Annotated in this window: 48 protein-coding genes and 1 rRNA gene (1 of these 49 running past the window's edge); 16 read left to right on the top strand and 33 right to left on the bottom strand. The window is 66.9% G+C overall.

Annotated elements, in window-relative coordinates; all coding sequences use genetic code 11:
* The 5 genes from ACLMAL_RS29520 to ACLMAL_RS29500 all read right to left on the bottom strand — a co-directional run.
* Positions 1-1,101: the 5' portion of an FAD-dependent oxidoreductase gene (locus ACLMAL_RS29520; RefSeq protein ID WP_412002073.1), read on the bottom strand. The gene continues 102 nt to the left of window position 1, outside the view; 1,101 of the gene's 1,203 nt are visible here — the first part of the coding sequence; it begins with the start codon at positions 1,099-1,101; the stop codon falls past the left edge of the window.
* A 214-nt stretch (positions 1,102-1,315) separates the two neighbouring features.
* Entirely contained in the window at positions 1,316-1,963 is a 648-nt protein-coding gene (locus tag ACLMAL_RS29515) for a PadR family transcriptional regulator (protein WP_412002072.1), read from the bottom strand.
* A 60-nt stretch (positions 1,964-2,023) separates the two neighbouring features.
* Complete coding sequence (locus ACLMAL_RS29510; protein WP_412002071.1) at positions 2,024-4,060, bottom strand: DHA2 family efflux MFS transporter permease subunit; 2,037 nt, start codon at positions 4,058-4,060, stop codon at positions 2,024-2,026.
* A gap of 79 nt (positions 4,061-4,139) precedes the next feature.
* The gene (locus tag ACLMAL_RS29505) at positions 4,140-4,820 is read right to left on the bottom strand and encodes an alpha/beta fold hydrolase (protein ID WP_412002069.1); all 681 of its coding nucleotides are present in this window, start codon (positions 4,818-4,820) and stop codon (positions 4,140-4,142) included.
* A gap of 128 nt (positions 4,821-4,948) precedes the next feature.
* Positions 4,949-5,635 carry a TetR/AcrR family transcriptional regulator gene (locus ACLMAL_RS29500; protein WP_412002068.1) on the bottom strand — a complete coding sequence of 229 codons (687 nt, stop codon included), beginning with the start codon at positions 5,633-5,635 and terminating at the stop codon, positions 4,949-4,951.
* A gap of 109 nt (positions 5,636-5,744) precedes the next feature.
* Here ACLMAL_RS29500 and ACLMAL_RS29495 point away from each other — a divergent pair, with 109 nt between their 5' ends.
* Both ACLMAL_RS29495 and ACLMAL_RS29490 read left to right on the top strand, forming a co-directional pair.
* The gene (locus tag ACLMAL_RS29495; protein ID WP_412002067.1) at positions 5,745-6,068 is read left to right on the top strand and encodes a hypothetical protein; all 324 of its coding nucleotides are present in this window, start codon (positions 5,745-5,747) and stop codon (positions 6,066-6,068) included.
* A gap of 101 nt (positions 6,069-6,169) precedes the next feature.
* A complete protein-coding gene (locus tag ACLMAL_RS29490) occupies positions 6,170-7,138 on the top strand; it encodes a sigma-70 family RNA polymerase sigma factor (RefSeq protein WP_412002066.1) in 969 nt (322 codons plus the stop codon).
* A gap of 19 nt (positions 7,139-7,157) precedes the next feature.
* Here ACLMAL_RS29490 and ACLMAL_RS29485 read toward each other — a convergent pair whose 3' ends face one another.
* Positions 7,158-7,661, bottom strand: coding sequence for a TetR family transcriptional regulator C-terminal domain-containing protein (locus ACLMAL_RS29485; RefSeq protein ID WP_412002065.1), 504 nt, complete (start codon positions 7,659-7,661; stop codon positions 7,158-7,160).
* A gap of 28 nt (positions 7,662-7,689) precedes the next feature.
* Here ACLMAL_RS29485 and ACLMAL_RS29480 point away from each other — a divergent pair, with 28 nt between their 5' ends.
* From ACLMAL_RS29480 to ACLMAL_RS29470, 3 genes are all read left to right on the top strand, one after another.
* On the top strand, positions 7,690-8,565 hold the full coding sequence (locus tag ACLMAL_RS29480) for an oxidoreductase (protein ID WP_412002064.1): 876 nt from the start codon (positions 7,690-7,692) through the stop codon (positions 8,563-8,565).
* A gap of 471 nt (positions 8,566-9,036) precedes the next feature.
* Positions 9,037-9,231: a ribbon-helix-helix protein, CopG family gene (locus ACLMAL_RS29475; RefSeq protein ID WP_328409975.1), complete on the top strand. Its 195-nt coding sequence runs from the start codon at positions 9,037-9,039 to the stop codon at positions 9,229-9,231.
* On the top strand, positions 9,228-9,596 hold the full coding sequence (locus tag ACLMAL_RS29470; RefSeq protein WP_412002063.1) for a type II toxin-antitoxin system death-on-curing family toxin: 369 nt from the start codon (positions 9,228-9,230) through the stop codon (positions 9,594-9,596). The genes ACLMAL_RS29475 and ACLMAL_RS29470 overlap by 4 nt, the downstream gene beginning before the upstream one ends.
* A gap of 18 nt (positions 9,597-9,614) precedes the next feature.
* Here ACLMAL_RS29470 and ACLMAL_RS29465 read toward each other — a convergent pair whose 3' ends face one another.
* The 5 genes from ACLMAL_RS29465 to ACLMAL_RS29445 form a co-directional block, all read right to left on the bottom strand.
* Entirely contained in the window at positions 9,615-10,424 is an 810-nt protein-coding gene (locus ACLMAL_RS29465; protein WP_328409971.1) for an ABC transporter permease, read from the bottom strand.
* Positions 10,424-11,242: an ABC transporter permease gene (locus tag ACLMAL_RS29460; RefSeq protein WP_412002062.1), complete on the bottom strand. Its 819-nt coding sequence runs from the start codon at positions 11,240-11,242 to the stop codon at positions 10,424-10,426. The genes ACLMAL_RS29465 and ACLMAL_RS29460 overlap by 1 nt, the downstream gene beginning before the upstream one ends.
* On the bottom strand, positions 11,239-12,213 hold the full coding sequence (locus tag ACLMAL_RS29455) for an ATP-binding cassette domain-containing protein (protein WP_412002061.1): 975 nt from the start codon (positions 12,211-12,213) through the stop codon (positions 11,239-11,241). The genes ACLMAL_RS29460 and ACLMAL_RS29455 overlap by 4 nt, the downstream gene beginning before the upstream one ends.
* Positions 12,210-25,403, bottom strand: coding sequence for an amino acid adenylation domain-containing protein (locus ACLMAL_RS29450; RefSeq protein ID WP_412002060.1), 13,194 nt, complete (start codon positions 25,401-25,403; stop codon positions 12,210-12,212). Before ACLMAL_RS29450 ends, ACLMAL_RS29455 begins: the two co-directional genes overlap by 4 nt.
* Positions 25,404-25,772: 369 nt before the next feature.
* Positions 25,773-26,237 (bottom strand): AMP-binding protein, encoded by a 465-nt coding sequence (locus ACLMAL_RS29445; RefSeq protein WP_412002059.1) that lies wholly within the window; start codon positions 26,235-26,237, stop codon positions 25,773-25,775.
* 198 nt (positions 26,238-26,435) lie between these two features.
* On the opposite strand from ACLMAL_RS29445, the gene ACLMAL_RS29440 reads away from it, so the two are divergent.
* Positions 26,436-26,894, top strand: coding sequence for a transcriptional regulator (locus ACLMAL_RS29440; protein ID WP_412002058.1), 459 nt, complete (start codon positions 26,436-26,438; stop codon positions 26,892-26,894).
* The gene (locus ACLMAL_RS29435) at positions 26,891-27,274 is read left to right on the top strand and encodes a DUF3817 domain-containing protein (RefSeq protein ID WP_412002057.1); all 384 of its coding nucleotides are present in this window, start codon (positions 26,891-26,893) and stop codon (positions 27,272-27,274) included. The genes ACLMAL_RS29440 and ACLMAL_RS29435 overlap by 4 nt, the downstream gene beginning before the upstream one ends.
* Before the next feature lie 12 nt (positions 27,275-27,286).
* On the opposite strand, the gene rdgB is transcribed toward ACLMAL_RS29435, so the two are convergent.
* The 10 genes from rdgB to clpS all read right to left on the bottom strand — a co-directional run bounded on the left by rdgB (position 27,287) and on the right by clpS (position 34,519).
* Entirely contained in the window at positions 27,287-27,895 is a 609-nt protein-coding gene (gene rdgB / locus ACLMAL_RS29430; RefSeq protein ID WP_412002056.1) for an RdgB/HAM1 family non-canonical purine NTP pyrophosphatase, read from the bottom strand.
* Positions 27,895-28,665 carry a ribonuclease PH gene (gene rph / locus ACLMAL_RS29425; protein ID WP_328409955.1) on the bottom strand — a complete coding sequence of 257 codons (771 nt, stop codon included), beginning with the start codon at positions 28,663-28,665 and terminating at the stop codon, positions 27,895-27,897. The genes rdgB and rph overlap by 1 nt, the downstream gene beginning before the upstream one ends.
* 298 nt (positions 28,666-28,963) lie before the next feature.
* Complete coding sequence (locus ACLMAL_RS29420; protein ID WP_328409953.1) at positions 28,964-29,728, bottom strand: cyclic nucleotide-degrading phosphodiesterase; 765 nt, start codon at positions 29,726-29,728, stop codon at positions 28,964-28,966.
* Between the two features lie 69 nt (positions 29,729-29,797).
* Positions 29,798-30,556, bottom strand: coding sequence for a rhomboid family intramembrane serine protease (locus ACLMAL_RS29415; RefSeq protein WP_412002055.1), 759 nt, complete (start codon positions 30,554-30,556; stop codon positions 29,798-29,800).
* Between the two features lie 140 nt (positions 30,557-30,696).
* Positions 30,697-31,659, bottom strand: a complete 963-nt coding sequence (locus ACLMAL_RS29410) for a PLP-dependent cysteine synthase family protein (RefSeq protein ID WP_379072699.1) — start codon at positions 31,657-31,659, stop codon at positions 30,697-30,699.
* A gap of 8 nt (positions 31,660-31,667) precedes the next feature.
* Positions 31,668-31,940, bottom strand: coding sequence for a MoaD/ThiS family protein (locus tag ACLMAL_RS29405; RefSeq protein ID WP_406236733.1), 273 nt, complete (start codon positions 31,938-31,940; stop codon positions 31,668-31,670).
* A gap of 36 nt (positions 31,941-31,976) precedes the next feature.
* Entirely contained in the window at positions 31,977-32,399 is a 423-nt protein-coding gene (locus ACLMAL_RS29400) for a M67 family metallopeptidase (protein ID WP_328409945.1), read from the bottom strand.
* 74 nt (positions 32,400-32,473) lie between these two features.
* A complete protein-coding gene (locus ACLMAL_RS29395) occupies positions 32,474-33,529 on the bottom strand; it encodes a P1 family peptidase (RefSeq protein WP_412002054.1) in 1,056 nt (351 codons plus the stop codon).
* A gap of 76 nt (positions 33,530-33,605) precedes the next feature.
* The gene (locus tag ACLMAL_RS29390; protein WP_328409941.1) at positions 33,606-34,175 is read right to left on the bottom strand and encodes a DUF2017 domain-containing protein; all 570 of its coding nucleotides are present in this window, start codon (positions 34,173-34,175) and stop codon (positions 33,606-33,608) included.
* Between the two features lie 23 nt (positions 34,176-34,198).
* Positions 34,199-34,519: an ATP-dependent Clp protease adapter ClpS gene (gene clpS, locus ACLMAL_RS29385; protein WP_328409939.1), complete on the bottom strand. Its 321-nt coding sequence runs from the start codon at positions 34,517-34,519 to the stop codon at positions 34,199-34,201.
* 121 nt (positions 34,520-34,640) lie between these two features.
* On the opposite strand from clpS, the gene ACLMAL_RS29380 reads away from it, so the two are divergent.
* Positions 34,641-35,954 carry a nicotinate phosphoribosyltransferase gene (locus ACLMAL_RS29380; RefSeq protein ID WP_412002053.1) on the top strand — a complete coding sequence of 438 codons (1,314 nt, stop codon included), beginning with the start codon at positions 34,641-34,643 and terminating at the stop codon, positions 35,952-35,954.
* Positions 35,955-36,043: 89 nt separating this feature from the next.
* Entirely contained in the window at positions 36,044-38,089 is a 2,046-nt protein-coding gene (locus ACLMAL_RS29375) for an ATP-dependent DNA helicase (RefSeq protein ID WP_412002052.1), read from the top strand.
* A 438-nt stretch (positions 38,090-38,527) separates the two neighbouring features.
* Here ACLMAL_RS29375 and ACLMAL_RS29370 read toward each other — a convergent pair whose 3' ends face one another.
* The 5 genes from ACLMAL_RS29370 to ACLMAL_RS29350 all read right to left on the bottom strand — a co-directional run bounded on the left by ACLMAL_RS29370 (position 38,528) and on the right by ACLMAL_RS29350 (position 44,431).
* On the bottom strand, positions 38,528-38,923 hold the full coding sequence (locus ACLMAL_RS29370; RefSeq protein ID WP_412002051.1) for a RidA family protein: 396 nt from the start codon (positions 38,921-38,923) through the stop codon (positions 38,528-38,530).
* 168 nt (positions 38,924-39,091) lie between these two features.
* On the bottom strand, positions 39,092-39,631 hold the full coding sequence (locus tag ACLMAL_RS29365) for a DoxX family protein (protein WP_412002050.1): 540 nt from the start codon (positions 39,629-39,631) through the stop codon (positions 39,092-39,094).
* Positions 39,632-39,744: 113 nt separating this feature from the next.
* Positions 39,745-41,106 carry an NCS2 family permease gene (locus ACLMAL_RS29360; RefSeq protein ID WP_412002049.1) on the bottom strand — a complete coding sequence of 454 codons (1,362 nt, stop codon included), beginning with the start codon at positions 41,104-41,106 and terminating at the stop codon, positions 39,745-39,747.
* Between the two features lie 207 nt (positions 41,107-41,313).
* Entirely contained in the window at positions 41,314-43,917 is a 2,604-nt protein-coding gene (glgP, locus tag ACLMAL_RS29355) for an alpha-glucan family phosphorylase (protein ID WP_412002048.1), read from the bottom strand.
* A 73-nt stretch (positions 43,918-43,990) separates the two neighbouring features.
* Positions 43,991-44,431 carry a VOC family protein gene (locus tag ACLMAL_RS29350; RefSeq protein WP_412002047.1) on the bottom strand — a complete coding sequence of 147 codons (441 nt, stop codon included), beginning with the start codon at positions 44,429-44,431 and terminating at the stop codon, positions 43,991-43,993.
* Positions 44,432-44,509: 78 nt separating this feature from the next.
* On the opposite strand from ACLMAL_RS29350, the gene ACLMAL_RS29345 reads away from it, so the two are divergent.
* From ACLMAL_RS29345 to ACLMAL_RS29325, 5 genes are all read left to right on the top strand, one after another.
* Positions 44,510-45,106 (top strand): TetR/AcrR family transcriptional regulator, encoded by a 597-nt coding sequence (locus ACLMAL_RS29345; protein WP_412002046.1) that lies wholly within the window; start codon positions 44,510-44,512, stop codon positions 45,104-45,106.
* A gap of 306 nt (positions 45,107-45,412) precedes the next feature.
* Positions 45,413-46,054: a LysE family translocator gene (locus ACLMAL_RS29340; RefSeq protein WP_412002045.1), complete on the top strand. Its 642-nt coding sequence runs from the start codon at positions 45,413-45,415 to the stop codon at positions 46,052-46,054.
* A 38-nt stretch (positions 46,055-46,092) separates the two neighbouring features.
* A complete protein-coding gene (locus ACLMAL_RS29335; protein WP_412002044.1) occupies positions 46,093-48,096 on the top strand; it encodes an alpha-1,4-glucan--maltose-1-phosphate maltosyltransferase in 2,004 nt (667 codons plus the stop codon).
* Positions 48,093-50,264, top strand: a complete 2,172-nt coding sequence (gene glgB, locus ACLMAL_RS29330; protein ID WP_412002043.1) for a 1,4-alpha-glucan branching protein GlgB — start codon at positions 48,093-48,095, stop codon at positions 50,262-50,264. The genes ACLMAL_RS29335 and glgB overlap by 4 nt, the downstream gene beginning before the upstream one ends.
* An 87-nt stretch (positions 50,265-50,351) precedes the next feature.
* Entirely contained in the window at positions 50,352-50,723 is a 372-nt protein-coding gene (locus ACLMAL_RS29325) for a VOC family protein (protein WP_412002042.1), read from the top strand.
* Positions 50,724-50,745: 22 nt separating this feature from the next.
* Here ACLMAL_RS29325 and ACLMAL_RS29320 read toward each other — a convergent pair whose 3' ends face one another.
* The 3 genes from ACLMAL_RS29320 to ACLMAL_RS29310 form a co-directional block, all read right to left on the bottom strand.
* A complete protein-coding gene (locus tag ACLMAL_RS29320; protein ID WP_412002109.1) occupies positions 50,746-51,594 on the bottom strand; it encodes a co-chaperone YbbN in 849 nt (282 codons plus the stop codon).
* 61 nt (positions 51,595-51,655) lie between these two features.
* Positions 51,656-52,024, bottom strand: a complete 369-nt coding sequence (locus ACLMAL_RS29315; protein ID WP_406236717.1) for a DUF3817 domain-containing protein — start codon at positions 52,022-52,024, stop codon at positions 51,656-51,658.
* A gap of 147 nt (positions 52,025-52,171) precedes the next feature.
* Positions 52,172-53,350 carry an acetyl-CoA C-acetyltransferase gene (locus ACLMAL_RS29310; protein WP_412002041.1) on the bottom strand — a complete coding sequence of 393 codons (1,179 nt, stop codon included), beginning with the start codon at positions 53,348-53,350 and terminating at the stop codon, positions 52,172-52,174.
* A gap of 347 nt (positions 53,351-53,697) precedes the next feature.
* On the opposite strand from ACLMAL_RS29310, the gene mce reads away from it, so the two are divergent.
* Both mce and ACLMAL_RS29300 read left to right on the top strand, forming a co-directional pair.
* Positions 53,698-54,159 carry a methylmalonyl-CoA epimerase gene (gene mce / locus ACLMAL_RS29305; RefSeq protein ID WP_328412773.1) on the top strand — a complete coding sequence of 154 codons (462 nt, stop codon included), beginning with the start codon at positions 53,698-53,700 and terminating at the stop codon, positions 54,157-54,159.
* An 86-nt stretch (positions 54,160-54,245) separates the two neighbouring features.
* Positions 54,246-55,247: a hypothetical protein gene (locus ACLMAL_RS29300; RefSeq protein ID WP_328409898.1), complete on the top strand. Its 1,002-nt coding sequence runs from the start codon at positions 54,246-54,248 to the stop codon at positions 55,245-55,247.
* 268 nt (positions 55,248-55,515) lie between these two features.
* Here ACLMAL_RS29300 and ACLMAL_RS29295 read toward each other — a convergent pair whose 3' ends face one another.
* The 4 genes from ACLMAL_RS29295 to rrf form a co-directional block, all read right to left on the bottom strand.
* The gene (locus ACLMAL_RS29295; RefSeq protein ID WP_412002040.1) at positions 55,516-55,818 is read right to left on the bottom strand and encodes an ATP/GTP-binding protein; all 303 of its coding nucleotides are present in this window, start codon (positions 55,816-55,818) and stop codon (positions 55,516-55,518) included.
* Positions 55,819-55,897: 79 nt separating this feature from the next.
* Positions 55,898-56,584, bottom strand: coding sequence for an endonuclease NucS (gene nucS / locus ACLMAL_RS29290; RefSeq protein ID WP_328409893.1), 687 nt, complete (start codon positions 56,582-56,584; stop codon positions 55,898-55,900).
* A 57-nt stretch (positions 56,585-56,641) separates the two neighbouring features.
* Positions 56,642-57,382 carry a rhomboid-like protein gene (locus ACLMAL_RS29285; RefSeq protein WP_412002039.1) on the bottom strand — a complete coding sequence of 247 codons (741 nt, stop codon included), beginning with the start codon at positions 57,380-57,382 and terminating at the stop codon, positions 56,642-56,644.
* Between the two features lie 174 nt (positions 57,383-57,556).
* Positions 57,557-57,671 (bottom strand): 5S ribosomal RNA (gene rrf / locus ACLMAL_RS29280); the annotation flags it as partial.

Genomic DNA, 57,671 nt, shown 5'->3' with positions numbered 1-57,671 from the left:
CACCCGCATCATCACCGGCATCACCTTGCGCGCCACCGGGCCCGGCGTCTTGCTGTGGTTGATCTTCGCGGCCCGCGCGGCGATGCCTTCCACCCGCGAGCGCCGCGACCGCTCGTATGCGGCGAAGGCCGATGCCGGGTCCGGCAGATCTCGCAGGCACCGTGCCAGTTGGACGGCGCTCTCGATGGCGAGTGACGCACCCTGGCCGGAGCTGTTGGACGGCGCGTGCACCGAGTCGCCGACCAGCACCATGCGACCTCGGTACCACTGCGGAACCGGCGGCATGATGTGCAGGGCTCCGGTCGTTTCGAGGGTTTCCACGGTCGTATTGCGGGCGAGCTCGCCGCCGGGGGTGTCCTCGGCGTAGGTCTCGCGCAAGATCTTCAGCCAATGCTCGGCCGGGACCGCCCGCGCCTCGCTCAGCGACATGTACTCCTTGTGCGGGAGGTTCGCGCCCCACATGATCCGGCCCGGCTCGACCGCCCCGTAGAGGTAATATGCTTGCTTTCCGAAGGCGAAAGTCATTGTCCCCGGCTCGATGTCGATATCGCTGTCGACGACCGCACCGAAGCCGAGCATGCCGGTGTAGTCCGGTCCCGGCGCCTTCGGATCGATGAGGCCGCGAACGGTCGAGCGGATGCCGTCGGCCCCGATCAGCACATCCGCGGTGGCGCTGGTGCCGTCGGCGAAATGCGCGGTGACGCCCGACTCGTGCTCGTCGACGCCGACCAGTCGTTTGTTGTATTCGAAGGGAACGCCCGCGGCGACCGCGTGATCGTGCAGCGCCTGATGCAGCTCGTTGCGATCGACCAGTTGCAGCAGGGTGTCCGGCAGCGTCGGCAGGTGCAGGTGCTTGCCGCCGACCGACATCGCCACATCGGTGATCGGCGAGGCCATTGCTCGAATGCGATCACCCGCGCCGATGATGTCCAGTGCGGCAACGCCGTTCGGAGCGAGCGCGAGCCCGCTGCCGACGCCGAAGGTCGGGCCGGGGTACGCCTCGTAAACGCGGGCGTCGATGCCCGCCTTGCGCAGCGCGGTGGCCGTGACGGGTCCGGCGACGCCGCCGCCGATGACAAGTGCGGTTCGTGTTGTGGACATGGGTGTCTCCAGGTTTGTGCGATACGGGTTGGGTGGAATCCCCGAACCGACCCGCCTGCCGCTCACCCAGTTATCCTGTGGTTGCCAACCTCGTGGCCGAGTGCGCGTATGCGGGCACGGTTCGAGACGGTTACATCGGGCTCGGTGGCGGTGTTGCCGCACCCCGCCGAGCCTGGTCTCGATCCGACGATGACATCGATCCGACAATGGCGCCCTATAGCGGCGCGTTCCCCCCTTCGACGAGCTTTGCGACTTCCGCGGGCTCCACCCCCTCGGCATGCAGCTGCCGCCACCAGTCCACGCCGGGGAAGCTCCCCGAGATGAGTTCGTCGCGGAACGACCGCGCCCAGGCCTGCTCGGCTTCCAGCATCGCGAGCCCGTACTCGGACTCGATGATGAACAGCCGTGGCAGCGTAGTGGCGAGTCCGTCGAGTTCTCGGCGCACAGCCTCGATGATGTGACCCAGCGCCTCGATGCGCCTGCCGAGCAACTCGGCCACCTCGTCCGGTGCTAGTGCCGCCGCGATGGAGAGTCCCGCGGTGAACCGGTGGTGTTCGGGTTCCGGGGTGGCGATCAATTCTCTTGTCCAGTCGGCCATTTCCGTGCGACCTGCGTCGGTGATCCGGTAGATCGTGCGTTCCGGGCGTGCCCCGTCGCGCTCGCTGCCGACGATCTCGAGGAAGCCGGCCTTTTCCAGATTCTGTACGACCGTGTACAGCGAGCCCCATTTGATGTCCATGTCGCGGTCTTTACCGCGAGCACGCAGCGTCGACGCGATCTCGTATCGGTGCATCGGCCGCGCGACGATCACCGAGAGCACCGCAAGCGCCAGCAGGTTGTCCACCTTGCGCTTCGTGGCCATGACTACCTCCCGATTACTCGTCTACGAATATACGTCTACGAGTAATCGAGCGCAAGGGAATCAAGCGTCAACGGGTTCGCGCTCCTGAGCCTCCTCGTCGAGGAGCTTGGTAGCGATGTTCTCCAACGCCTGATCGAGCAGCGCATGGTCGGCGGGGTCGCGGTAGTCCCAGTCGTCGAGCTGGGTATCGAGCCAATGTCGCCACGAGGCATGGATCCGGTCGACCTCGGCCCGGCCGGAATCGGTGAGTCGAACGCGGCCATCGTCGGCGCTGACATAACCCGCGGCGATCACCTGCACGTAGATCGGGCGGATTACTTCGGGCGGCATCTTGTGGGCCTGCGCGATGGCCTCGAGCGTGGCCACACCGCGAACCCGGGTGTGCATGTACACCTGGCCGAGCGCCCACGCCCGGCCCGGACTGAGCTTCGACCCCGAGTCCGCGAGAATGCGCGGTCCGATCGGCCCCTTGGCGTGCGCCTTGCGCATCGCACCGGAGACCGCGCGCTCCAGCAGCACTAGGCGGTCCGGGGAATCGGGCACCGAAAAGCCCTCGCCCACATCGGAAGCGCCGGCCCGGACGCTGTCACGCAGCGGTATTTCCTTCAGGAACCACGCGACAACAAAACCGACGAGCGCGACCGGGACCACCCACAGGAAGACGTGGTCGATGGACCTCGCGTAGGCGTCGATGATGGGCGCGGCGACGTCGGCAGGCAGGGCCCGCAGCTGCTGCGGATTCGCCGCCACCGCGGGCGGCACGACCTTCACCTCGGTCAGGGCCGCGGTCAGATCGGTGGTGATCTGGTTGGTGTACAACGTGCCGAATATCGCGGTACCGAAAGCGCTACCGAGGGTGCGGAAGAAGGTGACGCCCGAAGTTGCCGTGCCCAATTGCGTGTAGGGCACGGTGTTCTGCACGACGATGGTCAGCACCTGCATGGCAAGGCCGATACCCAGACCGAGGATCAGCATGTACAGCGATTCCAGCCAGATGCTGGTAGTTCGGCCCATCGTGGACATCAGATACAGACCGACCGCCATCACCGCGGTGCCCACGATCGGGAAGTACCGGTAACGACCGGTCTTTCCGACGATCTGCCCGGACAGGATCGAGGTGAACAGCAATCCCGCGACCAGCGGCAACGTCCGAACGCCGGACGCGGTGGCCGACACCCCGTTCACGTATTGGAGATACGCGGGCAGGTAGGTTATCGAGCCGAGCATCGCGAAGCCGACGATGAAGCTCAGGATCGAGCAGACCGTGAACACTCTGCTGCGGAACAATCCCATCGGCAGCATCGGTTCGGTCGCTCGCAATTCGACCGCGACGAACGCCGCGAGCAGTAGCACCGCGGCGACGAACAGGCCGATGATCTGCCCAGAGCCCCACGGATATTCGGTACCGCCCCATTCGAGTCCGAGGATGAGGCTGGAGACGCCGAGCGCGACCAACCCGATGCCCGCATAGTCGATGATGGGCTTGATCGCGGCCCGCACCCGCGGGATGGTGCGCGCGGCAAGGGCGATCATGACGATCGCGACGGGCACGTTGACGTAGAAGCACCAGCGCCAGCTCGCATGGTCGGTGAACAACCCGCCGAGCGTCGGGCCGATCACCGTGGTGACGCCGAAGACCGCACCGAGCGCGCCCTGATACTTGCCGCGTTCGCGCAGCGGGATGATGTCGGCGATCAGTGCCATCGCCGTGACCATGAGACCTCCGGCGCCGAGGCCCTGAACGGCGCGCGCGATGATCAGCAACAGCATGCCGTTGGCCAGGCCCGCGACCATCGAGCCGACGATGAAGATCAGCGCGCTGAGCTGGAACACCAGCTTGCGGCCGAACAGATCGCCGAGCTTGCCCGCCAGTGCCGTCGCCACCGCCTCGGCGAGCAGATAGGACGTGACCACCCAGGCCAGGTGCCCCGCACCGCCGAGATCGGCGACGATCGTCGGCAGTGCGGTGGAAACGATGGTCTGATCGAGCGCGGCCATCAGCATGCCGAGCACGATGGTGCCGAACACGATGTTGGTCCGTGCCCTGCTCAAGGGCGCGGGCGCGGATGTGTCGGCGACAGCGACTGCACCGGTCATCGGTTCAGTATGTGCCGACTTCGACGGTCGGGACGGTGCGACACGAGCCCGGGCAAACGGGAGGCAACCGGCCAGGCGCTCAGCCTGTCGCCGCCTCGAGGATCACCTGGGCGACCGCCTCCGGGTTGGACACCATGACCGCGTGGCTGGCGCCTGCGACCTTGGTGGTCTTCGCGCTCATCCGCTCGGCGAGCACCTCTTCGAGCCGCGTGCCGATGATCAGGTCGTTGCCCGCGACGATGTACCAGCTCGGGAATTCGCGCCAGGCGGGCGGACCCGAGACGAAGCCGAAACGCGCCGCGTCGCTCGGGCCTTGCACCGCAGCCATGACGCGCGCCTGCACCGGATCGACATCGAAGGCGAAATACTCGACGAACTTGTCCTGCGGCAACGTCACCCTGCCCTGCGGGTCGGTCACGAAGAATTGCGCCGAGGGCGGCTGACCGAACGGCTCACCGAGCGCTGTGACCGTCTCCCCCTCGTCCGGCGCGAACGCCGCGACGTAGACCAGCGCTTTCACATTCCTGGCTCCGTGCGCGGCATTGGTGATGACGCAGCCGCCGAAGGAATGCCCGACGACTACGGTCGGGCCTTCGAGGATGTCGAGGGCCTGACGCACCTTGGTGACATCGTCGGGAATCGAGGACAGCGGCTGCTGCACGGCCACGACATGGTGGCCGGCGGCCTGGAGCGTGGGGATGACACCGGACCAGGACGAGCCGTCGGCGATAGCACCGTGCACGAGCAGGATGTTGACCATTGCGGGACCTCCGGAATCGTGGGTAATCGGGAGCATGCCGAACAACACACACGAACTAGGGAAACGCTGCGGGCAATCTTTCCGCAAGCACCGTCATAGCGCTCGGCAATCGCCGAGAGTCTCGGTGTTCACCCGATGGTGACCGGCTCGCTTCGGTCAGCGGCCCGCACCGCGTAGTCGGCCAGCGACGGCTCCAGCGCGGCGAAGGCGACCTCGATGTACCCGCGCAGTGCCGTGGCGATGTCGTCGTTGGACTCGCCGGCGAGTGTGCGGCGCATCGTCTCGTCGAACAGCACTCGATGTACCCCGCCCAGTAGCGCCGCGGCCACCCGCGGCGTGATGTCGCCTGGCGCAGTATCGGTTTCGATCGCAAGGGTTCGCGCCAGCGCTGCCTCGCGCTCCTCGTGGAATTCGCGCAGCCGGGCGACGAGCGCGGGACTGCCTGCAATCAGCCCGGCGAATTCCGGACCGGAGAATCCGATAACCGGATCCTGATCGGCGACCGCCGCCAGGTAGGCGCGCCGCAACGCGGCGAGCGCGGACTCCCCCGCCACGCGTTCGCGGACGGTGCGGCCGAGCTGGTCCACGAACACTTCGCCCAGATCCAGCGCCAGGTCCTCCTTGCGCGGGAAGTAGTTGGTCACCGTCATCTTGGCGACCTCGGCAGCCGCGGCCACATCCGCGATCGTCACCTTGTCGAATCCGCGCTCCAGGAACAGCAGTGTGGCCTGGTGCGAGATCTTCTCCCTCGTCTGCTGTTTCTTTCTGGCCCGAAGTCCCTGCTCGGCGCCCGTGTCGACGGTCTGTGCACTCATGTCGAGCAGACTACATGATCTCGTCATAAATTTATGCGTGACATATTTTTAGGTCTGTTCTAAGTTTGCCCTCGTCGCCGCGAGACGACGAAGACGAAGGAGAAAACGGATGCCCCACGGTCACGACGTAGCAGCCCCGACCCGCAACACGATGCAGACCAGCCACGAGGGAGCAGCCACCATGGCCGAATACCACACCACGCACAGCACGCTGGACGCGGCGATCCGCGGCATGCTCGAGCAGAGCTCTTCGCCGAAGTCGGGCGAGCCCGCGGCGGCGCGATCCGCGAATCACGCTGCCGCCCACCAGATCCGGACCACAACAGGTTTCCCCGGCGGCAATAGCAGGCGCGGCCATCAGTCGAGCAATGCACCGAAAGGACAGGGATTCCGTGCGCAGCCACGGCGTCCGCTGCGGATTCTCGGCCGCTGAATCCGCACCGCCGCTGAATCCGCACAACCCAGCCGGTAGTCGATCCGGCCCATCGGCATCGACTACCGGCTTCTCCCCTCGCTCGACCGAAAGGCGCACCCGTGACCCAGATCTGCACCACTCGCTCCACCCGCACGGCCCAGGGCATGGTCAGCGTTGACCCCATCAAGGACTACCTGCGGAAGATCGGGCAGACCGCGCTGCTGACCGCAACGCAGGAAGTAGAGCTCGGCGAGCGCATCGAGGCGGGTGTGCTCGCCCAGCAGCGCCTCGACGAAAGCGCTGCCGCGGGAATCGAACTCACCGCCACACAGCGGCGTACGCTGCAGCGCACCGCCGCGGACGGCAGGCGCGCCAAGGAGCACATGGTCCAGGCCAACCTGCGCCTTGTCGTTTCGGTCGCCAAGCGCTACCCGACGCCGACCAGCATGTCGCTGCTGGACCTGGTCCAGGAGGGCACATTCGGATTGATCCGTGCGGTGGAGAAATTCGATCACCGACGGGGGCTCAAGCTGTCCACCTACGCCACCTGGTGGATCCGCCAGTCGATCGGCCGCGCGCTGGCCGACCAGGGCCGCACCATCCGCATCCCCGTGCATGTGGTGGACGTACTCAACCGCGTCACCCGCACCCGGCGCGCGCTGTCGCAGCAACTGGGCCGTGTGGCGACCGCCGCGGAGGTGGCCACCGAGCTGGACCTATCGGTCACCCAAGTCGAGGAGGTGATGCGCCATGGGCGCGAACCGATTTCGGTGCACACCCCGGTCGGCGCGGAGGACGACACCGAACTCGGCGGCCTGCTGGCCGACGATGTTCCCGACCCTGCCGATGTGGTAGCCGAGGACATGATGCGTGTTCAGCTCGACGCGGCACTCGCGACGCTTACCGCAAAGGAGGCCGAGGTGATCGGGCTGCGCTTCGGCCTGGATCGCGGCGAGCCACGGACCTTGGCGGAAATCGGCACCACCCTTGGTGTATCCCGCGAGCGAGTGCGGCAGATCGAAGCCAAGGGCATGGGCAAATTGCGCAGGCCGTCGTGCACCCGCACGCTGGAGGGCATGCTCGCCTAGCGCGGTATCCCGGTGGCGGTCATGGTGTTTCGATCAACGCCACCGCCACCGGGACGAGCACCTCGACCAGCGCCTCGACCGGTGGGCGCGGGTCGGCGAGCAGCCACTCGTGGGCGAGTCCGTTGATCGCGCCGATCAGGGCGCTGGTGCTGAGCCCGGGTCCACCGCGCACTCGACCGCCCGCGGTGACGGCGGGCACCACCAGGGATTCCAGCACCGTCCCCCAGGAGTGGCGGCGCTCGCGCCGATGGCGTTCCATACGCTCGCTGACGCCGACCACCTCGATGAACGCGACCTTGGCCCGGTACGGGTCGGAGCCGACCGACTGGAGATACGCGGCGAGCACCGCGGTCATCGCGGCGGTGATGTCGAACCTCGGATCGAGTTGCTCGAGTGCCGCCATGATGGCCGCCGCGGCCTCGTCCTGGATGCGGTCGTAGACCGCGATCAATACGTCTTCCCTGGTCTGGAACTCCTCGTAGAAACTGCCGCTCGGATTACACACCCGTGTCGCCCTTCCCACGAAACTTACTCCGGAGTAAGGTCGGGCCATGGCGTGGAAACCACAAGAAGTACCCGACCAGAGCGGGCGCACCTTTATCGTCACCGGAGCCAACGGTGGGCTCGGCGTCGAGACCACCACGGTGCTGGCGGCCAAAGGCGGCACGGTGATCATGGCCTGCCGCAACGCGGAGAAGGCCAAGACAATCGCCGAGCGCATCGACGGCGATGTCCGTGTCGCCGTGCTGGATCTCGCGGATCTGGCCTCGGTACGCCGATTCGCCGACAGTACCGACGAATTCGACGTGCTGATCAATAACGCAGGCCTGATGAACGTGCCCTTTTCCCGCACCAAGGACGGGTTCGAAACCCAGTTCGGCGTCAACCATCTCGGCCACTTCGCGCTGACCGGGCTGCTGCTGGACCGGATTCGCGATCGGGTGGTGAGCCTCGCGAGCATCGCCCACAAACAGACCCCGAAGCTGTGGATCGATGACCTGAACTACGAAAATCGTCGCTACCAACGCAATCTGGCCTATGCCCAGTCCAAGCTCGCGAACCTGATGTTCGGCAGGGAATTACAGCGCCGACTGGCCGAATCCGGCAACAGCAAGCGCTCTTACGTTGTGCACCCCGGCGTCTCCGCCACCGACCTGTTCGCCAAGACCGAGACCCCGATCGACTGGGTCAGCAAGCCCTTCATCCGCCTCATCGGCCACTCCCCGACCAAGGCCGCGCACTCGACGCTGTTCGCAGCGACCATGCCCGACGCCGACCCGAATACCTACTGGGGCCCGACCAGGTTCTTCCAGACCCAGGGGCCGGTGGAGGCGACGCCGTCGAGCAAGCTGTCGAACAACCGCGCACTACAGCGTCGGCTCTGGGAGGAATCCGAGCGCATGACCGGAATCTCCTACAAGTTCTGAGACCGGCGAATTCCGCAGCGGAAGGCCCGTCGGCCACAGCACCGGCGGGCCGCACCGATCCCGATCAGCTCAGAACCGACACCACGATCTTGCCAGCCGAATCGCCTTTGCCCGCCAGGCCGCCAGTGACCCGATGCCGGACATCGGTCGGGTTCACCTCGCCGCGTGCATCCCGACGAGCACCTCGACCCGGCCCGGCTCCGGCCGCTCGACCACCCGCAGCACCTCGGGCCCACCGAATGCGTCCTGACCGATAGCGCGCATCGCACATCTCCTGCTCTCCGGACCGTTCCCTGGCGCACCAGTCGCGCGGCAACAAGATTTCCGGATTCGATGACACGCAACGAGTGACAAGAAAGCCAACAAACGGCAGGATCGCGCCACACTCGATCTTGTCCAGTCACACGGAGCGACCTACAGCCCTCCGGCCGATACCAAGAACAGGTGATACCACCGAGGTATCATGCCCATATGGCTATGACACTCAGACTCAATGACGATGATGACCGGGCACTCACCGAGCAGGCCCAGCGGGAAGGCCGTAGCAAGCAAGAGATTGCCCAAGAGGCGATCCACCTTCACCTGACACGCCGCGCCGAAGCCTTCGACGCACTACTCGCCGAAACTATGACCGAGCACGCCGAACTGCTCGAGCGGCTGGCATGAAATATCTCACCCTCGAGGAACTACTGGCCATTGCTACCGCAGTGAACGGCGGACATGCCGCCGTTCGCGACGCAGGCTTGTTGGCTGCCTCGGCGGAACGTCCCCGCACCACGGTGTTCGGGCACGAGGCGTATCCACGTCTCATCGACAAGGCGGCGGCACTGCTGCATTCGATTGCACGGAATTACGCTCTCGTTGATGGCAACAAGAGGACCGCATTCCTCGCGGCGGCGATTATGTTGCGGATCAACGGCGAACATGTCAAGGCATTCCCGGAGGCCCAGGAAAAAGCCACGAATGCGATTGCGCAAGGCGATATGGAAGTGCCCGAGATTGCTACGCTGCTGAAAGAATGGATCAAATGACTTCGAGTGCGCCCGAATCTATCTCCGGCTGGCGCGTCGATAGCCCACCGCGGCAGGAACGGCGAACACGATGATCGCGCCGAGCGACCAGATGATCGTCATGGTCAGCGGCCTGGCGAGCGGGCCACCGAGCGCAAGCGCCCGCATCGCGTCGACCGCGACCGACAGCGGCTGGTTGCGCACCACCGGCTGAATCCACTCCGGATAGGCAACGAGCGGGACGAAGCCGGTGCTGAAGAACATCAGCAGCGAGCTCAGTATCGTAATGCCTTCGACGAGAGTCGCTTTCGCGGTGTATACCGCGATGGCGGTGACGATTGTGGCGAAGGCGAGGCCGAAAAGCACCGGCACCAACAGGAACACCAGCGCCGCGAGCACACCCTGCTGGAAGCGGAACCCGAGCAGATGCCCGACAACGACGACGATGACGGTTCCGGCGAGGATGCGGCAACCCTCGGCGAGGATCCTGGCCATCAGGCCGGAGGCGCGGTGGACCGGCAGCACCCAGAACCGGGCGAGCAGACCAGCGTCGCGTTCGCGCCCGAGCATCACGCCGCTGGCCACCGCGCCGGATAGCGCGCCGACGATCGCGACCATCGGCACCGAGCCGTAGAGCCCATCGCCACCGGTGAACTTCTCGATCTGACCGCCGATCACGGTGTCGAGCATGAACAGCAGCAGACACGGGATAATCAGCGTCTCGAGCAGGGCAACCGGATGGCGCACCGAACGCAGCAGCAGTCGCTGTGTCTGCAGAATCGTGTGCCGCACCAGCGACACCGGTGATGTCTCGGAGCCGCGCACGCTGGGCGTGGCAAACAGTGTCATCACGCCCTCCTGGAGCTCAGCCGCACGGCGATCGGAATACACACGACCAGGATCCCCAACGCCCACAACAGTGGTGGGCCCATCAGCGACCAGGTCACCTCACCCGCGTTGCCTTTGGTGTCGCCGGCCAGCGCCCGCAGTGCGATGGCGAACTGCGAGACCGGCTGGTTGCGCACGAACCACTGCACCCAGTGCGGAAATTGGCTCGCTGGAGCCAGCCCCGTCGACAGCATGCCGAAGATCAACGGCGGCAACACCAGCGCCTGCGTGACGGTCTCGGGACTCTTCGACACCGTCCCGATGACATCCGCGCCGAGCGTGAACGCGATGCCGATTAGCAAGGAGAACGCCAGGAAACCGAGCGTGTGGACGGTGTCCAGACGGAAACGGAAGCCGATGACATACCCACACACCACCGCGGCGGCCAAGGCGAGGAGCAGTCGAAAGAAATTGCCGGACATGCGCGCCGCGACGGGTACCAGCGGCCAAATGGGCATTGAGCCGAACCGGCGGTCCAACCCCGCGACAGCGTCAGAGGCGGCGCGGAATGCGGCCGAGATGGCCGTGAAGGCCGCCGCCTGCAGGATCACCAGCGGCATCATGTACTGCGCGTAGCTGCTGAAGCCATTGCCGGAGAAAGTCATCACCGTCTTCAACGGGATGTAGAAGCTGGCGGTGAAGGCCGCAGGCGCGAGAATCGACGCCAGCACTTCGCCGGTCTTGACCGACGGCACGATCAACCGCGAGGTGAGCACCCACCACTGCTGCACGGTGGCCGGGGTCGCGCGGGCTGAGGTCAGCCAGGTACCCGCCGTCATGAGCCCGCCTCACCGTCTACCGAGGCGAGATGACCGGTCAGCTGCAGGAATACATCGTCGAGCGACGGCCTGCGCAGCGCGATGTCGACCAATTCGATCCCGGCGCCGTCCAACCGTCGCAGCGCCTCCGCGAGAGTCTTGGCGCCGTCGACCGCCGGGATGGCGATGCGGTCCGAGTCGGGTGTCAGTGCGGTGCGAGTCTCTTCCGGCAGCAGTGATCCGAGCGCCGCCACGATGGCGGGCACATCCTTGAGATCCAGCGGCACCACCTCGCAGTAGCTACCGCCGGTCCGCGATTTCAGCTCGTCGGCGGTGCCGTGCGCGATCACCACCCCGTGGTCGATGACGATGATCCGATCGCAGAGTGCGTCGGCTTCCTCCAGATACTGGGTGGTCAGCAGGGTGGTGATGCCGTTCTTCTTGAAGCTGGACACCAGGTCCCATACTCCTTGTCTGCTGCGCGGATCCAGGCCGGTGGTCGGCTCGTCGAGGAACACCACATCCGGTCGGACCACCAGACCGCAGGCAATATCGATGCGCCTGCGCATGCCGCCCGAATAGGTGCCGACTCGGCGACTCGCAGCGCCCACCAGATCGAATTCGGTGAGCAGCTCATCCGCGCGCGCCTTGGCGGCCCCCTTGCGCAGCCCCATCAACCTGCCGAACAGCACGAGGTTCTCGTAGCCGCTGAGCATGTCGTCGAGTGCGGCGAATTGCCCGGTCAGCATGATGGATTTGCGCACTGCCGCGGGATCGGCGACGACGTCGTGCCCCGCGACCATGGCTCGGCCTTTGTCCGGGACGATCAACGTCGACAGGATGTTGACCATAGTGGTCTTGCCCGCGCCGTTGGGTCCGAGGATGCCGAGCACCTCCCCCTCGGTGGCCGTGAAATCGATACCGCGCAATGCCTGCACAGCGCCGAAGGATTTCTCGATGCCCTCGACGAGGACTCCGGTGTCGGAACTCATCGCCTGCCTCCCAGCTGCTCGTCGAGTACGCGGGCGATGGTTGCCAGCGCGTGTGGTGCGGTCAGTTCGTCATGGGTCACGTCGACATCGACGGTGGTGATCTCGCCGGTGACATACGGTCGCCAGCCATCCGGACCGAAAATATCCGAAGTGTCCACAGTGGCGTGGAAATACAGCACGTCGCCGTGGTAGGTCGGTCGCTGATAGCCGGTCCTGGTGCGCGCCGACGCGTTGTAGGAGCCTGCCATTCGCTCGAGGGTGTCCGCATCGATGATCGAGACGCCACCCATCCGATCGCGGATGAGATCCGCCGCCTCCTGTGCGGTCGCCTCGGCGGGAACATCGTGGATACCGAAGACCGCGCCGAAGGTGTTGACGAAGGCGCCCGCGGTGAGCCGCTCGATGCTGTCACCGTCGATGTCGGCGGTGTCGGCATCCAGCAACGCCAGCACCCCGACCGATGCGCCGGCCTGCTCCAGCTTCGTGGCGATCGCCTGCGCGATGAGCCCACCGAAAGACCAGCCGAGCAGATGGTAGGGGCCGTCGGGTTGCACCCGGCGGATCTCGGCGACGTAGCGGTCGGCGAACTCCTCGATGGACCGAACCGACGGTGCGCCACTGAGATCCGGAGCCTGCAGGCCGTAGATCGGACGGCCCGGCGCCAGTGCGTCCGCCAGCCCGAGATAGGTCCATGCCATTCCGGACGACGGGTGGATGCAGAACAATGCCGGTTCGTCCCCGCCGAGCCGGATCGGCAGCAGCACGTCGAGTCCGAGTCCGCCCGACCCGGCCTCGGCGACCGGTTGCGCGGCAAGGGCAGCCTCCTCGGCGGCCGCCTGCTGCGCCTCCGGCGTCTGCGCGAATTCCGCTGCTGCGCCGAGGGCTTCGGTCCATATCCGCGCCAGCTCCTCGACATCAGCGCGGTCCAACAGGGTTTCGGGGTAGCCGATGCTCACGTGCAGTCGATCGCCGAGAACGACAGCGTTGATGTCGATCTCGGACATCAACTGCACGTCCGGATGCTCGGCGGCGTGCAGGTCGCCGAACTCGTCGGTCGGCAGCCAGCCGAGCCCTTCCAACCCGGCCGGAATACTCGCCGTGGCGTAGCGGCCGAGATAGTTGAAGCCGACCCGCCCCGGCAGCCGTTTCGGCAGTTGTTCCGCCGCAGCGGAGTTCAGATAACGCAGCAGCCCGAAACCGATGCCCTTGTCCGGTATCGCACGCAACTGGTGCTTCACCACCCGGATCGCCGAACCCATCGCCGCGCCGCCGGACAACGCGGCGTCGAGGTCGATCTCGGCGAGATCCAATCGCACCGGGTAGATGCTGGTGAACCATCCGACAGTCCGCGAAAGATCGGCGCCGGGAACCACCTCCTCTTGACGACCGTGTCCTTCGAGCCGGATGAGCGCAGAGCTGCTCGCACCAGAGGAGTCCGTCGGCGAAATTCCGGCGTCACCATCGAATTCCGCGCGCCCCCGCCAGCGCATCAGCGCCAAGGCCAACGTGGCGAGCAAAGCGTCGTCGGCGCCCCCCTGGAAGAGTGCGGGCAGTGTCGTCAGTAGTCCGGTGGTCGCCTCCGCGGACACATCGAACTCGACCATCCGCATGGTGTGCGCCTGATCGATGGCCGGGTCGAGCTCGCGGGAGCCGATCAGTGGGTCGGGCCCGTCGACGACGTCACGCCAGTAGGTGAGCTCGGCCGTGCGAGCCTCGCGGTGTGCCTCCTCGGTCAGCGCGTGCGACCAACGACGCATGGAAGTTCCGGTTTCGGCGAGGATCGGGGTGCCGCCGGTGGAGACCTGGGCCCATGCGGCGATCAAGTCCGGCACCAGGATTCGCCATGACACACCATCCACGACGAGGTGGTGCGCGACGACGATCAGCCGGCCGGGCCTGTGCCGAGCACCCGCGTCGCCGACGGGATCGAGCCAGATCAACTGCAGGACGCCACCGTTGGCCGGGTCCAGTCGGTTCAGCGCGGAATCCACTTCCGCGATGGCGTATTCGCGGACATCCACGGTGTCGGCATCGGCGTCGAACTCGATGCGGTGCACGAGCGCGTCCACCTCGATCGAGCCGGGCTCGCCGACCTGCACCTGCCATTCGGCCGTGGCGTCCTGAGACAGCCTGGCGCGCAGCATGTCGTGCCGGTCGATGACGGCCGCGAGCGTCGCGACGAGTTGCGCGCGCTCGATGCCGACCGGCAGCTCGAGGACCGCGGTCTGGGCGAACCGGTCGAAGTTCCCGCCCCGCTCGATCATGTATCGCACGATCGGCGTCAGCGGCAGCGCACCCACGCCGCCGCCGGGCAGCTCCTCCAGAACCACCACCTCGCCTGCGGCGTCGGCGAGCGCCGCAAGCGCTTCGACGGTGCGGTGCTCGAATATTTGCAGCGGTGTGAGCACCAGGCCGTGCATCCGCGCCCGCGACACCAGTTGGATCGCGAGAATGCTGTCGCCACCGAGAGCGAAGAACGAATCGTGCACGCCCACCTTTTCGCGGCCGAGCAGCTCCGCAAAGATCTCCGCGAGCCGCTCCTCGGAAGGTGTTTGCGGCGCCCGGTATTCGGTCTCGACATCGTCGAACACCGGATCGGGCAACGCGCGGCGATCGAGCTTGCCGACCGCGTTGATCGGGATCTCGTCGAGGACGACGAACGCGGCAGGAACCATGTACGCGGGCAAGGTTTCCGCAGCGAAGGCGCGCAGTTGCGCGAGGTCGAGCGTGTGGCCGGCCGCCGCAACCACATAGGCTGCCAGTGCCGTCGAGCCCGCCGGCCCGCGCACACCGAGCGTCACCGCGAATTCCACACCGTCGGTGCGCCCGAGCACCGCATCGATCTCGCCGAGCTCGATACGCTGCCCGCGCACCTTGACCTGGAAATCGGTCCGCCCGATGTACTCCAGCTGCCGGTCGCGCGTCCACCGGACGAGGTCACCGGTGCGGTAAATCCGCTCGCCCGGCGCGCCGAACGGATCGGCGACGAACCGGGTTGCGTTCAGCTCCGGTCTGCCGTGGTAGCCCCTGGCCAGCGCGGATCCCGCAATGTACAGCTCGCCTGCGACCCCGACCGGGACCGGGCGTAGCCGATCGTCGAGCACCAGGACCGCCGAACCACGAATCGGGCGGCCGATGGTCACCGGAGCACCCACGGCCATTGCGGTGGAACTCGTTGTCCAGATGGTGGATTCGGTGGGTCCATAGAGGTTCACCATGGTGCGCCCCCGCGCCCACCGCTCGACCAGTTCCGCGCCGACCGCCTCACCGACCACCGCGAGCACCTGCACGCTCGGCACCGCCGCGGGGTCCATCGTTGCCAGCGCCGACGGGGTGATCACCATATGCGTCACTTGCTCGGCGCCGATCAGCTCGGCAAGCGGTATGCCGCCGAAAACATCCGGCGGCGCGACCACCGACGCACTGCCCGAGCCGAACGCCATCATCGCCTCGAACACCGAGGCGTCGAAACTCGGTGACGCCACCTGTAGGACTCGCGAATTCTCGTCGAGCGCGAGCTGTTCCTGTTGCGCCGCAACCAGATCGGCGATGCCGCGATGCGACACCGAGACACCTTTCGGTGTTCCGGTCGACCCTGATGTGTAGATCATCCATGCGGGTTGGTCCAGATGAACCGGGCTGCGCAGCTCGTCGGCCCGCACGGCATCCTCGCCCATCGGCTGGATGCGCGCGGTGAACTCGGCATCGTCGAGTACCAGCCACTGTGCGCCGTCTGGCAATTGGGCTCGATGTGCGGCCACGGTGAGTCCGAGCACCGCGCCGGAATCGGTGAGCATGTGCTCGATGCGGTCGGCCGGGTACTTCGGATCGACAGGCAGGAAAGCAGCACCGGCCTTGGCCGCCGCCCACATGCCGGTGAGCAGTTCGGCCCCGCGGGTGAGACCGAGCGCGACCACGGTTTCCGGCCCGACACCGGCACTGATCAGGACTCGAGCGAGCTTGTTGGCGCGGGCGTCCAGCGCGCGGTAGGTAGTGGTGCGCCCGTCGACGACGAGCGCAGGTCGCTCCGGATGCGTCGACGCCGCCGCAGCCAGGACCTGCGCGAGCGTCATGGTCCCGCTGCTGGCGGGCCCGCGCACGGGAACCAGTGTTTCGCGCTCGGATTCCTCGAGCACATCGATATCGGAGATTGCCTGGTCACTGTCGGCGACCACCGCGTTCAGCACGCGCTGCCATCGGGCCACCAGTGTCGCCGCGGTGGCCGCGTCGAACAGGTCCGTCGCGTAGGACAGCACGCCGCTCAGCCCGGCCGGTTCGGTCCCCGAGAGATGTTCTCGCAGATCGAAAGTCAGGTCGAACTGCGCGGCGTCCCGGTCGAGGTTCTCGACCTCGATGCGCAGACCGGGCAATTCGAGGGTCGGCTCGACGAAGTTCTGTAGCGACAGCGATACCTGGAAGATCGGGTGGTGCGCCGTCGACCGCGTCGGATTCAGCACCTGGACGAGCCGTTCGAACGGCACATCGGCGTTGCCGAACGCGTCGAGGTCGGTCGAGCGCACCGTCGCGAGGAACTCACGGAAGCCCGTGTTCGGATCGACCGATGTGCGCAGGGCAAGGGTGTTGACGAACATGCCGACCAGCCCGTCGAGGGCCGCCTCGCCGCGACCGGCGATCGCTGTGCCGATCACGACGTCGTCGGTGCCGCCGAGGCGGGCGAGCAGCACCGCGAGCGCGGCGTGCACAACCATGAACAGGCTGACGTCGGCCGTGGCCGCGAGCTCGCCCATGGCCCGGTGCAGTGCCGCGTCGATCTCGAAATCCACATCGGCGCTGCGCATTGTCTGCATGGCGGGCCGCGGTCGGTCGGCGGGGAGTTCGAGCAGATCGGGTGCGCCGGTCAGCGCGCCGGTCCAGTAACCGATCTGGCGCGCGGCCATCGACTCGGGATCGCGCTCGTCACCGAGCAGCTCGCGGTGCCAGAGCGCGTAATCGGCATACTGTACGGCCGGTGGCGGTCCCGCCGTGCCTGCGGCATAGGCAGTCATCAGGTCACCGGCCAGCGGCGCCATCGACGAACCGTCGGCGCTGATGTGATGGACCACGAGGACCACCACGTGGACCTCGGGCGCGACACGCAGCAAGCCGACCCGCAGCGGCGGCGCGGTGCCGATGTCGAATCCGGTACCGGTCAGCTCGGCGATCCGATTATGCAGCGGCACACCGTCTTCGGTGTCCACCACGGTGAGCGCGGGCAACGCTGCCGCACCACGCAAGACCACCTGCCGCGACCCCTCCGCGTCGGCGGGATACACGGTGCGCAGACTTTCGTGCCGGTCGACGACATCCGCCACCGCCACCTGCAAGGCATCGATATCGAGCGTGCCGGTGAGCCGCAGCGCCACCGCGATGTTGTAGGCGGGTGAACCGGGATCCAACTGATTGAGCACCCACATGCGCTGTTGCGCGGGCGACAACGGAATCCGGTCCGGCCGGATCCGCGGCGCGAGCACGAACCTGGTCCGATCGCCATCGGCGGCGGGCACGATCCGCGCGGAAAGCTGGGCGATGGTCGGGGCATCGAAGAGGTCGCGCAGTGCAATCCGCGCACCGAGTGCCGCATTGATCCTGGCGACGACCCGGGTTGCGCTCAGTGAGTTGCCGCCGAGCTCGAAGAACGATTCGTCGATGCTGACCCGCTCGGTGTCGAGCACGTCGGCGAACACCTCCGCGACGGCCTGCTCGACGGGTGTGCGCGGCGCGAGATAGGCGCGTCGCGAGACCGCGAAATCGGGCACCGGCAGCGCGTTGCGGTCCAGCTTGCCCACCGGGGTCAGCGGAACCTCGTCGAGTGCGATGAGATAGCCGGGGACCATATACCCGGGCAGTGTGGTGGCGATCTGGTTGCGCAACTGCTCGGTGTCCAGCTCCACCCCGGCGACGGGAACCACATAGGACACCAGCACGGTCTCTCCCGCCGGTCCGGTACGGCCGATCGTCGCCGCGTATTCCACCCGTTCGTCGGCGGTGAGCACCGCATCGATCTCGCCGAGTTCGATACGCAGGCCGCGAATCTTCACCTGGAAGTCGCTGCGGCCCTGGTAGTCCAGCTCACCAGGCTTATCCGGCACCCATCGCACCATGTCACCGGTGCGGTACATCCGCTCCCCCGGCGCACCGTACGGGTTGGCGACGAATCGGCCCGCGGTCATCGAGAACCGATTGAAGTAGCCGCGCGCCAGGGCAGGCCCCGCCAGGTACAGCTCACCGGTGATGCCGACCGGGACGGGACGCAGCCATGGGTCGAGCACCATCACCGCCGCGCCCTGAACCGGTCCGCCGATGGTGACCGGTTCGCCGATTCGAAGCTCGCTCGGTCCTGTCGCCCAGATGCTGAATTCCGTTGGGCCGTACAGGTTCACCATTCGGCGACCCGGCGCCCACTGGGCCGTCAGCTCCGGACTGATCGCCTCACCGGCCACCGACAGCATGCGCAGCTCGATGAGGTCGCTGGGATCCATGGTGGCGAGCACCGACGGCGTGATGACCGCATGGGTGATCTTTTCGTCGCGGATCAACTGCTCGAGCGCACTGCCGCCGTACACATCCGGCGGTGACAGCACCAGCTTCGCGCCGGTTGCGTGCGCCATCAGCAGCTCGAACACCGATGCGTCGAAACTCGGTGAAGCGACCTGCAATACGCGTGCGGTCGGGTCGAGATCGAGCGAATTGCTCTGGGTCGTCACCAGGTTCGCCAGGCCGCGATGGCTCAGCAGCACGGCCTTCGGCTTGCCGGTGGAACCCGAGGTGTAGATCAAGTAGGCGGTCTGCTCGATGTCGATGGCGTGGCCACGATCCGCGTCGGTGATGGGCGCGTCGGAAACCGTCATCACCTTGCGGATGGTGTTGAGATCGTCCAGCAGCAGCCAGTCGATGGTGCCGGGCAAGGTCTCGCCGGTCGCGCAGACCGTCACGCCGATCGGCGCTTTGGAGTCGGTGAGGATGTGCTCGATCCGCTCCGGCGGATAGCTCGGGTCCAGTGGCGCGAAGGCCGCGCCGGTTTTGGCCATCGCCCACACCGCGACCACCGACTCCACCGAGCGGGTGAGCGCGAGCACGACGAACACTTCGGGGCCGACACCGCGACGCAGCAGCACCCTGGCGAATCGATTCGACCAGGCATCGAGTTCGCGGTAGGTCATGGACACGCCGCCGGCACTGACAGCAGTGGCATCAGGGACGATGGCCGCACCGGAGGTCAGGATTTCGGGCAGCGTACGCAGCGGCATCGGGGCGGCCCCGCGGACCGGCAGCAAGGCGACGCGTTCGTCGCGATCGCAATGCTGCACCAGCGCCACCGCCTGCTGTGGTTTTTCGGCGATCTGTGTCAGCAGCAGCACGAATCGGTCGAGCAACCGGCGCGCCGCGGGCGCCGCCAGCTGGTCGGCCATGAACTTCACGGTGATCCGCATGCTGTCGCCCGCAGGCCCGCCAGGCAGCGGAATGACCATGAGGTTCAACGGATACGGCGTCGCGTCGGTCCCCGTCACATCGAGCACCCGCATGCCCGCGATATCCAGCGACTGCGACAGCACCTCCCGATCGATCGGGTAGGACTCGAAAACGGTGAGCGTGTCGAACAGTTCGGCAAGCCCGACGGCCTGATGGATCGCGGCGAGCCCGACATGCTGGTGATCCAGCAGCCGCGCCTGCTCGGACTGGACGCGAGCCAGCAGATCGACGACCCGCTCGCCCGGCTCGAGGCGCACCCGCACCGGCAGCGTGTTGATGAACAATCCGACCATGTCCTCGACGCCCGCCAGCTGCGGCGGCCGGCCGGAGACCGTGCCGCCGAACACCACATCGCTCCGGCCGGTCAACATCGCGAGCAGCAGCGCCCACGCGACCTGCACCGAGGTGTTGACCGTTGCGCCCGCCTCGCGCGCGGACTTCTCCAGCCGCGCAACGGCATCGGCGGACAGATCCACCGAAACCATGCCGGATTCGGTGGATTCGATCCCCGCCAGTGTCGGCACCGCGCGCGTCGGAGCGTCGATCCCGGCCAGCGACTGCTGCCACGCCGCGATCGAGGCCGCGTTGTCCTGTCTGTCGAGCCAGGACAGGAACTCCCGGTAGGAGGGGGCCGGTGGCAGCGCGGGGAGCTGCCCCGCCGCGCCGGCGGTGATGTAGATCGCCAGTAGCTCGCGCACCAGCAGCGGGGTCGACCACCCGTCGAGCACCAGGTGATGATTCGTCATCACCAGCGTGTAGTCCTGGGCGGCGGTCCTGACGAGGGTGAAGCGCAGCAGCGGCGGACGAGTGAGGTCGAAGCGAGTGCTCGCGTCGACCTCGATGAGGCGTTCCAGTTCGCGGTCTCGTTCGGCGTTGTCGGTGATCGCGCTCAGATCCAGGTCGTACCACCGTATCTCGGCGGTCGCGAGCACGAGCTGGCGTGGACCGTCGTCGGTATCCACATAGGCGACCCGCAGATTCTCGTGCCGTTCGACCAATGCCTGTGCGGCCGAACGCAAACGGGCCGCATCGACGCGACCGGCGAGGGCGAGCCTGGTCTGCACGGTGTATCCGTCGGCGGTGTCGGAGTCGTACCAGGCGTGGAAGAGCAGGCCGTACTGCAGTGGCGAGAGCGGCCACACGTCGGTCAGATTCGGGTAGCTCTGCTCCCAGCCGTCCAGCTGGCCTGCGGTCACCCCGACGAGGTCGAAATCCGACGGTGTGTGGCCGCCCGCACCTGCGGTCCGCGCATGCGCGGCCAGGGCGCGCAAGGCGTCCGCCCACAGCTCGGCGAGCTCACGCACCTGTGCCTCGTCGAGAATCCGTGACGCGTAGCCCCAGGTCACCTCGAGCTCGGTGTCGCCCATGATGGCGTTGATGTCGACGACAGCCGCCAAGGGCGCGCGGTCGTCGTTGGTCGCGGCGAATCGCTCCGGCTGCCAGGTTGCGCCCGCGCCTCCGGTTGCCGCGCGTCCGAGATAGTTGAAGCTGATCTGTGGGGTCCCGGTATCCGTCAGGGCTGCAGCGGTTTCCGGAATCAGGTAGCGCAGCATGCCGTAGCCGACGCCCTTGTCCGGAATCGCTCGCAACTGTTCCTTTGCGGCCTTGATGGCGGCTCCCGCGGCGGGGCCGCCCGCGAAGGCGTCGTCGAGGTCGATGCCGGTGAGGTCGATCGCGACCGGATAGACACTGGTGAACCAGCCAACGGTGCGGTCGACGGCGGCGTGCGGCAGCACGGCCTCCTCGCGCCCGTGGCCCTCCAGCGTGAGCAGCACAGCCGTACGCGGACGCCAGCGGCATACGGCCATGGCGAGCGCGGTGAGCAGCGCGTCGTCGGCGCCGCAGTGGAATCGGTCCGGCACCAGTTCGAGCACGACACTCGCCACCTCGGCCGGTACCGTCGTGCGCACATCCGCCATGGTCGCGACCACGTCCAGCGCCGGATCCAGCTCGCGGGCACCGAGTTCCTGATCGGGAGTGGCCAGAATCCGCTGCCACACCGGGAGTTCACCGGCTCGGCCGACCGCGGCCTCGACCTGGCCGTGCGCCCAGCGCCGCATCGACGTACCGACCGGCTCCAGCTTCCCGCCGATCATGGCAGTGACCAAGTCCGGCAACAGAATTCGCCACGACACACCGTCGACCACAAGATGGTGCAGCACCAGCCACAGCCGCGGATCCACCTCCGGTGACTCGATCAGTACCACGCGGGCCACGACGCCCGCGGCCGGATCGAGCAGATCGGCCGCGCGCTGCAACTCGCGTTCGTAGGTCTCGGTCGGATCCGAACCGGCGGCCACGACGTCGATGAGGTTGTCGGCATCGACCGAACCAGCCGCGCCGACAATCCATTCCCAGCCCGCCGCCGATTGTCGCAGCGTGCTGCGTAGCACATCGTGGTGATCGATGAGCGTCGCCAGGGCCTTGGTCAGCTGTGCTCGCTCGACGCCGCGGGGCAGGCCGACCAGTACGGCCTGACTGAACCGCTGCCACGGCTCGCCGTGCTCCAGCATCGCGTGCACGATCGGCGTGAGCTCGACCGGGCCGACACCACCACCGGGCAGTTCGCGCACCTGATGTGCGGCCGCGTCGGTGGCAACGGCGGCCAGTCCGGCAACGGTCTTGCGCTCGAACACATCTCGCGCGCTGAACGACAGACCTGCCGCCCGTGCCCGTGACACCAGCTGAATGGACACGATGCTGTCGCCGCCGAGCGCGAAGAAGTTCTCGTCGACACCCACCTCGTCCAACCCGAGCACCTCGGCGAACAGCGGTGCGAGAACTTCTTCGTTCGGTGTGCTCGGCGCGCGCTTCACAACACTGCGAGCGGTGAAATCCGGCGCGGGCAGCGCCCGTCGATCCACCTTGCCGACCGGAGTGAGCGGCAAGCTGTCGAGCAGCATGATGACAGTCGGCACCATGTGGGCCGGAAGTGTCTCGCCGACAAATGCTTTCAATTCCTCGGGGTGCACCTGCGGGCCCGGCTTCGCCAGCACATACGACACCAGCGCGGTGGCTCCGGACGGTGTCGTCGCGCCGATGGTGAGGGTGAAGTCGATGTCGGGGTGGCGCTGCAGCGCGGCGTCCACCTCACCGAGCTCGATGCGGAATCCGCGCACCTTCACCTGGAAGTCGCTGCGCCCCGCATAGTCCAGCTCGAGCCGCCCCGCCCGCCGATGCCAGCGCGCCAGATCTCCGGTGCGGTACATGCGAGCACCCGGCTCGTACGGGTTGGCGACGAATCGGCTCGCGGTGAGCCCGTTGCGCTGGTGGTAGCCGCGGGCGACGCCGTCGCCTGCCAAATACAGCTCCCCGATCGTGCCGGTGGCCACCGGCCGCAACCAGGGATCGAGCACGACGGCCGAGACGCCACGCACCAGGCTGCCGATCGTGACGGGTGCGTCCGGCGCCATCGGTGCGCTCAGGGTCGTGGTGACAGTGGTTTCGGTGGGCCCGTACCCGTTCAACAGTCTGCGATCCGACCACTTCGCCACCAACTCCGGCGGGCAGGCGTCGCCGCCGACGATGACGGTGCGCAGCGCGGGCAGGGTCGCGGGATCGAGCGAACCCACCACGGCGGGAGTCACATTCAGATGGGTGACGCCGTGCGTGCGCAGCACCTGCGCCATATCCTCGCCCGCGTATGCCGACGGCGGCACCACCGCGACCGTCGCGCCGACGGCGAAGGCGACGAGCAGTTCCTCCACCGAAATATCGAAACTCGGCGAGACAGCATGCGCTACAACGGAATCGGCCGTCACACCGAAGCTGGAGCCGGAGCCGGTAGCCAGATTCGCCAGCCCACGATGCGACACCATGACTCCCTTGGGCAGGCCCGTCGATCCCGAGGTGTAGATGACGTAGGCGGTCTGGTCGAGCAGCACGGGCGCAGCGCGCTCCGCATCGGTGATCGGCGACGAATCCTGCATCGCGGCCATGCGATCGGTCGCGTCGTCGTCCATGATCAACCAGGTCACCCGGTCCGGCAGCGATTCCCGTGCCGCGGCGACGGTGAGACCGGCGACGATCCCGCTGTCGCCGACCATGTGCTGGATACGGTCCGCGGGATAGCTCGGGTCGATCGGCACGAACGCCGCACCGGTCTTGGCCTCCGCCCACAACCCGACCACGGAATCCAGCGAGCGCGGAATCGAGATCGCCACCGTGCGCTCCGGGCCCGCACCCGTCGCGATCAGCAGGCGGGCCAACCTATTCGAGTGTTCGTCGAGCTCACGGTAGGTCATCGCGACCTCGCCCGCCCGGATGGCGACCGCGCCGGGTTCGATAGCAGCGCCCGCGGCCAGGATGTCCGGAAGCGTTTGCGGCACAACCCCGTTCGGACCATACGCGGGAACCAGCTCGGCCTGCTCGGCCTCGGAAACGACCTGCACCGTGGACAGCGCCGCATCCGCGCCCGCTGCGAGGAAGCGGGACAGGAAAGCGCCGAAACGGCCGTGGTGTGCGACCAGCTCGGTGTCACTGTAGAGATTCGGGTTGGCCTGGAAATCGATGTGGGTGCGCTCGCCCGCCACGCCGGGATACACGTTGACGAACAGGTCTTCGATCATCCCGGAGGTGAGCACATGCAGGCGACCGGTGACCGACCCGAGGCGGATCCGGGAGTCCATCATCATCAGGTTCACCGTCGGACCGAACGAGGCCGCCTCGTCCAGCGCCCAGCCGAGATCGCGGACGATGTCTTCCTGCCGATAGCGCGGTCGCCGCAGCGCGCCGGTGAGCTCGCGCTGCGTCGCCCGGATCAGCTCGCCCACCGTCGCGGTCGGATCCAGGGTGAGGCGCAGCGGCACGACATTGGCGACCATGCCGCCCGAGCGCCGCAGCGACGCGGTCGTGCGGGCGGACACCGGCAGACTCAGCGCCACCTCCGGCGCACCGGTCATGGCGGCGAGATACGCGGCGAACGCGGCCACAATCACCGGTGCCATGCTCGACGAACTCGCCTTCGCGACGGCATCGAGCAGTTCGGCGGTTTCGGCCGACAGTGCGCCGCTGACCAGCCGCGGGTGCGCGTCGACCGCGGCGAAGCGGCCCGCAAGGTTCACCGGCTCCGCCATCCCGGCCAGGTGTTCACGCCAGTACTGCCGGTCGGACTCGAAACGCTGCGAGTCGCGATAGGCCACGTCCGCGTCGACGATCTTGCGCAGGTCCTCTGCCTTGCCTTCCGGGGGCTGCTGCCCCTCGATGGCCGCGTTGTAGAGATCCATCGTGCGCTGCATCATGGTGATCGCACCGACGCCGTCGAGCACGATGTGATGGATTCGCGAATACCAGTACCAGTGGTCGTCGGCGAGGCGCAGCATCGTGACCTCACACAGCCGATCGCGCAGCAGGTCGAGCGGCGCGGTGTACTCCGCCCGCATCCACGCCTGCGCCGCCGCCGCCGGATCGGGTTCGGCGCGCAGGTCGTGGATGGTGGTGTGGTCGTCCAAGGTGGTGTCGATGACCTGGAACGGGGCGTCGTCGACCTCGATCAGGCGCAGATAGCCGGTACCGAACTCGCGCCCGGCCTGACGCGCCGAATCTGCCAGTATGTCGACGTCGACCGATCCGACGAATTCGACGTACTGGGCGATGGAAATCGGGTTGTCACCAGCAAAGTGCTGGGCGAACCAGATTCCGCGTTGGGCCGCGGACAGCGCGAACGCACCCGCGGGCAAACCGTTGCTCGCCGCGATGGGCGAGCGGGATTGCTGCTGCATGGGTATTCCTGCATGCTGATCGTGGACCTCGGTCCGCTGGTCGAGCAATAGTCGATCCTCGGTGCTCGCCACGCGTCAGCCGACCAGGCCAGGCCACATCGAAACGACTGCTGATACGGATGATCCGACCGGCTTGCACATCGCTATTTTCCCCTCGATGGTGTCGACAGGTGGCGTCTTCGGAATGTTGGTGATCTCGGCACCGTCCGGCATGAGTTGTCGGTTTCCTCCCCTATCCCAGCTCCGAGGGCCATCGGCGAAGCGCCACGTTTCACCAGCTCACAGCGTTGAATTACGAAATCCTGATGGCGAGAAGCCGGGCGGATCCCGGCGTGGAAGCCGAGATCCGCCCGTAGGTGACAAGCCGGATCAAGCGATCTCGAGCACCATGCCGCGGTCCGCGTCGGTAATGGGCGCGTCGGAACCGGTCATGTAATGCACCAGGGTCGAGCGGTCGTCGAGCATGAGCCAGTTGAGCGAATCGGCGAGCTCGCCGCGCAGCGCCTTGGTCGTCACACCGAGGGTGGCGCCGTGGGCGGCTGTTCCGGGAGCGACCGCGACGGCGACTGCGCCGGTCTTGGCGATGGCCCACTCGGTCACGGTGGCCTCAACCGCGGGGGTGACGGCCACCGCGACGCGGACACCAGGGCCTGCGCCGCGAGCAAGCAGCAGCCGGGCCAGACGGTTCGACCAGAGGTCGAGCTCACGATAGGTGAGCTCGCAGTCGGCGGCGGACACGGCGACGGCGGTCGGATCGTTCACGGCATGCGCGGACACAGCGCTCGGCCGCAGCTGGACAACTGTTTCAGCAGGCGATTCGATCAGCGTGGTCATGTTCGTCTCTCTCTCGAAAATCTTGGTCCGTGGCGTCTTCGGTATGCCTATAAATCTCGTCGTCGGAGCCTCATTTCGACAGGAACCCCAGTACTGGCCGATCCCCTCCGAGGGTGTGCGTTTCTCACACCTTGGTGTGACGTCCACGAGTGGACCTGCCTCCTACGTGTCGCGTAGTAGACGGGTACCGTGGTAGCCGTGTCCGCTCCACCTCGCCGCTCGGCACACAATCGCCCAGCCCTTATTGCGCTGGTGATCGTTGCTGCCCTCGGCTGCCTGGCCCTCGGCTGGTGGCAGTGGCAGCGGTTCGAGTCCGCGAGCGGCACCGGCCAGAACCTCGGTTATGCGCTGCAGTGGCCGCTGTTCGCCGGATTCGCGGTGTTCGCCTACTTCCGTTTCGTGCGCCTGGAACGCGAAGCCGAGACCGGAGACAATGCGGAGCAGGCGCCTGTGAAGCCGAAGCGGGCCCCGAAACCCGTTGCGCCACGAGAGATTCCGGAAGGGTTGCTGCCGGAACGGCCGAAGGCCGTTCGCGACGAAGACCCGGTGCTCGCCGAGTACAACAGGTATCTCGCCGAGCTGCACGCCAATGACATCGACCAGCACGTCCGCGAGGCGGGCCTGCGTGCCCGCGATACCGAGAGGAGCGCCGGTTGACCACCAGCGAGAACTCGACCGAGCCCACCCTGACCGAAAGCGCGCCGGCAGCCGCCGTCGCCCCGACGAACACCGGCAAGATCACGGGCGCGCTGCTGCGCTACCGGGTGCTCGCGTGGGTCACCGGTCTCTGGTTGTTGCTGCTGACCGGCGAAATCATCGCCAAATACGGCTTCGACGTGCACACTCCGAGTTGGATCGCCGTCGTGCACGGCTGGGTGTATTTCGCCTACCTGCTGGTCACCGCCGACCTCGCGGTCAAGGTCCGCTGGCCGCTGCTGCGCACCGTCGGCACCCTGATCGCGGGCACCGTCCCGCTGCTGTCCTTCTTCGTCGAGCATGTCAACGCCAAGAAGGTCAAGGCGGACTTCAACCTCTGACCCGCGGGCGAATCAGTCCGCGAGCGCGGCGAGCGCGGGAACCAACTGGGCCAATGCACGCCCACGATGGGAGACCGCGTTCTTCTGCTCGGGCGTGAGCTGCGCGGCGGTGCCGACCCCACCCGCGGGAACGAACAGCGGGTCGTAGCCGAAACCGCCGTCGCCGACGGGTTTGCGCCCGATCGAGCCGGGCCATTCGCCGCGAACCACGGTCTCGCTCCCACCGGGAACCACCAACGCGCACGCGGAGACGAACTGCGCACCGCGCCGCTCGTCGGGCACATCGCCGAGTTGAGCAAGCAATAGCTCATTGTTGGCCGCGTCCTCGCCGTGGCCACCGGACCAGCGCGCCGACAGCACACCGGGCATCCCGTTCAACGCATCCACCGCGATACCGGAATCATCTGCGACACAAGCCAATCCGGTGGCCACGGCACCGTCGCGCGCCTTCGCCAGCGCGTTCTCCTCGAACGTCGCGCCGGTCTCGGGCGCCTCGTCGTAAGCGGGCAGATCGTCGAGCCCGACGATCTCGATGCCCGCGACACCGGCGTCGTCGAGGATGCGCCGCAGCTCGTTCAGCTTCTTCGCATTACGGCTGGCAACCAGAACGCGTCGAGTCATTACTTCTTCTTCGACTCGGTCGGCTCGGGCAGCACGCCAGGATAGGGCAGCGCCAGCGCCTCTTTCTGCACGGCGAACAGCTGCTCGCAACCGGCGAGCGCCGAGTCGAGCATCTTGTCCAGGGTGGAGCGCGGGAACGTCGCGCCCTCGCCGGTGCCCTGGATTTCCACCAGGGTGCCGGTGTCGGTGGCGACCACGTTCATGTCGACCTCAGCGCGCGAATCCTCTTCGTAGGGCAGGTCCAGGCGTACTCGGCCGTCCACGACGCCGACGCTCACCGCGGCGATCGCGCACGAAATCGGCTGCGGATCGTTGAGTCTGCCTGCAGCGGCCAGATAGGTGACCGCATCCGAGAGCGCCACGTACGCGCCGGTGATGGCGGCAGTCCTGGTACCGCCATCGGCCTGCAGCACATCACAGTCGAGGGCGATGGTGTTCTCACCGATGGCCGCGAGGTCGATGCAAGCACGCAGCGATCGACCGATCAGCCGGCTGATCTCCTGCGTGCGGCCGCCGACCTTGCCCTTGACCGATTCCCGCCCGCTGCGGGTGTGAGTGGCCGCGGGCAGCATCGCGTATTCGGCGGTCAGCCAACCGAGGCCGGAGTCGCGCCGCCACGGCGGCACGCCGTCGGTGACACTCGCGGTGCACATCACGCGGGTCTGCCCGAACTCCACCAGCACCGAACCGGCTGGGTGCGCGGTGAATCCACGGGTGATCCGTACCTCGCGGAGTTGATCGTCCGCCCTGCCATCGGCTCGTCTCGACACGGGCCCAGCCTACTGTGTTTAATTTGCAGCGCCTTCGGCGCTGCGTGTTCGCGGCCCCGAAGGCTCGCGTCCGAGCGGCCGAGACTCGCGACTTCGTCGCATGCGCTTCGGCCGCTCGGACGCGAGCCGGCCGCGAACGGTCGCTCGTAAGACTCGCTCCGTGGTGGATGCTTTGGTGGGGAAGCTCGCAACTTTGGTGCGCTGTATCGGTTGCGTGGTGCCGACTACGAACGGTCGCTCGTAAGACTCGCTTCGCAGTGGTTGGGCTGGAGGGGGAATCCGGGCGTTGGACCTACGGTCAGATGTCGAAGGTTTCCCCGGGTGCGACCGCATGCACCGGGCCGGAGAACTGCGCCTTCGCCTCGGCGATGACGTCCTCGCGGGAGGTCCACGGCGGGATGTGGGTGAGCAGCAGCTCTTTCACCCCGGCCTGGGCCGCGATCATGCCCGCCTCGGTGCCCGAAAGGTGAATCCCGGGAGGCCGATTCGCCGGATCGTGCGTCCACGAGGCCTCGGCCATCAGAATGTCGGCGTCCTGGGCCAGTTCCTGAACAGCCCCGCACATCGCGGTGTCACCGGTATAGACAAAGGTCCGGCCGGCGGCGGTGACGATCCGCAGCCCATAGGACTCCGGCGGGTGGTACATCCGCCGCGCCGTCACCGTATGTCCCGGCCCGAACTCGACCGCCTCGCCTTCACCCCAGGCCCGATGATCGATGACGTCCGACCAGTCGTCGCATTCCCCGCCGATCTCCGCGGAGGCATTGCCGATGCGCAACGCGCTGTCGGAAGGACCGCGCACGATCGCCTTCCCCACCGGTGGCGTCGGATGGTAGCGCCGCCACACCAGCAGTCCGGGCAGATCGAGGCAATGATCCGCATGCAGGTGGGTCAGGAAGATATCGACCTCACCGGGATCGGCGTGGCGCTGCAATGCGCCGAGCACGCCGGGTCCGAAATCGATCACCACCGGCCGCATATCGGGGCCGCTCAGCAGGTACCCCGACGCAGGGGCGTCCGGGCCGGACACGCTGCCCGAGCACCCGAGGACGGTAAGGCGCATTCCCCCATGCTGCCACGACGAATTCTCGCTCAAGGAAGGATCCCCCACATTTCCCGACGCGCCGCACGCTCACCGTGGCGACGCACTGACTCCGGCTCGATCCCCGCGACGGTGTCGACGTTCATCACCAGAGAGTACCCAGCCTGCCAGCACTCCACCCATCGCCCCGAAAAGATGTCCCTGCCAAGAGATTCCAGGTTGTCCGGGCAATACGCCCCACAACAGCGACCCGTACACGGCCAAAACGACGAGTCCGACCACGATTTGCGCGATACTGCGGGCGAACCAGCCGCGCGAGATCAGGAAGGTCAACCAGCCGAAAACCAGGGCGGACGCACCGAGATGCACCGATCCGCTTGCTCCGGTGAGCCAGGTTCCGATCCCGGCCACGACCCAGATGACCGCGGTGGCGGCCAGCCCGCGCCCGATCCCCGCGAGCAGCGTCAGGAAGCCCAGCACCAGCACCGGCAGGGTGTTGCCGATCAGATGGTCCCAGCCGCCGTGCAGGACTGGAGCCCACAGGATGCCCCACAGGCCGTCCGCGGTGCGCGGCTCGATGCCCGCGCGATCGAGCTGGGAGTCGTCGAGTTGATCGACGCCCTCGATGCCGTACAGCAGCACGACGAATCCGGATATCAGAACTCCGGCGCGCAGCCAGAGCTGTTTGACCACCCCGAGGTTGCCGGAAGTCTCGGCCGGGCTCGGCGCAGGCGATCCCGGCAGCGGCGCGCTCGGTGGAGTCGAGCCCACCGGGTTACCCAGCTGCGCGCGCAGCGCGGCAATCCGATCCGGATCGAACGACGATCCGATTCCCGCACCGCCGGTCATCGCAACCTCCTCGTCGAGCAAGGCATCGCGGTCGCGAAGGTCCGATCGCGAGCCGGTGCCCCGCCTCTTCGAGAGTACCGGTGTATATCGCCACCAAGCGGTAGGCAAGACCGAAAGCCCCTGGTCGACGCGACGGCGAGTCAGGCCCAGAGTTGGCCTTCGAGGCGTTGCTCCGCCTCTTCGAGCGTGCCGTCGTAAGCACCGGTCGAGAGGTACTTCCAGCCGCCGTCGGCCACCACGAAAGCAATGTCCGCGCGCCCGCCTGCCTTGAGGACCTTGCGCGCGACCCCGAGCGCGGCGTGCAGAATCGCGCCGGTCGAGATGCCCGCGAAAATGCCCTCCTCCAGGACCAATTCGCGGGTGCGCTTGACCGCGTCGAACGGGCCGACCGAGAACCGGGTGGTCAGCACGGACTCGTCGTAGAGCTCCGGGATGAAGCCCTCGTCGATATTGCGCAGTCCGTAGACGAGTTCGCCGTAGCGCGGCTCCGCGGCGACGATCTCGATACCGGGCACCTGCTCGCGGAGAAAACGCCCGGTCCCCATCAGGGTTCCGGTGGTGCCGAGCCCGGCGACGAAATGGGTGATCTCCGGCAGATCGGCCAGGATCTCCGGGCCGGTCGTCTCATAGTGCGCCAGCGCGTTGGCGGGGTTGCCGTACTGGTAGAGCATCACCCAGTCCGGATTCTCGGCCGCGATCTGCTTGGCCTTGGCCACCGCCTGATTCGAGCCACCGGCGGCCGGGGAATCGATGATCCGCGCACCGAACATGGTCAGCAGCTGACGCCGCTCCACCGAGGTGTTCTCCGGCATCACGCAGACCAGCCGGTAGCCCTTGAGCTTGGCTGCCATCGCCAGCGAGATTCCGGTATTGCCGCTGGTCGGCTCCAGAATCGTGCAGCCCGGCGTCAGCAGACCGTCGGCCTCGGCCTGCTCGATCATCCGCAGGGCGGGGCGATCCTTGATCGACCCCGTCGGATTGCGATCCTCCAGCTTGGCCCACAACCGCACCGGGTTCTCGCCGTCCCACCGCGGGGACAGGTTGCGCAGTCCGACCAGCGGGGTGTTACCCAGCGTCGCGATCAGCGATTCATAGCGCGCCACGGGGTCGCTCAGCCGCCCGCGACGGCAGGCAGGATGGTCACCGAGGCATCCGCGGGCACCTCGGCCGCGAGGCCACCGGAGAAGCGCACGTCCTCGTCGTCGACGTAGATGTTGACGTAGCGGTTCAGCTTGCCGTCCTTGAGCAGCCGCTCGGCCAGGCCGGGGTGGTTGGCCTCCAGATCGGCGATCAGTGCGGACAATGTGGCGCCGTTGGCCTCGACCCGCTTTTCACCGCCGGTCAGGCCACGCATGATCGTCGGGATGGACACGGTTACCGACATGGGGACTCCTCGATTTCGACAAATAAGGGGAAGGGTCTAGGCGGGGGCGTAGGCGTCGACGATCTGCACGGGCTCCTCGGTGACCTCGCCGTCGAGAATCCGGTAGCTGCGCAACTCGTGCTGCTCGGGATCGCGGGTGGAGATCAGCACGTAGTGCGCATTCGGCTCGGACGCGTAGGACACATCGGTGCGGCTGGGGTAGGCCTCGGTCGCGGTGTGCGAGTGATAGATCACCACCGGCTCCTCGTCGGCACTGTCCATCTCGCGCCACACCTTCAGCTGCTCACCGGAGTCGAACCGATAGAAGGTCGGCGAGCGCTCGGCGTTGACCATGGCCAGGAATCGCTCCGGCCGGTCGGAGCCTTCCGGCCCCGAGATGACGCCGCAGGCCTCGTCCGGGTGATCGGCGCGGGCATGCGCCACCATCGCCTCGACAAGGTCGGCCCTGATCACCAGCACGAGTCAAACCCTTCTGCAAATTCGGCTTAGCAGTTGCCGACCTATCGCACTCGACAACGAGCCAGAATATTCGGCTATTCCCCGGCGGCTGCGAACAGGTCGGAGTATGCGGGAATCCCGGCGATGGATCGGGCGGCCAGGATCGCGTCCACGATCGCGCGTTCCACGCAGACCGCGGCGGCCGTGCACACTTCGTCGAGCACCAGCAGGTCCTGCGGAAACGCGGGCGGCAGCGGGAAGGTCGCCGGTCGCGCGGTTCCGGTGGCCAACGCGAACAAGGTGTCGCCGTCCAGCGGGGAATGCGCCGGGCGGATCGCGCGGGCGATGCCGTCGTGCGCGGTGGTCGCCATCCGGCGGCAGCCCGCCGGATCCAGCGGTGCGTCGGTGGCAACGACGCCGATGGTCGTATTGAGGACGGTGCCCTTGACCGCGAGCGCGTTGGCCCTTGCCAGCGCCTCGGGGTCGGCGGGGCGCAGCCCGAAGTATTCGGGACCATCGGTCCCGGTCCCCCACGGCAAACCGGTGCGGGGATCGAACACCGAGCCGACCGGATTGGCCACGATGAGCGCGGCAACCGTCACGCCCGTGTCGAGCACCACACTCGCGGTGCCGACGCCGCCCTTGATCGACCCCGCCCGCGCGCCGACACCCGCACCGACCGTACCGCGCTCGAACTCGACCGCGGCGGCATCCGAGGCCAGGTACCCGAACTCGGCGGTGGGCCGAATCCCCCAGTCCCCCACCGGAAGATCGAAGATCACCGCACCGGGCACGATGGGCACCACCCGGCTCGGGTCGGCAGGATCCATCGGGATGCCGTCGCCGTTCTCCTCCAGCCAGCGCATCACGCCGTCGGCGGCCGCGAGGCCGTAGGCGCTGCCGCCGGAGAGCAGGATCGAATTCACCTGTCGCACAGTGTTTGCCGGGTCGAGCAGATCGGTTTCCCGGGTGCCGGGCCCGCCACCGCGCACATCGACGGCAGCGGTCGCACCGTCCGGCGCGCGGACCACGGTGCAGCCGGTTGCCGCACCGGAGCCGAGCGTCGCGTCCGGATCGAGCTCGTGATGGTGCCCTACCAGCAGCCCGGGTACATCGGTGATCGAATTACGTTGTCCGGGTCGGCCGTTCATAACAACACCTCCTGGCTGTCGGTCACGGAATCGTCTCCGTTGCGGCGAAGTGGTGATATCCCTCGGCCGGACGGGGTTACGGAGCGAGTGCCTGCAGCAGCGAATCCTGCATCCAGGTCAGCCAGTGGTACACATCGAGATGTGGGCCGCGCGGGTCGTCGGCTTCCAGATGATCGGGCGTATCGGCATCGATGCCGAGCACCGCGCCGAGGGCGAGTCGTACATCGGTGAGCGCGATCAACCACGCGTCGGCCTGTTCCGGGGTCAGCAGGATTCGGCCGCCGTCCGCGGGCACCGTGTTCAGCACCACCGAGCCCGCGGCCAGTTTGGCGTCGATGATCTCCGGCTCGTGCAGGCCGCGCAGCGCGCTGTTGAGATCGGCGCGATCGGCGTCGGGGGAACCGGGTTCACTGCGGTGGAAGTCCGGCAGCAGGCGGTGCAGCCGAGGATCATCGGGCGGGCTCGAATTGCCGGTACGCAGCCCGGTCAGTGCGGCGAGATCGTCTTCGGGGGCCGAATTGGCCCGTTCGGTCAGCAGCCCGGAGACCGAGCCGACCAGGGAACGCAACACGCTCGCCTCACGCGCGTCCATCTCGGAGCGCAATTTGAGGCCGCTCAGTGAGTTCTTTCGGCTCCACTTCCGCACTGACGTCAGCGTAGTCGTATTGGTCAGTCGTCCCGTTGCATGGTCGCCCAGAGTCCCGCGGCGTGCAGTCTTCTCACGTCCTGTTCCATCTTGTCCCGCGAGCCCGAGGACACCACTGCCTTGCCCTCGTTGTGCACCTGAAGCATCAATTCGGTGGCCTTCGCCTTGGTGTAGCCGAACAGCTTCTGGAAGATGTAGGTGACGTAATGCATCAGGTTGACCGGGTCGTCCCAGACGACCGTGACCCACGGACGGTCCTCGGCCTCCAGAATCTCGGTGTACTCGACCGCCTCCGGAGTCGCCTGTGCCGCCGACAGTGCCGCGTTCGCTTCGCACAAGCCCATAACACTCAGGGTACGACTCGACCCCGAAATCACAACACCCGTCCACGATCGTTTCGACGTTCGGGAGACATCCCGACCACACCGGCCTATCATGCCCGCCACCGCTGTCTAGAGTGGCTTCGTGGACATCCGCGACGGCGTCGGCAGCACCGCACTGTTGACCGACCAGTACGAACTGACCATGCTCGCCGCCGCACTCGCCGACGGTTCCGCGCACCGGCGCTGCACCTTCGAGGTGTTCGCCAGGCGGTTGCCGCACGGCAGGCGCTACGGTGTCGTCGCGGGCACCGGCAGGCTGCTGGAGGCGCTGGCGCACTTCCGATTCGGCGAACCGGAATTGGCGACCATCGCGGGCTTCTCGGACGCCGCGACCATCGAGTGGCTGCGCGATTACACATTCACCGGCGATATCGACGGCTACGCCGAGGGCGATCTGTATTTCCCTGGCTCACCGATTCTTTCGGTGTGTGGCAGCTTCGCGGAATGCGTCCTGCTGGAGACGCTCGCGCTCTCGATCCTCAACCACGACAGCGCAATCGCCTCGGCTGCCGCCCGCATGGTGAGCGCCGCAGGCGGGCGTCGGATGATCGAGATGGGCTCGCGGCGCGCCCACGAGCTGGCCGCACCCGCCAGCTCACGAGCCGCCTATCTTGCGGGCTTCGACGCCACCTCGAATCTGGAGGCGGTGCGCAGCTTCGGCGTGCCGGGCGCGGGCACCAGTGCGCACGCGTTCACCCTGCTGCACAGCGCTACCGACGGCGCACACGAGGCGGCCGCGTTCCGCAGTCAGATCGACGCGCTCGGTGTCGGGACGACGCTGCTGGTGGACACCTTCGACATCACGGCGGGCGTCGCGACCGCCATCGAGGTCGCCGGCCCCGAACTGGGTGGCGTGCGCATCGATTCCGGTGATCTCGGCGTCCTGGCCAGACAGGTGCGCGATCAGCTCGACGGCCTCGGCGCCACCAACACCCGCATCGTGGTGTCCGGCGATCTCGACGAGTACGCCATCGCCGCGCTACGGGCCGAGCCGGTCGACGTCTACGGCGTCGGCACCTCGCTGGTCACCGGTTCCGGCGCGCCGACGGCAGGCATGGTCTACAAGCTGGTCGAGGTGGACGGCCTGCCGGTGGCCAAGCGCAGCAGCCACAAGCAGTCGCGCGGCGGCACCAAAAAAGCGATCCGGCTGGCGCGGCACACCGGCACCATCGTCGAAGAGATCATCTACCCCGCCGCAGGCACCGCACCGGCCACGAACGGATTCGAGGCCCGCGAGCTGCTGGTTCCGCTGGTGCGCGGCGGCAAGGCGGTCGATGGTCTACCGGTGCTCGCCGACAGCCGCAAACTGGTGTCGCGCGGGCTGGTCAGCCTGCCGTGGGAGGGCCTGAAGCTGTCCGACGGCGACCCGGCGATTCCGACGACATTCGTGAGCTGATCAGCGGCGGGGCTCGGAGGCCCGAGCGCGGCGCTTGGCGACCCCGATGGACGGTGATCCCTGTCGGTCCCAACCAGTAGGCTGCTCGCGTGCCCGAACTGCCGCCCACCTCCGACCTTTTGGCCACTGCCGTGCAGGCGCTCGGCGGGAAAGAGCGGGTCGGGCAGGTGACGATGGCCGCGGCGGTGGACCACGCGATCGATACCAAGGAACATCTCGCCGTGCAGGCGGGAACCGGGACCGGGAAGTCGCTGGCATACCTGGTGCCGAGCCTGCGGCACGCGGTGCGGACCGGGCGGACGGTCGTGGTGTCGACCGCGACGATCGCCTTGCAGCGCCAGCTGGTCGACCGGGACCTGCCCCGGCTTTCCGAGGCGCTGAGCAAGCCGCTCGGGCGCACGGCCCAGTTCGCAATCCTCAAGGGCCGCAACAACTATCTGTGCTTGAACAAGATCAATAGCGTGATCCCGGACGAGCCCGCCGAGGCAGAGCTGTTCGACGCGTTCGCGATCTCCCGGCTCGGCCGGGAGGTGCAGCGGCTCAACGAGTGGGCCTCCGACACCGAGACCGGCGATCGCGACGAGCTGGCACCCGGCGTGACCGATCGCGCCTGGCGGCAGGTCAGCGTGTCGTCGCGGGAATGCCTCGGCAAGTCGCGCTGCCCGTTCGGGCAGGACTGCTTTGCCGAACGGGCGCGGGCGGAGTCGGCGCAGGCCGATGTGGTGGTGACCAATCACGCCCTGCTCGCCATCGACGCGATCAGCGGCATCCAGGTGCTGCCGGAACACGATGTCGTCGTCATCGACGAGGCGCACGAGCTGGTCGACCGGGTGACCGGCGTGGCCACCGCGGAACTGGCGCCCTCGGCCATCAGCGCGGCGGCGCGCCGCTGCGCCAAGCTCGTCGACGAACAGGAGGTCGACCGTCTCGAAGGCGCGTCGGAGGCCTGGCACAACGTCCTGGACGAGCTGCCCGCCGCCCGTTGGGACGCGCTGCCCGGTGGTGTCGCCCCGGTGCTCGCCCTGGTCCGCGACGCGGCATGGAACGTGCGCACCGCGCTGGCCCCACAGGGCGGCATGTCCGCGCAGGGTGACCCGGAGAGCGCCGCCGCACGCACCCAAGCGCTCGCCGCGATCGACGAGGTGCACGACAGCGCGGTACGCGCGCTGACGGCGTTCGACGAACCCGATCCTGCGAGCAGGCGCGATGTCATCTGGCTCGCTGCCGACGAGATACGCGGGGTCGTCCGGCGCACGCTGCGGATGGCGCCGCTTTCGGTGGGCGGCCTGTTGCGCAGCAGGTTGTTCGGCACCGCGACGGTGGTCTTGACCTCAGCAACATTGCAGATCGGCGGTTCGTTCGATGGCCTCGCGATCACGTGGGGTCTGCCCGCGCAGTCGGGGAGCCGCACGGATTCGGCCACCGCGAACGGTGCCGTCGCGCCGTCGGATGTGGAGACGGTCCGGTGGAGTTCACTGGATGTCGGCTCGCCGTTCGACCATGCCAAGTCCGGCATCCTGTATGTCGCCAAGCATCTGCCCGCGCCCGGTCGCGATGGACTCGCGCCTGCCTACCTCGATGAGATCGAGCGGCTGATCCGCGCCGCGGGCGGCCGCACGCTCGGCTTGTTCTCCTCCATGCGCGCCGCCAAAGCGGCCACCGAGGCGCTGCGCGGGCGGCTCGACACACCGGTGCTCTGCCAAGGCGACGACTCGACCGGCGCGCTGGTGCGCAAGTTCGCCGACGATCCGGAGACCTCACTGTTCGGCACGCTGTCGCTGTGGCAGGGCGTCGACGTGCCGGGCCCGTCGCTGAGCCTGGTGATCTTGGATCGGATTCCGTTCCCGCGGCCCGACGATCCGCTGCTGACGGCACGGCAGCGCGCGGTGGAGTCACGCGGCGGCAACGGCTTCATGACCGTCGCCGCCAACCATGCGGCGCTACTGCTCGCCCAGGGCACCGGCAGGCTACTGCGCAGCGTCGACGACCGCGGCGTGGTCGCCATCCTCGATTCCCGCTTGGCCACCGCGCGCTACGGCGGCTACCTGCGTGCTTCGCTGCCGCCGTACTGGGAAACCTCGGACCCGAATGTGGTGACCAAGGCACTCGAACGACTCACCGCTACGTCACTGTGATACCACTCACAAAGCGGGCGATTACTTCCAGACAGAAGTAAATTTGGCCTTGGTACTCCGCTGGAACCCAATTCCCACACCGGACGTATCGGCAGTCCCCGCGCCAAGCCCTGCACGCGGCGCGGGGACACCAACTTTCGCGCACGGCCGAACCAAATCGCCTGCTGCGCAGCACCCCGACATCAGACCGTGTCCGAAGGTGTGTGCCAGCACGATCTCATCGATGGTCTACGAAAAGAGCTGCACGACAAGGGGATACAAAACACCCTCCGAGAAACGCGCGACAAGTTCCACCATGCCGTGACGAATGTTCCAGTCCTGCACTCGAAGCCGAGCCCGACACGGCGCTGAGATCGCGCAGACGGTTCACGACGAAGCCGGCTCTGCCGCCGCCGCGTCGTGAACCGTCCCTTACCGGCACGAGCCGAACTCCCGGTGTCAGTCGCGCACGGCGACGGCATCCACCTCGAACAGCATCGTGGGCAGCGCCAGCGCGGCAACCCCGGCCAACGTCTGGACCGGAGGCTTGTCGCCCCAGATTTCGGCGATCTTCTTCCCCAGCACGGCGAGCTTGTCCAGATCGTGGTCGACGATGAACGTCCGCAACTGCGCCACATCGGCGTAATCCAAGCCCGCCGAGCGCAGCGCGGTGCCGAGATTGGCGAAGGCACGGTCGACCTGAGCGGCGAAGTCGTCGCTGGTGGTGTGCCCGTCGGCGTCGGAATCATATTGCCCGGCGATCAGAACCAGCTCGCCCGTCACTCGTGCCACGTGGCTGTAGCCGAAGCCGGTGGGGTCGTGCAGTTCGGCCGGGTTACTGATCTCGATCGTCATCGCCGTCTCCTTCATCGTCACCTGTTGTCGAGCAACAACTACAACGACGATGCGAGTTGCCCGAGTGTGACATGACGACGATCACAGACAACGGTGGCGCGGCGACCCCTCGGTCACCGCGCCACCATCGACGAATTCAATTGTGCGTCCGCACCGAACGCGTCGAGATCAGAGCACCCACTTCAAGATCAGGGTGAGCACCGCCGCGGCCACAGCCAGCACCACGGCGCCCGCGCCCCAGACGAACCCCTGCCGCTGCCACGGACGGCCGCTGTCCAGCGAGAACTTACCCGGGCCGGTGAACGCGATGCTCGCGCCGACGACTGCGAACAGCAGAGCCGTTTCGTAGCCCTTGCCGGTCAGCAGGCCGCCACTCCAGGTGGTGTTGATGGCGTTGATCATGGTGCCGAGCACGATGGCCGCTGCCAGCGGAGTCAGCAGGCCCAGCAGCAGCAACAGACCGCCGGTCAGCTCGCTGAGCCCGGCGAGAGTGCCGAAAAGCTTGCCGGGGTTGTAGCCCATGGAGTCGAAGGCGGCGGCGTTCTTGCTCCAGCCGTATCCGCTGAACCACCCGAACAGCTTCTGGGTGCCGTGTGCGGCAAGCAGCCCGCCGAAGACGACCCGCAGCAACAGCAGGCCGATGTCGGCGGAGAAGTTATCGAGATCGTTTGCGCTGGTAGCGCGCTCGGGCGTGCTCTTGGTGGTCATGCTGGTCCTCATCCTTGCAATTCGATTCCAAACAACATTTCATTGGCCTCGGCGACGAAGTGGACTGCGGTCCGATTGTCGCACGATTGGGGCCAACCGGCCAGACCGCCGCCTTATTCCGCGAGGAAGAAGAAGTATCCGAGGAACATGACCATCAGCGCCCACATCGCCGGGTGCACCTCTTTGACGCGTCCCTTGGCAACCATGACGATCGGGTAGAACAGCATCCCCATCGCCAGCCCGTTCGCGATCGAGTAGGTCAGCGGCATCATGATGACGGTGATGAAGGCCGGGATGGAGTACTCCAGCCGGTTCCAGTCGATCTCGCCCAGCGCCCGTGCCATCAGCACGCCGACCACAATCAGTGCGGGCGCGGTGATCGAGGCCGAGCCCGCGACGACCGCGAAGATCGGGTAGCAGAACATGGCGATCAAGAACCATCCCGCGGTGGTCACGGCGGTCATGCCGGTCCGCCCGCCCGCCGAGACACCCGCCGTCGATTCGACGTAGGCGGTGGTGGTGGAGGTTCCGATGACCGCGCCCGCCATGGTGCCCACCGAGTCCGCGGCCAGCGCGCTTGCCGCCCGGGGCAGCTTGCCGTCCTTGTCGAGCAGCCCGGCCTGGTTGGCCACGCCGATCAAGGTGCCGGAGCAATCGAAGAAATCGACGAACAACATCGTGAGAATGACGACGGCCAGCTGTCCGGTGAACGCGTCGGGCAGATGGATGATCGCCTGACCGAAGGTGTGCTCCAGCCCCTTCGGCATCGACACCACGCCGTCGGGCAGATCGACCAGACCACTGATGACGCCGACCAGCGCCGTGAGCACGATGCCGTACAGCACCGCGCCGTGCCAGCCGATGACAAGGAACACCACGGTCACCACGAGACCGAACAGCGCGAGCAGCGTGGTGCCCTTGGTGAAATCACCGAGGGTGACCAGCGTCGCCTCGCTGTTGACCACGATGCCCGCGTTCTTCAAGCCGAGGAACGCCACGAACATACCGATGCCGGCCCCGACGGCCAGTTTCATCTGCATCGGAATGGCATTGAGGATGCGTTCGCGCACCTTGGTGATCGCGAGCACGAAGAAGATCACGCCGGACAGGAAGGTCCCCGACAGCGCCACCTGCCACGGAATCCCCATCCCGAGCACCACCGAGTACGCGAAGAATGCGTTGAGCCCCATACCGGGCGCGAGGGCGATCGGATATCTGGCCCAGATCCCCATGACGAGCGTGCCGAACACCGCGGCGACGGCCGTCGCGGTGAATACCGCCTGCATGGGAATGCCTTTGTCACCGAGCGCGCCCTCATCGCCGAGCACCGACGGGTTCACCGCGAGCACATAGGACATGGCCAGGAACGTGATCGTGCCCGCCATCAATTCGCGCTTCACAGTCGAGCCGGTCGAACTGATGCCGAAGTACGCGTCGAGGCGTCCTCGGGTGCGCGTCAGAACGTCGGTGACCATGGGCTCTCCAGTCGGAAATGGGTACGGGGGTGCCAGGGCACGGTAGCCGACAATTCACTGAACAACAGAACTCGGCCGATGTCCCGACCGCCCACTTCGTGAGCAGCGTCACCATTGCCGTCCCGCAGCCCGCAACACCCACCCGTCCCGAGCCCGTTGACCTCGGGTTACCTCCGGCGTTCTCGCGCCGCGACGCGCCCGGAATCGCTAGGCGCTCGGCGCGGCGACCAGCCCCAGTTCGGCATCGCTGGCAAGCAGCTCATGGTGGGGCAGCACCCGCACCGTGTAGCCGACGGCGCCGGACAGCGGCACCGGAGTTTCGACGGTGAAAATTTCGACGCCGGAATCCGATCCGGTGTGGGTCATCGGAAACGTGGTGACATCGGACAGGTCATCGGTCGGCGACACCCGGCCGAGCACGGCCTGAACAGTGACGTCGGACGTGCTGAGGCCACCGAGGTCGATGCGGGCAGCCAGGGACAATTCCGCGCCGATGATCGGGGTATCGGGCAGGCCTGCACTGTCGACCTGGATCACCTTGACCGAGGGCCATGCGGCCTCCACTCGGCGGCGATAGTCGGCGCTCGCGCGAGCGGCGGCGAATTCGTCGGCGTTTGCCCGCAGGCCCGCGGCCGCGGCGGGAGCGTAGTACTCGACGGCATAGTCACGGACCATGCGTGAGGCCAATACCTTCGGACCGAGGGTCTGCAATGTGTGCCTGACCATCTCTACCCAGCGCACCGGCATGTCGTTGCGGTCACGGTCGTAGAAGCGCGGGGCGACGGTGCGTTCGAACAGGTCGTAGAGGGCACCGGCCTCCAGATCGTCGCGACGGTGCTCGTCGGAGACGCCGTCGGCGGTCGGAATGGCCCAACCGTTTTCGCCGTCGTACATCTCGTCCCACCAGCCGTCGCGAATGGACAGGTTGAGTCCGCCGTTGAGCGCGGACTTCATGCCGGAGGTGCCGCACGCCTCCAGCGGCCGCAGCGGATTGTTCAGCCACACATCGCAACCCCAGTACAGGTAGCGGGCCATCGACATGTCGTAGTCGGGCAGGAAGACGATGCGGTGGCGCACCTCGGGATCGTCGGCGAAGCGGACCACCTGCTGGATCAGCGCCTTGCCGCCGTCGTCGGCGGGATGGCTCTTGCCCGCGACCACCAGCTGCATCGGCCGTTCGGGATCGAGCAGCAGCGCACGCAACCGCTCCGGGTCGCGCAGCATCAGGGTGAGCCGCTTGTAGGTCGGCACCCGGCGGGCGAAACCGACGGTCAGCACGTTCGGATCGAAAACACTCTCGACCCAACTCAACTCGGCCGACGCGGCGCCGCGCTCCAACCAGGATGCGCGCACTCGGCGGCGCACCTCGTCGACAAGGGTGGCGCGCAAGGTGTTGCGGGTCGACCACAGTTCGCCGAGGTCGACGTCGCGCAGCTTCTCCCAGCCGCGCGCCTCTTCGACCAGCTCGGGGCCGATGTATTCGCGGGCCTTGTCGAACCATTCGCGTGCGGCCCAGGTCGGGGCGTGCACACCGTTGGTGACCGAACCGATCGGCACCTCGGCCGCGTCGAAGCCCGGCCACAACGGCGCGAACATCGCGCGGCTGACCGCACCGTGCAGCTGGGAGACACCGTTGGCGCGCTGAGCCATCCGCAAGCCCATGTGCGCCATATTGAAGACCGACGGATCGGCCTCCCGTCCGAGGGCCACGATCCGGTCGACAGACAGTCCCGGCAGCATGGCGGACTCGGATTCACCGTGGCCACCGCCGAAGTACCTGCGCACGAGCGGCATCGGGAACCGGTCGATGCCCGCGGGCACCGGAGTGTGCGTGGTGAATACCGTTGCGGACCGCACCGCGGCCAGCGCGGTATCGAAATCCAGTCCCGCCGAGACGAACTCGCGGATCCGCTCGACACCGAGGAAACCGGCGTGCCCCTCGTTCATGTGGAATACGTCGGGATCCGGCAGCCCGGTCGCGGCGGTGTAGGCGCGCACCGCACGCACACCGCCGATGCCTGCCAGAATCTCCTGCTTGATCCGGTGGTCCTGGTCGCCGCCGTAGAGCCGGTCGGTGACCGCTCGCAGCTCCGGATCGTTCTCGGCGATATCGGAATCCAGCAGCAGCAGCGGCACCCGCCCGACCTGTGCGATCCACACCCGTGCCCGCAGCACTCGCTGATCGGGCATTGCCACGTGCACGAGCACCGGCGCCGAATCCGACCGCCCCGGCTTCGCTCGACCATCGTCGGTGGTCAGCAGGCGCAGCGGCAGGCCCTGCGGGTCCAGCGCCGGATAATGCTCGGTCTGCCAGCCGTCGCCGGTCAGCGATTGCCGGAAGTAGCCGGACCGATACAGCAATCCGACGCCGATCAGCGGCAGGCCGAGATCGGATGCGGCTTTCAGGTGATCACCGGCGAGGATGCCGAGGCCGCCGGAATAGTTCGGAAGCACCTCGGTGACACCGAATTCCATGGAGAAGTAGGCGATGCCGCGCACGGCGGGCGCGTCGGTCTGCCGTTGGAACCAGCCGGGCCGCGTCAGGTAGTCGCGCAGATCCGCGGCCGCGGCGTCGACCCGTCCGGTGTAGTCCGCGTCGGCGGCGAGCTCGTCCAGCCGTGCCGCGGGTACCTCCCCCAGCATCCGCACCGGATCGCGTCCGACCTCGCGCCACAGCTCGGGATCGAGCTCGGCGAACAGGTCCTGGGTAGGCCAATGCCATGACCAGCGCAGGTTCGTGGACAGTTCGCCCAGGGCCGCCAGACGGTCGGGCAGATGGGCACGGACGGTGAATCGACGAAGTGCCTTCACCAGGCGAACCCTACCGAACAATCGCGCGCTCGACTGGCATGGCGGCCCGGGTCACTGCGCACCGACGCAGTGATCACGCGGTGAACTTCTCGGCAATGTACTCGTCGCTGAACTGCTCGGCGTATTCCTGCGACGGTGGGATCACGGTGATCATATCGATCAGCACACCGCTGGGATCGGCCACGATGAAGTGCCGCTGCCCGAAGTCCTCGGTGCGGATTTCCAGCTCGGCTTCGATGCCGCCCTGCACCACCATCCGCTCCCACTCGGCGTCGACGTCGACGACCTCGAAGTTCAGCAGCAGACCCTGCACCGGCTTGCGGTAGGCCGCAGGCACGGTCTCGTGGGTGTAGTCGAGCAGCGCGAGCTCGTAGTTCACTGTGCCCGGCCGGCGCAGGCTGAGATACCAGTCGGCCTCGAAGGTGATCTCGAAGCCGAGCCACTTGGTGTAGAAGTCGCGGGTTTCGGTGAGCCGATCAGTGCCGATGACGGGGTAGAGGCTGCTCAGTTCCATGTTCTCGCCTTTCACATACCGTTGGTATGCGAGTTAAGCTAGTCGACATACCATCGGTATGTCAACGAGAGGACAGCAATGCCGAGCACCATGCGGACCCAACAGCGCGAAGAGACGCGCAGCGCGCTGCTGCGCGAGAGCCGGCGCTTGTTTGCGGCGAAAGGCTATGGCGCCGTTGGCCTATCGGAGATCGTGGCGGCTACCGGAGTGACCAAGGGTGCGCTGTACCACAACTTCTCAGGCAAGGCCGAACTGTTCCGCGCGGTGCTCGAACAGCTACAGCACGAGGTCGGCGAACGAGTCGCGGCGGCCGCGGAAGCCCACACCGATCCCTGGACGCAGCTGATGGTCGGCTGCGAGACCTTCCTGACCACCTGCACCGCCCCGGAGATCCAACGCATCATGCTGATCGACGGTCCCGCCGTACTCGGCTGGCACGAATGGCGCGCGATGGACGAGGCCGCCTCCGCCCGGCACCTCGCCCAAGCGCTGGCCCTGCTCATCGACGACGGCGTACTCACACCACAGCCGATAGCACCCCTCACCCACCTGCTGTCCGGTGCCATGAACGAAGCGGCGCTGTGGCTGGCGAGCACCGACGACCCCGGCGCGCTGGCCGACACGACCGCGGCATTGCGCCGACTACTCGAAGCGATGCGCACCCGAATGCCGTGACCACCCGTGTAGCCGTCGACCGCACCGGCCGTCAGTAGTCGCGTCGGCGCACGGCTTCCTGCATGAGCTTCCGACGGCTCGGGCCTGCATATCGGGCTCGTGTCCCACAACCGAATCGCGAACCGCGCCCCCGGCACCCGCCGGAGCCACGTTCGGCAAGGCCGATTCACTGCGGCAGGACGGGTTGCGAGCCCGCTCCCGAGGCGGCCGAGCTCGGGCAGTGCGGCGCTGAGGCCCGGGTCGAGGCAGTTCTCGTGCACCCGAATTCCAGTGGCCGACCACCCAGGTTCGTGACAGCATCGGCTGATGCCGCACTGGGTCGATGTCCTCCCCCAATTTCTGTTGGCCTGCCTTATTCTTGCCGCGCTGCCCGGCCCGGCCACGGCGCTGTTCCTGCAACGCGCGGTGCGCGACGGGCGCGCGGCGGGGCTGGCGGCGGTGGCGGGCAACGAGATCGGAGTGTTCGGGTGGACGCTGGCCGGCGGGGCGGGTCTGTCGGTGCTGCTGGTCGCGAACCGGTTCATGAATACCGCAGTGCACATCGTCGGTGGCGTGGTGTTGATCTGGCTCGGCGTACAGGCCTGGCGCGGGGCGCGCGGCGATGACGAGTTCGGCGCCACTATGACGAAAATGCTGCCTACCGGACGGACGCCCGCCGCGGCCTTCCGCGCCTCGCTGATCTCGATCGCCGCCAACCCGAAGGCCGCGGTCTTCGGACTGACGATCCTCCCGCAATTTCTGCCCGCCGACGGACCGGTGCTGCCGACCGTGCTGGTCCTGGCCATGATCCAGCTCACCATCGACACCGCCTGGTGCGTAGGCGTTGTGGTGGCCGCCGACCGGGCCGGGGCCTGGCTGCGCAGAACCGGGATCCGGCAGCGGATCGAGCGGGCGCTCGGTGCGGTGCTGGTCGCACTCGGCCTCGGCCTCGCCGCCGACGCGCGCTGAGCAACGCCTCGGCGCGAGGTAACGGTACGGTTGGTCCCGTGACCGGCCGCATCGCTATCGATGACACTGCCCCGTCCATCGCGGGCGGCCGACCGGCCAAGGCCGTGGTCGGCGAGGTCTTTCCGGTGCGCACCGTGGTCTGGCGTGAGGGGCACGACGCGGTTGCCGCCACGCTGGCGGTGCGCGCTCCCGGCACGTCACGGATCACCAGGATTCGGATGGCGCCGGATTTCGAGCCCGACGTATTCAACGGGACATTCGTCCCGAACCTGCCCGGCGCGTGGACCTATCGCATCGAGGGCTGGAGCGATCCGATCGCCACCTGGCGCGCGGCGGTCGAGGCAAAACTGGCCGTCGGGCAGAGCGCCGTGGATCTGGCCAACGATCTCGAGCTCGGCGCCCGACTGTTCGAGCGCGCGGCCCAAGCCGTCCCGAAGAAACAATTCGAGCGCCTCCGAGCGGCCGCGACCGCGCTGCGCAGCAACGAACAGCTGCCCGCACGGGTCGCGGCGGCCTTCGGCGCGGAGATCTCCGAGATCCTGCGCACGACGCCGTTGCGGGACATGGTCACCCGAGGCGCGCAGCACACCGTGCAGGTGGAACGTCAACGCGCACTGTACGGCTCGTGGTACGAGTTCTTCCCGCGCTCGACCGGCGGCTGGGACGCCGCGGGCAACCCGATCCACGGCACCTTCACCACGGCGGCGAAGGAATTACCGCGCATCGCGGGCATGGGTTTCGACGTCATCTATCTGCCGCCGATCCATCCGATCGGCGAGATCAACCGCAAGGGCCGCAACAACGCGCTCACCGCCGAGCCGGACGATGTCGGCTCGCCGTGGGCGATCGGGTCGAAGGACGGCGGGCACGACGCGATCCATCCGGCACTCGGCACCGAAGCCGATTTCACCGAGTTCGTCAGCACCGCTTCCGAACTCGGCCTCGAGGTGGCCCTCGATCTGGCCCTGCAGTGTGCACCCGATCATCCCTGGGTACAGGCGCATCCGGAGTGGTTCACCACGCTGCCCGACGGCACCATCGCCTTCGCCGAGAATCCGCCGAAAAAGTACCAGGACATCTATCCGGTCAACTTCGACAACGATCCCGACGGGCTGTACGCGGAAATCCTGCGTGTGGTGCGGCACTGGATCGGCTCGGGCGTCAAGATCTTCCGTGTCGACAACCCGCACACCAAGCCCGCCGACTTCTGGGAATGGTTGATCGCGCAGGTGCGACGCACCGACCCCGAGGCGATCTTCCTCTCCGAGGCGTTCACCAGGCCGGCTCGGCTGTACGGCCTCGCGAGACGCGGATTCAGCCAGTCCTACACATACTTCACGTGGCGCATCGCCAAATGGGAGCTGGCCGAATTCGGCAAGGAGCTGGCCGCGAAAGCGGACGAGGCCCGACCGAACCTGTTCACCAACACCCCCGACATCCTGCACGAGAGCCTCCAGCACGGCGGGCCTGGCATGTTCGCCATTCGCGCGGTCCTCGCAGCGACCTTGGCCCCTACCTGGGGCATCTACTCCGGATTCGAATTGTTCGAGCACCAGGCGGTGCGACCGGGCAGCGAGGAGTACCTGGATTCCGAGAAGTACGAACTGCGCCCGCGCCCGTTCGCCGAGGCGCTGGCGCGCGGAGAATCGTTGGAGCCGTGGATCACTCGGCTGAACGAGATCCGTCGCGCGCACCCCGCCCTCCAGCAGCTGCGCTGCGTGCATTTCCATCACGTCGACAACGACGCGCTGATCGCCTACTCGAAAATCGATCCGGTCAGTGGCGACGCCGTGCTGATCGTGGTGAACCTCAACCCCTTCGGCGCCGAGCAGGGCATGATTTCGCTCGACCTGCCCGCGATCGGGCATGAATGGCACGACCATCCGGTCGTCTACGACGAGGTCAGCGGCGAGGAATACCACTGGGCGCAAACGAATTACGTGCGGCTGGATCCGGCCAACTCGGTCGCTCACATTCTGGCGCTGCCGCCGGTGCCGCAGCAGGTTCGCGCCGAACTCGCCTATCGCGGAACCTTCCGATGAGCGATGCCACGGTGGTGAAACGCCGCGACCTGATGCTGCTCGCGGCCGGAACCCACACCGATCCGCACACCGTACTCGGCGCGCACCCACACCGTGACGGCACGGTCATCCGGGCGCTGCGACCGCACGCGGAGACGGTGTCGGCACGCGTCGGTAGTGCCGACCATCCACTGAAGTCGTTGGGGCACGGGATATTCGCCGCAGTGCTGCCCTACCCCGATGTCATGGACTATCGCCTCGTGACCACCTATCCGGGCGGCCAGCAGATCATCACCCCCGATGGGTACCGCTTCCTGCCCACCGTCGGCGAGCTCGATCTGCATCTCATCGGCGAAGGCCGCCACGAACACCTGTGGGATGTGCTCGGCGCGCATCCGCGCCACTACACCACCCTTGACGGCGAGGTGAGCGGCACCTCGTTCGCGGTCTGGGCTCCGAATGCCCGCGGCGTCACCGTGATCGGTGATTTCGACAGCTGGAGCGGCAACACCGCACCGATGCGCGCACTCGGCTCGTCCGGGGTATGGGAAGTGTTCGTGCCCGGTGTCGGCGTCGGCGCCAAATACAAGTTCCGGGTACATGGTGCGGACGGCCGGACGGTGGACCACGCCGATCCGCTGGCGTTCGCGACGGAACTCCCCCCTGCCACCGCGTCGGTCGTCACCGAGAGCAATTACGCGTGGTCCGACCATGATTGGGTCGCCGCTCGCGAACGCACCGATCCGACGCGCGCGCCGATGAGCGTCTACGAAGTCCATCTCGGATCCTGGCATCCCGGTCTCGGGTACCGCGAATTGGCCGATCAGCTGGCCGATTACGTGCGCGCAGCCGGATTCACCCACATCGAGCTGCTGCCTATCGCCGAGCACCCGTTCGGCGGTTCCTGGGGATACCAGGTCACCTCCTACTACGCGCCCACCGCGCGCTTCGGCTCACCCGACGACTTCCGCTCCTTCGTGGATCGCCTGCATGCCGCGGGGATCGGCGTGCTGCTGGATTGGGTACCCGCGCACTTCCCGCGCGACGAATGGGCGCTGGCCCGCTTCGACGGCACCCCGCTCTACGAACATCCCGACCCGCGCCGCGGCGAGCAACTCGACTGGGGCACCTACGTTTTCGACTTCGGCCGCAACGAGGTCCGCAACTTCCTCGTCGCCAACGCCAGGTACTGGATCGAGGAGTTCCACATCGACGGCCTGCGCGTCGACGCGGTGGCCTCCATGCTGTACCTGGATTACTCACGCCCCGAAGGGGGTTGGGAGCCGAATGTGTACGGCGGCCGGGAGAACCTGGAAGCCGTCGATTTCCTCCAGGACCTGAACAACACCGTGCACCGGTACCACCCCGGCGTCGTCACCATTGCCGAAGAATCGACGAGTTGGCCCGGAGTGACCAGGGGCAGCGACGTCGGCGGCCTCGGTTTCACCATGAAGTGGAACATGGGCTGGATGCACGACACCCTCGGGTTCCTCGGCCGCGATCCGATCCACCGCTCCTGGCACCACAACGAGATCACCTTCTCATTGGTGTACGCATGGAGCGAGAACTACGTGCTGCCGATCAGCCACGACGAAGTCGTGCACGGCAAGGGCACCCTGTGGACCAGGATGCCCGGCGACGATTTCGCCAAGGCCGCGGGCGTGCGCGCCCTGCTGGCCTATATGTGGGCCCATCCCGGTAAGCAATTGCTGTTCATGGGGCAGGATTTCGGCCAGTTTCGTGAATGGTCGCACGATCGCGGCCTGGACTGGCACGAGCTGGACAATCCGCTGCACCTCGGCATCACCGCCGCCGTGCGCGACCTCAACGCGGTCTATCGCGCGCACCCCGCGTTCTGGACGCAGGACACCGCACCCGGTGGGTACTCCTGGATCGAGGCCGACGACCGCGCCAACAATGTCCTGGCCTTCCTGCGCTATGGCTCCGACGGCTCGATGGTCGCTTGCGTCTACAACTTCTCCGGTTCGGTGCACGACGAATACCGCGTCGGCCTGCCCGCCACCGGCCGCTGGCGCGAAATCCTCAACACCGACGCCATCGCCTACGGCGGCTCCGGCATCGGCAACCTCGGCGCCGTGACCGCGCTCGACGAGCCATGGCACGGCAGGCCGGCGTCGGCGACCGTCGCCCTGGCCCCCAACAGCGCGGTCTGGCTCGCGCCGGATTAGCCGACGCCATCGGGCGAGCGGAGCGGTATCGTTGCCTATACGATCATTTCGATACTTCGGCAATTATCGAAATGAATGGAATACGTCATGGCAGTTCGGAACACCTTCGCCCGCATCTACGTCGACGATCTCGACACCGCCCTGCCGACCTTCACCGCCCTGACCGGCGCGCAGCCTGGTCTGCGCTTCGCCTATCGCGATGTGGAGCTGGCCGGAATCGGTGACTTCCTCCTGGTCGCCGGGACCCCGGAGAGCCTCGCTCCCTTCCGCAATGTGCAGGCCACCACGATCGTCGACACCCTCGAGGAAGTCCTCGCGGTGGTCGAGCGGGAGGGCGGGCAGACACTCGACGGACCCAACGACGTCCCAACCGGGCGCAATCTTACGGTCCGGCACCCGGGCGGCGCGATCGTCGAGTACGTCGAGTTCGATGCGAGCAAGGTCGAGGCACTGGCCTGAGCGCACCCGGCAGCGGGCGCGCTCAGTACAATGCGGCGGCCAGCTTCCTGCGGGACGCGACGACGACCGGATCGGCCGGATCAAAGAGCTCGAACAGTTCCAGCAGGCGGGTGCGGACCTGTGTCCTCTCATCACCGGCGGTCCGCTTGATCAACGCGATCAGCCGGTCGAACGCGGCCTCGGGCTGCTGGTTGAACAGTTCGAGGTCCGCGGCGTCGAAGGCGGCACCGACATCGGCCGGATCGGAATCCGCGGTCGCAATCGCCGATCCGGGAATGTTCTGGGCACGACCGAGGAAACGCAGCTGACGCAGCGCGACCTTGGCCTCTTCGTTGTTCGGCTCTGCGGCGATGATGGCCTCGTAGGCGGCCTCCGCGGCTGCCATGTCACCCTGCTCCAGCGCCGCCTCGGCAGCGGCGAAACGGGGATCCTCGGCGGGCTGCGGCTCGGCGGTCTCACCGTCGAGCTTGCCCGCCACCGCGTCGATGACCGCGTTCAGCCACTGCCTAACCTGCGATTCCGGCTGTGCGCCTTGGAAATCCGCGAGCGGCTGGCCACCGGCGACCGCGATCACCGTCGGAATGCCCTGCACACCGAAGGCCTGCGCGATCCGCATATTGGCCTCGGCCTCGACAGTGGCCAAAGCCCAGCTGCCGCCGTTTTCGACGACAAGTCGCTCGAGCAGTTTGACCAGCTCGACGCTGCCGGGGCTGCGCTGCGAGTACAGCGCGACGACCACCGGCACCGCGATCGAGCGGCGCAAAACCTTCGTCTCGAAATCCGTCTCGTTCACCGCATAGTCGCCACCGGCCGCACCGGCCGCACCGGCCGGGGGCTGCTTCAGACTGGACAGATCGACCGCACCGGACATAGCGGCGGCGACGGCGGGCGAAGGACGGCGGGCAGCAGGTCGAGTCACGGCTTCCAGTTTGTCATGGCGTGACGGATGCGGGAGCCCCGGAGTCGACCGACGGCGCGTTGCTCAGCTCACCCAGCTGACCCGTCCGCACCGCCCACACCTCGAAAAGCATCGTGCAGAACGGCGGAATGCTCGACAGCAGCGCAAGCACCGTGGTCTTCACCGTCCAGCCCAGCTCACGGGCCGCGACGATCGTAGCGATCACGAACAGCACGAAGATGATGCCGTGCGTCATCCCGAACACCTTGACCGGCCACAGGACCGGCTCGGGGAGACGCTTGAACACCATGCCGACAATCAGGAAGGCCCAGGAAATAGCCTCCAGCACGGCGATGAAGCGGAAGCGCTTGGCGACGGTGCTCAGGTCGAAGAAATTGTCCATGGCCACCATTGTGCCGGACTCCTACGACGGTCCGTAGTTGAACCCGTCACACCACGGCGGTGCGGATCAACCCGCCCATCGCCGCCGCCGCAGCGTGCTGATCACGGCGACTGCCCTGATCAGACCACCACGCCCGGCACCGGTCGGCTAGACCTTGATGATCAGGGCGTCACCCTGACCGCCGCCACCGCACAAAGCAGCAGCGCCGATGCCACCACCGCGGCGCTTCAGCTCCAGCGCAAGGTGCAGCAGGATCCGCGCGCCGGACATGCCGAGCGGGTGACCGATCGCGATCGCGCCACCGTTGACGTTGACCTTCTCCGGGTCGATGCCGAGCTTGCGGGTGGAGGCGATGCCCACCGCCGCGAAGGCCTCGTTGATCTCGACCAGATCCAGCTCCGCGGGCGAAATACCTTCGCGCGCACAAGCCTTGGCGATCGCATTGGCAGGCTGGTCCTGCAGCGACGAGTCGGGACCGGCCACCACGCCTGCGGCGCCGATCTCGGCGATCCAGCTCAGCCCGAGCGCCTCGGCCTTGGCCTTGCTCATCACCACGACGGCGGCCGCGCCGTCGGAGATCTGCGAGGCGGTGCCCGCGGTGATGGTGCCGTCCTTGCGGAAGGCCGGACGCAGCTTGGCCAGCGACTCCGCCGTGGTGTCCGCGCGAATGCCCTCGTCCGCGGAGACCAGCACCGGGTCGCCCTTGCGCTGCGGCACCGCGACCGGAACGACCTCCGTGTCGAAAAGCCCGTTCTTCCACGCCGCCGCGGCCCGCTGGTGCGAGGCGGCCGCGAACGCGTCCTGGTCCGCGCGGCTGATCGGCTCGGTGTCGTTGCGCTGTTCGGTCAGCGCACCCATCGGCTGGTCGGTGAAGATGTCGTAGAGGCCGTCGTAGGCCATGTGATCGCGCAGCGCCACATCGCCGTATTTGAAACCCTCCCTGCTCTTTTCGAGCAAGTGCGGCGCCTGGCTCATCGACTCCTGGCCACCGGCGACGACGATCTCGTACTCGCCCGCCCTGATCAGCTGGTCGGCGAGGGCGATCGCGTTGATGCCCGACAGGCACACCTTGTTCAGGGTCAGCGCAGGCACGTCCATCGGAATACCACCGGCCACTGCCGCCTGCCGAGCCGGGATCTGGCCCGCGCCCGCGGTGAGCACCTGACCCATGATCACGTAATCGACCTGCTCGGGCGCGACGCCACCCTTCTCCAGCGCCGCCTTGATCGCGAAGCCGCCGAGGTCGGCCCCGCTGAAGTCCTTCAGCCCTCCGAGCAGCCGGCCGACCGGGGTACGCGCACCGGAGACGATCACGGAAGTGGTCACGACGAGCCCTCTTTTCCTCACAGCAGCATTCGTTGGATCGACAACGGCCGCGCCCGGGCGCGGCATCGAATCTTGTACTCAACGGTAGCTTGTCCGTCCGAGTCGACCCCTGCCAGGTACGCGGTGCCCTCACCTGCGCTAGGCCGAGCACGGGACTACCGATGGATGTCGTCCGACTGCGCCCCACCAAGCGGTGGCCTCGCCTGCACTCGGCCGAGCGCTGGACTGCGGATGGACCCCATCCGACTGCATCTCAGCAAGCAGTGTCTTCGACCGAGCACAGCACTATCGATGGTCTCCATCCGGCCGGGTCGGGCAGACGCTACGTTCGAGTGGTGAGCAACGTTATGGATCCTTCGAGCTTCATCCCCGGCGACTACGTCATCGCCGTCGATCATGTCGGCATCGCGGTGCCCGATCTGGATGCCGCGATTGCCTGGTATGCCGAGAATCTCGGCATGATCGAGACGCATCGCGAGGTCAACGAGAGCCAAGGCGTGCACGAGGCGATGCTGTCGCTGCCCGGCGCACCGGACAGCGCGACTGCCCTGCAGTTGCTGGCGCCGCTGAACGCCGACTCGACCATCGCCAAGTTCATCGACCGCAGCGGACCGGGCCTGCAGCAACTCGCCTACCGCGTCACCGATATCGATGCGGTGTCGACCTATCTGCGCGATCGAGGTCTGCGTTTGCTGTACGAGGCGCCACGGCACGGAACCGCCGATTCCCGCATCAATTTCATCCACCCGAAGGATGCTGGCGGTGTGCTGATCGAGTTGGTCGAACCGAACGCGAATGTTACGCACTAGTATCAAGATCGGGCCCGAAAAACTCTTCAGAATCACATTCGCGGTCGAGTCACCATGATGTCTCGGTAGGCTGTAGTTTGTTGGCCATGTCGTCACCTGAGTCCGATCGCAATCGCTTCGTTGCACTGCCCTTCACCGTTGTGCGCAAGGGTTATGCGCAAGACGAGGTACGCAACTACTTCGACCGCTTCGATGCAGAGCTGAGGGTCACCGCCACTGACCGGGATGCTGCTGCGGCACAAGCCCGTAACCTCGCGAGCCAGTTGGAGGACGCGCGGGACGAGATCGACGAGCTCCGCAAGGAGGTCGACCGCCTCTCGGTTCCGCCGACCACTGCGGAAGGCATGTCCGACCGCATCTCCCGCATGCTCCGCCTGGCCTCCGACGAGGCCTCCGAGGTCCGCGCCCTGGCGCAGGCCGAGGCTGCGGAAATGGTGTCGATCGCGGAGCAGCAAGCCACGGAAATGCGTGGCAAGTACGAGTCGTTGCTTGCCGAGACCAAGGAAAAGCGCGAAGCACTCGAGATCGAGTTCGAGCAGACCCTGGCCAATGCGCGTACCGAGTCCGCCAAGATCATCGAAGCCGCTCAGGCCGAGGCCGACCGCCTCGGTAAGGAAGCCGACGCCAAGCGCAAGGCGACCCAGCAGGACTTCGAGGTCACCATGGCCGAGCGTCGCACCAAGCTCACCCGCGCCATGGAGGAGCTGGAGGCCACCAGCCGCGCCGAGGCCGCACAGCGGATCAAGGACGCGACCGACGAGTCCAACCGCCTCATCACCTCCGCCACCCAGACCTCCGAGCGCAAGATCGCGCACGCGAAGGAACTGGCCGAGGAGATGCGCGTGCTGCGCGGCCGAGTGCTCGCCCAGCTGCTCGGCATCCGCGGCCAGCTCGACTCGGTGCCTGCCATGCTCGCTGCGGTCAACCGGGAAAGCGAACTGCTGGACGGGGTTCCGGACCAGCGCAAGTCGATCGGCGGCAACACCAAGTCGGTGACCGGCTCGCGCACCAAGGCGATCCCCGAGGTCGCCACCGAGGATGACGACATCGTGGACGAAGAGCGCGAGAACGCCGACATCACGCACTGACGTCGGACCACGCGGCGACACGCGGTACCCACCGAGATTCACACTGAAGGCCGCCCCGACCGGGGCGGCCTTCCTAATTCTCCGACCGCCACTGCGCGAACCCCGGGCTGTACTCGTTCGCTACTACGACAGTTGCGTTCAGGTCCCGCGGCGGGCCGAACCAGTCGCGAGCGTGCCCGACGAGTTACTCGACGTGCCCGCGAAATCAGTCGTTCCATCGCGAACAGGGCCTGCGTCTCCGGGAAAACACGTTCGGCCGCAAGTGCATTCACGACCAGCGACGGGTTATCCTGCGCGTCTGGCGGCCGTTCCAGCAACCCCGATGCCAGTGCCTGCGATCGTCCTCACCGCCATAGGCGGGCCAGGCGACGACATGGGCTACGCCGGGGACGATTTCGTGATCACAGCCCGGACAGCGATATGTCTTGATCGCCCGACTACCTGGGATGGTCCGGACGGTGTAGAGGTCGTCACTGTCCGGTCCCGGCTCGGTACTTCCGAAGACGTCGCCGAGCCCACCGCCCGCGGGCGGACCCGCGCGGCGGTCGGTGCGAGGCTTCCGACGCGGCATGCACCCAGCCTAAGCCTCGACCGAACGCGCTCTTTGCGCCCGTCTGGATCGATCGGAGCCATCGGTCGGCTACCTCGACTCAGAAGAGGCGGAATTCGTTGCTCTCGGTGCCGCGTAGGGCGTTGTAATCGAGGATCAGGCATCGGATTCCGCGGTCCTCGGCGAGCGTACGGGCCTGCGGCTTGATCTGCTGCGCCGCGTAGACCCCGGCGACAGGAGCGAGCAGCGGGTCGCGATTGAGCAATTCGAGGTACCGGGTGAGCTGTTCCACACCGTCGATCTCGCCGCGGCGTTTGATCTCCACGGCCACGGTGGCGCCGTCGGCATCACGGCACAGCAGATCTACCGGCCCGATGGCCGTCATGTACTCACGGCGGATGAGCGTATAGCCGGGACCGAGGGTCTGCACGTGCTCGGCGAGCAACTCCTGAAGATGCGCCTCCACCCCGTCTTTCACCAGACCAGGATCGACGCCGAGCTCATGCGAGGAGTCGTGCTCGATGTCCTCGATAGTTATCCGCAATTCTTCGCCGGCCTTATTGGTGACGACCCACAGCGCCTTCGCGCCGTCGGGCACCTCGTCACCGCTGCGTTCCTCCAGCCAGCACGGCGGGCTCATCCAGTTCAGCGGCTTATAGGAGCCACCGTCGGAATGCACGAGAACCGAACCGTCCGCTTTCATCAGCAGCAACCGGCGGGCCATTGCGAGATGGGCGGTGAGTCGCCCCACGTAGTCGACCTGACAGCGAGCAATCACTAGGCGCACCCAAGCACTGTAGGCGAGTGCCCGGCCGCCCCTGTCGCCAGCCCGTCGCGCCGCCGGTCAGCCCATGAGCATGATGGCCGCGAGCAGTACGCTCACCGCGAGCAGAGCCGATTCGACCCTGGTGAGCTTGTGGGTGGATGTCGCATTGGCCCGAATCATGCCGAATCCCACGGCCGATCCGATGCAGCACGAGAGCAGATGACCGACGCTGGTGAAGGTCCGCTCGATCAGGACACCCTCTGCGGCGATCATGAACCATGTGGTGGCCCAGGCGATCCGCCAGCGGTGCGGGACCGCGACTACGAGGGCGCCGACCAATGCCATGGCCCCGTAGCTGACGCCGACATCCTCCGCCCAGCGGATACTCGCGGGCACCCAGCCGACATCGATGGCGACCCAGAGACCTGCGGCGACGAGCAGAGTGGCCCCGAGGTGCCCGGCCAAGAAGACGCGCACCAGGTGCACCGCGCCGAAGCGCAATTCGGCAAGGGCAAGCAGGCAGCCGAGCAAGGGAATGATGGCCCAGGCTGTGCTCACATCACCGATCACCAGGGCGCTCGAAAAAAGGGTGCCGACGTGCCCGTTCAGCAGATTATGGAGGTTGGTGCTCGCGTGCAGCACCATCTTCGACTGGTCCGAATCGCTCAGTACCGAGAAGATCGCCGTGACGATGACGAGCGCAGCCAGGTAGCCGGCCGTCGCGGGCAATCTCGGCCACGAGCGAGATCGGGTCGGTGCGCCGGCATCACTGGGCGCCCGGTCGGCCGTTGTCGTCGCCACGACCATCTGCACCTCCATGCTTCTCGGCTTATCCGTCCCACCGATGATATATGTCTACGTTCATGATCAACGCCGGTGCTCTGCTTACCTTGGCTGTTCCCTGCGAGATTGCTGCGAAACCACTTCGTTCTGGTCTCGTCAGTAAACGACGAAAGCCCCCCGACCGAAGTCGGGGGGCTCTCGTGAATGATGTTCCGGCGGTGTCCTACTCTCCCACACCCTGTCGAGTGCAGTACCATCGGCGCTGGCAGGCTTAGCTTCCGGGTTCGGAATGGGACCGGGCGTTTCCCTGCCGCTATGGCCGCCG

Origin of the sequence: Nocardia sp. CWNU-33 (assembly GCF_046764895.1) — a bacterium.
Taxonomy (GTDB): domain Bacteria; phylum Actinomycetota; class Actinomycetes; order Mycobacteriales; family Mycobacteriaceae; genus Nocardia.
Note: the sequence above shows the minus strand (reverse complement) of the source record. Positions and strands in the feature narration are given on the sequence as shown.

What these genes read in the sequence shown, in the direction of transcription:
- ACLMAL_RS29515 (WP_412002072.1), bottom strand. Translation starts at nt 1,963, where the DNA reads ATGGCCACGAAGCGCAAGGTGGACAACCTGCTGGCGCTTGCGGTGCTC.
- ACLMAL_RS29510 (WP_412002071.1), bottom strand. Translation starts at nt 4,060, where the DNA reads ATGACCGGTGCAGTCGCTGTCGCCGACACATCCGCGCCCGCGCCCTTG.
- ACLMAL_RS29505 (WP_412002069.1), bottom strand. Translation starts at nt 4,820, where the DNA reads ATGGTCAACATCCTGCTCGTGCACGGTGCTATCGCCGACGGCTCGTCC.
- ACLMAL_RS29500 (WP_412002068.1), bottom strand. Translation starts at nt 5,635, where the DNA reads ATGAGTGCACAGACCGTCGACACGGGCGCCGAGCAGGGACTTCGGGCC.
- ACLMAL_RS29495 (WP_412002067.1), top strand. Translation starts at nt 5,745, where the DNA reads ATGCCCCACGGTCACGACGTAGCAGCCCCGACCCGCAACACGATGCAG.
- ACLMAL_RS29480 (WP_412002064.1), top strand. Translation starts at nt 7,690, where the DNA reads ATGGCGTGGAAACCACAAGAAGTACCCGACCAGAGCGGGCGCACCTTT.
- ACLMAL_RS29475 (WP_328409975.1), top strand. Translation starts at nt 9,037, where the DNA reads ATGGCTATGACACTCAGACTCAATGACGATGATGACCGGGCACTCACC.
- ACLMAL_RS29470 (WP_412002063.1), top strand. Translation starts at nt 9,228, where the DNA reads ATGAAATATCTCACCCTCGAGGAACTACTGGCCATTGCTACCGCAGTG.
- ACLMAL_RS29465 (WP_328409971.1), bottom strand. Translation starts at nt 10,424, where the DNA reads ATGACACTGTTTGCCACGCCCAGCGTGCGCGGCTCCGAGACATCACCG.
- ACLMAL_RS29460 (WP_412002062.1), bottom strand. Translation starts at nt 11,242, where the DNA reads ATGACGGCGGGTACCTGGCTGACCTCAGCCCGCGCGACCCCGGCCACC.
- ACLMAL_RS29455 (WP_412002061.1), bottom strand. Translation starts at nt 12,213, where the DNA reads ATGAGTTCCGACACCGGAGTCCTCGTCGAGGGCATCGAGAAATCCTTC.
- ACLMAL_RS29450 (WP_412002060.1), bottom strand. Translation starts at nt 25,403, where the DNA reads ATGCAGCAGCAATCCCGCTCGCCCATCGCGGCGAGCAACGGTTTGCCC.
- ACLMAL_RS29445 (WP_412002059.1), bottom strand. Translation starts at nt 26,237, where the DNA reads ATGACCACGCTGATCGAATCGCCTGCTGAAACAGTTGTCCAGCTGCGG.
- rdgB (WP_412002056.1), bottom strand. Translation starts at nt 27,895, where the DNA reads ATGACTCGACGCGTTCTGGTTGCCAGCCGTAATGCGAAGAAGCTGAAC.
- ACLMAL_RS29420 (WP_328409953.1), bottom strand. Translation starts at nt 29,728, where the DNA reads ATGCGCCTTACCGTCCTCGGGTGCTCGGGCAGCGTGTCCGGCCCGGAC.
- ACLMAL_RS29415 (WP_412002055.1), bottom strand. Translation starts at nt 30,556, where the DNA reads ATGACCGGCGGTGCGGGAATCGGATCGTCGTTCGATCCGGATCGGATT.
- ACLMAL_RS29405 (WP_406236733.1), bottom strand. Translation starts at nt 31,940, where the DNA reads ATGTCGGTAACCGTGTCCATCCCGACGATCATGCGTGGCCTGACCGGC.
- ACLMAL_RS29395 (WP_412002054.1), bottom strand. Translation starts at nt 33,529, where the DNA reads ATGAACGGCCGACCCGGACAACGTAATTCGATCACCGATGTACCCGGG.
- clpS (WP_328409939.1), bottom strand. Translation starts at nt 34,519, where the DNA reads ATGGGCTTGTGCGAAGCGAACGCGGCACTGTCGGCGGCACAGGCGACT.
- ACLMAL_RS29370 (WP_412002051.1), bottom strand. Translation starts at nt 38,923, where the DNA reads ATGACGATCGAGATCAGTAACCCGGCCGAACTGCACGACCCCACCGGC.
- ACLMAL_RS29365 (WP_412002050.1), bottom strand. Translation starts at nt 39,631, where the DNA reads ATGACCACCAAGAGCACGCCCGAGCGCGCTACCAGCGCAAACGATCTC.
- ACLMAL_RS29360 (WP_412002049.1), bottom strand. Translation starts at nt 41,106, where the DNA reads ATGGTCACCGACGTTCTGACGCGCACCCGAGGACGCCTCGACGCGTAC.
- ACLMAL_RS29350 (WP_412002047.1), bottom strand. Translation starts at nt 44,431, where the DNA reads ATGGAACTGAGCAGCCTCTACCCCGTCATCGGCACTGATCGGCTCACC.
- ACLMAL_RS29345 (WP_412002046.1), top strand. Translation starts at nt 44,510, where the DNA reads ATGCCGAGCACCATGCGGACCCAACAGCGCGAAGAGACGCGCAGCGCG.
- ACLMAL_RS29340 (WP_412002045.1), top strand. Translation starts at nt 45,413, where the DNA reads ATGCCGCACTGGGTCGATGTCCTCCCCCAATTTCTGTTGGCCTGCCTT.
- glgB (WP_412002043.1), top strand. Translation starts at nt 48,093, where the DNA reads ATGAGCGATGCCACGGTGGTGAAACGCCGCGACCTGATGCTGCTCGCG.
- ACLMAL_RS29325 (WP_412002042.1), top strand. Translation starts at nt 50,352, where the DNA reads ATGGCAGTTCGGAACACCTTCGCCCGCATCTACGTCGACGATCTCGAC.
- ACLMAL_RS29320 (WP_412002109.1), bottom strand. Translation starts at nt 51,594, where the DNA reads ATGTCCGGTGCGGTCGATCTGTCCAGTCTGAAGCAGCCCCCGGCCGGT.
- ACLMAL_RS29315 (WP_406236717.1), bottom strand. Translation starts at nt 52,024, where the DNA reads ATGGACAATTTCTTCGACCTGAGCACCGTCGCCAAGCGCTTCCGCTTC.
- mce (WP_328412773.1), top strand. Translation starts at nt 53,698, where the DNA reads ATGGATCCTTCGAGCTTCATCCCCGGCGACTACGTCATCGCCGTCGAT.
- ACLMAL_RS29300 (WP_328409898.1), top strand. Translation starts at nt 54,246, where the DNA reads ATGTCGTCACCTGAGTCCGATCGCAATCGCTTCGTTGCACTGCCCTTC.
- ACLMAL_RS29295 (WP_412002040.1), bottom strand. Translation starts at nt 55,818, where the DNA reads ATGCCGCGTCGGAAGCCTCGCACCGACCGCCGCGCGGGTCCGCCCGCG.
- ACLMAL_RS29285 (WP_412002039.1), bottom strand. Translation starts at nt 57,382, where the DNA reads ATGGAGGTGCAGATGGTCGTGGCGACGACAACGGCCGACCGGGCGCCC.